General features: G+C 60.0%; 56 protein-coding genes, 1 tRNA gene, 4 pseudogenes and 1 riboswitch (2 of these 62 only partly in view). Of the genes and pseudogenes, 24 read left to right on the top strand and 37 right to left on the bottom strand.

Annotated elements, in window-relative coordinates; translation table 11 throughout:
- On the bottom strand, positions 1–830 hold the 5' portion of the coding sequence (locus M5C01_RS04750; protein WP_152737462.1) for a histidine ammonia-lyase. 712 nt of this gene lie to the left of the window's left edge; 830 of the gene's 1,542 nt are visible here — the first part of the coding sequence; it begins with the start codon at positions 828–830; its stop codon lies beyond the left edge, outside the window.
- Between the two features lie 169 nt (positions 831–999).
- On the opposite strand from M5C01_RS04750, the gene M5C01_RS04755 reads away from it, so the two are divergent.
- Positions 1,000–1,944: a LysR substrate-binding domain-containing protein gene (locus tag M5C01_RS04755; RefSeq protein ID WP_152737463.1), complete on the top strand. Its 945-nt coding sequence runs from the start codon at positions 1,000–1,002 to the stop codon at positions 1,942–1,944.
- Positions 1,945–2,102: 158 nt separating this feature from the next.
- On the opposite strand, the gene M5C01_RS04760 is transcribed toward M5C01_RS04755, so the two are convergent.
- Positions 2,103–2,696 carry a plasmid pRiA4b ORF-3 family protein gene (locus M5C01_RS04760; protein ID WP_152737464.1) on the bottom strand — a complete coding sequence of 198 codons (594 nt, stop codon included), beginning with the start codon at positions 2,694–2,696 and terminating at the stop codon, positions 2,103–2,105.
- Positions 2,697–2,952: 256 nt separating this feature from the next.
- On the bottom strand, positions 2,953–3,882 hold the full coding sequence (locus M5C01_RS04765; protein WP_152737465.1) for a response regulator: 930 nt from the start codon (positions 3,880–3,882) through the stop codon (positions 2,953–2,955).
- Between M5C01_RS04765 and M5C01_RS04770 the strand changes: the two genes are divergently transcribed.
- Positions 3,859–4,386, top strand: a complete 528-nt coding sequence (locus M5C01_RS04770; protein ID WP_152737466.1) for a winged helix DNA-binding protein — start codon at positions 3,859–3,861, stop codon at positions 4,384–4,386. The two genes, M5C01_RS04765 and M5C01_RS04770, sit on opposite strands and share 24 nt — an antisense overlap.
- A 134-nt stretch (positions 4,387–4,520) precedes the next feature.
- On the opposite strand, the gene M5C01_RS04775 is transcribed toward M5C01_RS04770, so the two are convergent.
- Positions 4,521–4,745 carry a hypothetical protein gene (locus tag M5C01_RS04775; RefSeq protein ID WP_152737467.1) on the bottom strand — a complete coding sequence of 75 codons (225 nt, stop codon included), beginning with the start codon at positions 4,743–4,745 and terminating at the stop codon, positions 4,521–4,523.
- Between the two features lie 210 nt (positions 4,746–4,955).
- Here M5C01_RS04775 and M5C01_RS04780 point away from each other — a divergent pair, with 210 nt between their 5' ends.
- Positions 4,956–5,327 carry a hypothetical protein gene (locus M5C01_RS04780; RefSeq protein WP_152737468.1) on the top strand — a complete coding sequence of 124 codons (372 nt, stop codon included), beginning with the start codon at positions 4,956–4,958 and terminating at the stop codon, positions 5,325–5,327.
- A 3-nt stretch (positions 5,328–5,330) separates the two neighbouring features.
- Positions 5,331–5,513, top strand: a complete 183-nt coding sequence (locus M5C01_RS04785; protein ID WP_103494981.1) for a DUF1289 domain-containing protein — start codon at positions 5,331–5,333, stop codon at positions 5,511–5,513.
- On the opposite strand, the gene M5C01_RS04790 is transcribed toward M5C01_RS04785, so the two are convergent.
- Positions 5,510–6,352: an oxidoreductase gene (locus M5C01_RS04790; RefSeq protein ID WP_152737469.1), complete on the bottom strand. Its 843-nt coding sequence runs from the start codon at positions 6,350–6,352 to the stop codon at positions 5,510–5,512. The two genes, M5C01_RS04785 and M5C01_RS04790, sit on opposite strands and share 4 nt — an antisense overlap.
- 239 nt (positions 6,353–6,591) lie before the next feature.
- Between M5C01_RS04790 and M5C01_RS04795 the strand changes: the two genes are divergently transcribed.
- On the top strand, positions 6,592–7,509 hold the full coding sequence (locus M5C01_RS04795) for an AraC family transcriptional regulator (protein ID WP_152737586.1): 918 nt from the start codon (positions 6,592–6,594) through the stop codon (positions 7,507–7,509).
- Positions 7,510–7,724: 215 nt separating this feature from the next.
- A complete protein-coding gene (locus M5C01_RS04800; protein ID WP_103494979.1) occupies positions 7,725–9,038 on the top strand; it encodes a PAS domain-containing methyl-accepting chemotaxis protein in 1,314 nt (437 codons plus the stop codon).
- A gap of 37 nt (positions 9,039–9,075) precedes the next feature.
- On the opposite strand, the pseudogene M5C01_RS04805 reads toward M5C01_RS04800, so the two are convergent.
- Positions 9,076–9,264: pseudogene (locus M5C01_RS04805) on the bottom strand (chemotaxis protein); the annotation flags it as partial.
- Positions 9,265–9,582: 318 nt separating this feature from the next.
- Between M5C01_RS04805 and M5C01_RS04810 the strand changes: the two are divergent.
- Together M5C01_RS04810 and M5C01_RS04815 are read left to right on the top strand one after the other, a co-directional pair.
- On the top strand, positions 9,583–10,218 hold the full coding sequence (locus tag M5C01_RS04810; RefSeq protein ID WP_152737470.1) for a lytic polysaccharide monooxygenase auxiliary activity family 9 protein: 636 nt from the start codon (positions 9,583–9,585) through the stop codon (positions 10,216–10,218).
- A 106-nt stretch (positions 10,219–10,324) separates the two neighbouring features.
- A pseudogene (locus M5C01_RS04815) lies at positions 10,325–11,269 on the top strand (chitinase); the annotation flags it as partial.
- 101 nt (positions 11,270–11,370) lie between these two features.
- Here the strand turns inward: M5C01_RS04815 and M5C01_RS04820 are convergent.
- The 5 genes from M5C01_RS04820 to M5C01_RS04840 all read right to left on the bottom strand — a co-directional run bounded on the left by M5C01_RS04820 (position 11,371) and on the right by M5C01_RS04840 (position 13,559).
- Complete coding sequence (locus M5C01_RS04820; protein ID WP_152737471.1) at positions 11,371–11,583, bottom strand: YXWGXW repeat-containing protein; 213 nt, start codon at positions 11,581–11,583, stop codon at positions 11,371–11,373.
- A gap of 86 nt (positions 11,584–11,669) precedes the next feature.
- Positions 11,670–12,149, bottom strand: a complete 480-nt coding sequence (locus M5C01_RS04825) for a periplasmic heavy metal sensor (RefSeq protein ID WP_152737472.1) — start codon at positions 12,147–12,149, stop codon at positions 11,670–11,672.
- Entirely contained in the window at positions 12,146–12,580 is a 435-nt protein-coding gene (locus tag M5C01_RS04830) for a hypothetical protein (protein WP_152737588.1), read from the bottom strand. The genes M5C01_RS04825 and M5C01_RS04830 overlap by 4 nt, the downstream gene beginning before the upstream one ends.
- The gene (locus tag M5C01_RS04835; RefSeq protein ID WP_152737473.1) at positions 12,580–13,158 is read right to left on the bottom strand and encodes an RNA polymerase sigma factor; all 579 of its coding nucleotides are present in this window, start codon (positions 13,156–13,158) and stop codon (positions 12,580–12,582) included. Before M5C01_RS04835 ends, M5C01_RS04830 begins: the two co-directional genes overlap by 1 nt.
- A gap of 77 nt (positions 13,159–13,235) precedes the next feature.
- Entirely contained in the window at positions 13,236–13,559 is a 324-nt protein-coding gene (locus tag M5C01_RS04840) for a YXWGXW repeat-containing protein (protein WP_103494972.1), read from the bottom strand.
- A gap of 724 nt (positions 13,560–14,283) precedes the next feature.
- On the opposite strand from M5C01_RS04840, the gene M5C01_RS04845 reads away from it, so the two are divergent.
- Positions 14,284–15,156, top strand: coding sequence for an undecaprenyl-diphosphate phosphatase (locus M5C01_RS04845; protein WP_152737474.1), 873 nt, complete (start codon positions 14,284–14,286; stop codon positions 15,154–15,156).
- 27 nt (positions 15,157–15,183) lie between these two features.
- On the opposite strand, the gene M5C01_RS04850 is transcribed toward M5C01_RS04845, so the two are convergent.
- The 6 genes and pseudogenes from M5C01_RS04850 to M5C01_RS04875 all read right to left on the bottom strand — a co-directional run.
- Positions 15,184–16,380 (bottom strand): DUF2252 family protein, encoded by a 1,197-nt coding sequence (locus tag M5C01_RS04850; protein ID WP_152737475.1) that lies wholly within the window; start codon positions 16,378–16,380, stop codon positions 15,184–15,186.
- Positions 16,381–16,714: 334 nt separating this feature from the next.
- Positions 16,715–17,287 (bottom strand): GNAT family protein, encoded by a 573-nt coding sequence (locus M5C01_RS04855; RefSeq protein WP_152737589.1) that lies wholly within the window; start codon positions 17,285–17,287, stop codon positions 16,715–16,717.
- 126 nt (positions 17,288–17,413) lie between these two features.
- The gene (locus tag M5C01_RS04860; RefSeq protein ID WP_152737476.1) at positions 17,414–17,893 is read right to left on the bottom strand and encodes a YbaK/prolyl-tRNA synthetase associated domain-containing protein; all 480 of its coding nucleotides are present in this window, start codon (positions 17,891–17,893) and stop codon (positions 17,414–17,416) included.
- Between the two features lie 24 nt (positions 17,894–17,917).
- Positions 17,918–18,682 (bottom strand): TSUP family transporter, encoded by a 765-nt coding sequence (locus M5C01_RS04865; protein ID WP_103494969.1) that lies wholly within the window; start codon positions 18,680–18,682, stop codon positions 17,918–17,920.
- 4 nt (positions 18,683–18,686) lie between these two features.
- Positions 18,687–19,199 (bottom strand): hypothetical protein, encoded by a 513-nt coding sequence (locus tag M5C01_RS04870; protein ID WP_152737477.1) that lies wholly within the window; start codon positions 19,197–19,199, stop codon positions 18,687–18,689.
- A gap of 262 nt (positions 19,200–19,461) precedes the next feature.
- Positions 19,462–20,325 (bottom strand): annotated as a pseudogene (locus M5C01_RS04875) (class I adenylate-forming enzyme family protein); the annotation flags it as partial.
- A gap of 380 nt (positions 20,326–20,705) precedes the next feature.
- On the opposite strand from M5C01_RS04875, the gene M5C01_RS04880 reads away from it, so the two are divergent.
- On the top strand, positions 20,706–21,635 hold the full coding sequence (locus tag M5C01_RS04880; RefSeq protein ID WP_152737480.1) for a LysR family transcriptional regulator: 930 nt from the start codon (positions 20,706–20,708) through the stop codon (positions 21,633–21,635).
- 21 nt (positions 21,636–21,656) lie between these two features.
- Here M5C01_RS04880 and M5C01_RS04885 read toward each other — a convergent pair whose 3' ends face one another.
- Positions 21,657–22,562: a LysR family transcriptional regulator gene (locus M5C01_RS04885; RefSeq protein WP_152737481.1), complete on the bottom strand. Its 906-nt coding sequence runs from the start codon at positions 22,560–22,562 to the stop codon at positions 21,657–21,659.
- A 114-nt stretch (positions 22,563–22,676) separates the two neighbouring features.
- Between M5C01_RS04885 and M5C01_RS04890 the strand changes: the two genes are divergently transcribed.
- From M5C01_RS04890 to M5C01_RS04900, 3 genes are read left to right on the top strand one after another with little or no spacing between them, the layout of a single operon-like run.
- On the top strand, positions 22,677–23,969 hold the full coding sequence (locus tag M5C01_RS04890; RefSeq protein ID WP_152737482.1) for a citrate:proton symporter: 1,293 nt from the start codon (positions 22,677–22,679) through the stop codon (positions 23,967–23,969).
- Between the two features lie 16 nt (positions 23,970–23,985).
- Positions 23,986–25,338, top strand: a complete 1,353-nt coding sequence (locus M5C01_RS04895) for an acyclic terpene utilization AtuA family protein (RefSeq protein WP_152737483.1) — start codon at positions 23,986–23,988, stop codon at positions 25,336–25,338.
- On the top strand, positions 25,335–25,661 hold the full coding sequence (locus M5C01_RS04900) for a hypothetical protein (protein WP_152737484.1): 327 nt from the start codon (positions 25,335–25,337) through the stop codon (positions 25,659–25,661). Before M5C01_RS04895 ends, M5C01_RS04900 begins: the two co-directional genes overlap by 4 nt.
- On the opposite strand, the gene inhA is transcribed toward M5C01_RS04900, so the two are convergent.
- Complete coding sequence (inhA, locus tag M5C01_RS04905; protein ID WP_152737485.1) at positions 25,658–26,347, bottom strand: isonitrile hydratase; 690 nt, start codon at positions 26,345–26,347, stop codon at positions 25,658–25,660. The two genes, M5C01_RS04900 and inhA, sit on opposite strands and share 4 nt — an antisense overlap.
- Positions 26,348–26,454: 107 nt before the next feature.
- Between inhA and M5C01_RS04910 the strand changes: the two genes are divergently transcribed.
- The 3 genes from M5C01_RS04910 (at position 26,455) to M5C01_RS04920 (ending at position 29,583) form a co-directional block, all read left to right on the top strand.
- A complete protein-coding gene (locus tag M5C01_RS04910; protein WP_178129772.1) occupies positions 26,455–27,435 on the top strand; it encodes a GlxA family transcriptional regulator in 981 nt (326 codons plus the stop codon).
- A 192-nt stretch (positions 27,436–27,627) separates the two neighbouring features.
- Positions 27,628–28,626: a response regulator gene (locus M5C01_RS04915; protein ID WP_103494958.1), complete on the top strand. Its 999-nt coding sequence runs from the start codon at positions 27,628–27,630 to the stop codon at positions 28,624–28,626.
- A 3-nt stretch (positions 28,627–28,629) separates the two neighbouring features.
- A complete protein-coding gene (locus M5C01_RS04920; RefSeq protein ID WP_152737488.1) occupies positions 28,630–29,583 on the top strand; it encodes a diguanylate cyclase in 954 nt (317 codons plus the stop codon).
- Between the two features lie 26 nt (positions 29,584–29,609).
- Here M5C01_RS04920 and M5C01_RS04925 read toward each other — a convergent pair whose 3' ends face one another.
- The 3 genes from M5C01_RS04925 to M5C01_RS04935 all read right to left on the bottom strand — a co-directional run bounded on the left by M5C01_RS04925 (position 29,610) and on the right by M5C01_RS04935 (position 33,080).
- On the bottom strand, positions 29,610–31,529 hold the full coding sequence (locus tag M5C01_RS04925) for a methyl-accepting chemotaxis protein (RefSeq protein WP_152737489.1): 1,920 nt from the start codon (positions 31,527–31,529) through the stop codon (positions 29,610–29,612).
- A 115-nt stretch (positions 31,530–31,644) separates the two neighbouring features.
- Positions 31,645–32,265 carry a LysE family translocator gene (locus M5C01_RS04930; protein WP_152737490.1) on the bottom strand — a complete coding sequence of 207 codons (621 nt, stop codon included), beginning with the start codon at positions 32,263–32,265 and terminating at the stop codon, positions 31,645–31,647.
- A gap of 176 nt (positions 32,266–32,441) precedes the next feature.
- Positions 32,442–33,080, bottom strand: a complete 639-nt coding sequence (locus M5C01_RS04935) for a YebB family permuted papain-like enzyme (RefSeq protein ID WP_152737491.1) — start codon at positions 33,078–33,080, stop codon at positions 32,442–32,444.
- A 113-nt stretch (positions 33,081–33,193) separates the two neighbouring features.
- On the opposite strand from M5C01_RS04935, the gene M5C01_RS04940 reads away from it, so the two are divergent.
- Together M5C01_RS04940 and M5C01_RS04945 are read left to right on the top strand one after the other, a co-directional pair.
- On the top strand, positions 33,194–33,949 hold the full coding sequence (locus tag M5C01_RS04940; protein ID WP_152737492.1) for a helix-turn-helix transcriptional regulator: 756 nt from the start codon (positions 33,194–33,196) through the stop codon (positions 33,947–33,949).
- 149 nt (positions 33,950–34,098) lie between these two features.
- Positions 34,099–34,173: transfer RNA gene (locus M5C01_RS04945), tRNA-Gln, on the top strand.
- A 21-nt stretch (positions 34,174–34,194) separates the two neighbouring features.
- Here M5C01_RS04945 and M5C01_RS04950 read toward each other — a convergent pair.
- Positions 34,195–34,668: a helix-turn-helix domain-containing protein gene (locus tag M5C01_RS04950; protein WP_103499529.1), complete on the bottom strand. Its 474-nt coding sequence runs from the start codon at positions 34,666–34,668 to the stop codon at positions 34,195–34,197.
- A 114-nt stretch (positions 34,669–34,782) separates the two neighbouring features.
- Here M5C01_RS04950 and fabF point away from each other — a divergent pair, with 114 nt between their 5' ends.
- Positions 34,783–36,051, top strand: a complete 1,269-nt coding sequence (gene fabF / locus M5C01_RS04955) for a beta-ketoacyl-ACP synthase II (protein ID WP_152737493.1) — start codon at positions 34,783–34,785, stop codon at positions 36,049–36,051.
- Between the two features lie 132 nt (positions 36,052–36,183).
- Here fabF and M5C01_RS04960 read toward each other — a convergent pair whose 3' ends face one another.
- Entirely contained in the window at positions 36,184–37,080 is an 897-nt protein-coding gene (locus M5C01_RS04960; protein WP_152737494.1) for a DMT family transporter, read from the bottom strand.
- Between the two features lie 92 nt (positions 37,081–37,172).
- Between M5C01_RS04960 and M5C01_RS04965 the strand changes: the two genes are divergently transcribed.
- Positions 37,173–38,504 carry a PLP-dependent aminotransferase family protein gene (locus M5C01_RS04965; protein ID WP_152737495.1) on the top strand — a complete coding sequence of 444 codons (1,332 nt, stop codon included), beginning with the start codon at positions 37,173–37,175 and terminating at the stop codon, positions 38,502–38,504.
- Positions 38,505–38,783: 279 nt separating this feature from the next.
- Here the strand turns inward: M5C01_RS04965 and yghX are convergent, their stop codons facing one another.
- Positions 38,784–39,671: a YghX family hydrolase gene (gene yghX, locus M5C01_RS04970; protein ID WP_103499525.1), complete on the bottom strand. Its 888-nt coding sequence runs from the start codon at positions 39,669–39,671 to the stop codon at positions 38,784–38,786.
- A 204-nt stretch (positions 39,672–39,875) separates the two neighbouring features.
- Here yghX and metE point away from each other — a divergent pair, with 204 nt between their 5' ends.
- The 3 genes from metE to M5C01_RS04985 all read left to right on the top strand — a co-directional run bounded on the left by metE (position 39,876) and on the right by M5C01_RS04985 (position 43,388).
- Positions 39,876–42,164 (top strand): 5-methyltetrahydropteroyltriglutamate--homocysteine S-methyltransferase, encoded by a 2,289-nt coding sequence (gene metE, locus M5C01_RS04975; protein WP_152737496.1) that lies wholly within the window; start codon positions 39,876–39,878, stop codon positions 42,162–42,164.
- A gap of 97 nt (positions 42,165–42,261) precedes the next feature.
- Positions 42,262–42,395: riboswitch (cobalamin riboswitch) on the top strand.
- 33 nt (positions 42,396–42,428) lie between these two features.
- The gene (locus tag M5C01_RS04980; RefSeq protein ID WP_103499523.1) at positions 42,429–42,641 is read left to right on the top strand and encodes a CbtB domain-containing protein; all 213 of its coding nucleotides are present in this window, start codon (positions 42,429–42,431) and stop codon (positions 42,639–42,641) included.
- 15 nt (positions 42,642–42,656) lie between these two features.
- Positions 42,657–43,388 (top strand): CbtA family protein, encoded by a 732-nt coding sequence (locus M5C01_RS04985; protein WP_103499522.1) that lies wholly within the window; start codon positions 42,657–42,659, stop codon positions 43,386–43,388.
- Positions 43,389–43,522: 134 nt separating this feature from the next.
- Here M5C01_RS04985 and M5C01_RS04990 read toward each other — a convergent pair whose 3' ends face one another.
- The 7 genes and pseudogenes from M5C01_RS04990 to M5C01_RS05020 all read right to left on the bottom strand — a co-directional run.
- Complete coding sequence (locus M5C01_RS04990) at positions 43,523–44,494, bottom strand: threo-3-hydroxy-L-aspartate ammonia-lyase (protein WP_103499521.1); 972 nt, start codon at positions 44,492–44,494, stop codon at positions 43,523–43,525.
- A gap of 54 nt (positions 44,495–44,548) precedes the next feature.
- Complete coding sequence (locus M5C01_RS04995) at positions 44,549–44,947, bottom strand: RidA family protein (protein WP_152737497.1); 399 nt, start codon at positions 44,945–44,947, stop codon at positions 44,549–44,551.
- Positions 44,948–45,035: 88 nt separating this feature from the next.
- Positions 45,036–45,662, bottom strand: coding sequence for a PAS domain-containing protein (locus M5C01_RS05000; protein WP_152737498.1), 627 nt, complete (start codon positions 45,660–45,662; stop codon positions 45,036–45,038).
- Positions 45,663–45,708: 46 nt separating this feature from the next.
- Positions 45,709–47,040 carry a cation:dicarboxylase symporter family transporter gene (locus M5C01_RS05005; RefSeq protein WP_152737499.1) on the bottom strand — a complete coding sequence of 444 codons (1,332 nt, stop codon included), beginning with the start codon at positions 47,038–47,040 and terminating at the stop codon, positions 45,709–45,711.
- A 409-nt stretch (positions 47,041–47,449) separates the two neighbouring features.
- Positions 47,450–48,100 (bottom strand): LysE family translocator, encoded by a 651-nt coding sequence (locus M5C01_RS05010; RefSeq protein ID WP_178129760.1) that lies wholly within the window; start codon positions 48,098–48,100, stop codon positions 47,450–47,452.
- Positions 48,101–48,145: 45 nt separating this feature from the next.
- Positions 48,146–49,069, bottom strand: a complete 924-nt coding sequence (locus tag M5C01_RS05015; protein ID WP_152737500.1) for a hypothetical protein — start codon at positions 49,067–49,069, stop codon at positions 48,146–48,148.
- Between the two features lie 460 nt (positions 49,070–49,529).
- Positions 49,530–49,713: pseudogene (locus M5C01_RS05020) on the bottom strand (phosphatidate cytidylyltransferase); the annotation flags it as partial.
- Between the two features lie 21 nt (positions 49,714–49,734).
- Here M5C01_RS05020 and M5C01_RS05025 point away from each other — a divergent pair.
- Entirely contained in the window at positions 49,735–49,992 is a 258-nt protein-coding gene (locus tag M5C01_RS05025; RefSeq protein ID WP_177103305.1) for a hypothetical protein, read from the top strand.
- Positions 49,993–50,209: 217 nt separating this feature from the next.
- Here the strand turns inward: M5C01_RS05025 and M5C01_RS05030 are convergent, their stop codons facing one another.
- The 5 genes in view from M5C01_RS05030 to M5C01_RS05050 are tightly spaced (at most 9 nt apart) and all read right to left on the bottom strand, a layout consistent with a single transcriptional unit that may run on beyond the window.
- Positions 50,210–51,142 (bottom strand): phosphatidate cytidylyltransferase, encoded by a 933-nt coding sequence (locus tag M5C01_RS05030; protein WP_100942822.1) that lies wholly within the window; start codon positions 51,140–51,142, stop codon positions 50,210–50,212.
- A gap of 1 nt (position 51,143) precedes the next feature.
- On the bottom strand, positions 51,144–51,764 hold the full coding sequence (locus tag M5C01_RS05035) for a lysophospholipid acyltransferase family protein (RefSeq protein ID WP_152737501.1): 621 nt from the start codon (positions 51,762–51,764) through the stop codon (positions 51,144–51,146).
- 9 nt (positions 51,765–51,773) lie between these two features.
- Complete coding sequence (locus tag M5C01_RS05040) at positions 51,774–52,229, bottom strand: hypothetical protein (RefSeq protein ID WP_152737502.1); 456 nt, start codon at positions 52,227–52,229, stop codon at positions 51,774–51,776.
- Positions 52,219–53,577 (bottom strand): phosphatase PAP2/dual specificity phosphatase family protein, encoded by a 1,359-nt coding sequence (locus M5C01_RS05045; protein ID WP_152737503.1) that lies wholly within the window; start codon positions 53,575–53,577, stop codon positions 52,219–52,221. Before M5C01_RS05045 ends, M5C01_RS05040 begins: the two co-directional genes overlap by 11 nt.
- A protein-coding gene (locus M5C01_RS05050) for a bifunctional alpha/beta hydrolase/class I SAM-dependent methyltransferase (protein ID WP_152737504.1) crosses the window boundary here: on the bottom strand, positions 53,574–54,829 show its 3' portion. Its footprint extends 505 nt past the window's final position; 1,256 of the gene's 1,761 nt are visible here — the last part of the coding sequence; its start codon lies off the right edge, out of view — the gene reads right to left on this strand; its stop codon occupies positions 53,574–53,576. The genes M5C01_RS05045 and M5C01_RS05050 overlap by 4 nt, the downstream gene beginning before the upstream one ends.

Raw genomic sequence — 54,829 nt, forward strand, 5'->3', positions numbered from 1 at the left:
TCGATGTTTTCGGCGATCAACTGGCTGTCGTGCAGCATCGCCTTGATCTCCCGGGCGGTTTGCGCCTGCTCCTTGTGGGCCTTGATCGAGTGGTAACGCGGATCGAAGGCCCGAATCGTGCCCTTCAGCGCTTCCAGGGAAAGGGCGGCGGCGACGTCGGCGAGGGCGGCATTCTGCATGGAATTGTAGAGGGCCAGAATCGCGATGGCGGTCACCGACATGGTGCCATTGAGCATGGCCAGGCCTTCCTTGCACTGCAGGTCCGTCGGTTGCAGGCCGACCTGTTGCAGGGCGGTGGCGCCATCCACCCATTCGCCGCCATTGACCCGGGCCTTGCCCTCGCCGAGCAGGACCAGGGCCAGGTGCCCTTCGACGGCCAGATAACCCACCGACCCCTCGCCGGGCGCAAACGGCACGACGTCATGGTTGAGCAGGCCGGCAATCAGCTCCAGCAATTCCAGGCGTACCCCGGAAAAGCCTTTGCCCAGGCTGATCAATACCATCAACTGGATGGCCCGAACCTGTTCACGCTTGAGCGGCTCGCCGACGGCGACGGCATGGGAGCGCACGATATTGACCTGAAGCTCCTTGGCATTCTGTGGAGAAATCACATGCCGGACGTTGTCGCCGAAGCCGGTGGTCACCCCATAGACCAGGCGATTTTCATCGAGGAAACGCTCGACCAGACCCCGGGACCGGTTCACGCGATTCTTGTAGGTCTCGGAAAACGACACCTTGGCGGAGTAACGGGCTACCGCGACGAACTCTTCGATGGAAGGTTCCCTGTCGCCAAGCACGACTTGAGTGATCTGCTGAGGATGAGCTGTCATTGCGAACTCCCGAGAAACGAAATGATTGAGGACCCGGCCCGGCCGGGCCATCGCTCGATTGAGCGTGGGAGAAGGCTAAAGCGATCTATCGATGAAGAAAATATGGCAATTTCTGTCAGTTTTAATAGAATTTCTAAACATAAAATGCCTTCGAGAGCTTTGTACCGCCATGAGCCGTCTACCGCCTTTACGAGCCCTCCAGGTGTTTGAAACCGTCGGTCACTGCGGCGGTATCTCCCAAGCGGCCAAACGCTTGAACCTCTCCGTGGGCGCGGTGAGCCAGCAGATGAAGTTGCTGGAGGAGGCGCTGGGCATGAGCCTGACGGTCAAGGAGGGACAGCGCCTGCGGCTGAACGCCATTGGCCTGCGTTTTCATGGGCGCTGTTCCACGGCCTTTGAAGAGTTGAGGGCCGCCGTTTCCGAAGTCGAGCGTTCGAAAAATCCCAACAATCTGTATGTCAGTGGCCTGCCTTCACTCATGACCCGGTGGTTGGCGCCCCTGACCTACGAATGGCAGCATGAGCATGGCGACCTCGACATCTATCTGGACAGCACGCTGGCGGATACCTCGGAGGAGGAAAACGCCGATTTTCGGATCGGTTATGGCGAGCCAGGCCAATATGCCGAGCACAGCGTCGTGCTGTTTCGCGATTGTGTGGTGCCGGCCTGCTCACCGAAGCTGTTGAGCCTTGCGGGCTATCCGGGCCGGGTGGAGCAGGCCGCTGACCTGCTCCAATACCCGCTGATCCGTATCGATTCGCGGCCGAAATTCGACTCGCCGCCCTCATGGGCCGAATGGTTCGAGCACGAAGGTGTGGCGGTCGAGCAGGCGATTGTCATCCGTCGCAGTTTTTCTTCGTCGAGCATGGCGATTCAAGCCGCCATCGATCACCAGGGGGTGGTGCTGGCGCAGTTTTCGATGATTTCCCGCGATATTGATGAAGGGCGCCTGGTCATTCCCTGGGGCCGCGCCATGCCGCTGCCTTCGCCGTATTACCTGAGCTGGCACCCCAACACCCTGCAGAAATCCCAATGCCGGGCCTTTCAGCGCTGGTTGATTGGCCGGGGCAGGGCACAAGAGGAAATTACCGCTGGCTTGATCGCTACCCTCTGAGTGAGCCAAAACCACGTATCGTGAATGTTGCGCGGGGGAGCCTTCGGCACGTCGACTGCCACCGGTGAAATGCTCGCCAGCGTTGCCGAACACACCGGGGTCATCAAACTGCTCGGCGCTGCCTTGCTGAGGTCCGTGGCTCCACGGCAACGTTGTTATCAGCACTGGAGCCTGATCTGTTTCAGCGACCGGTTGATACGCACACAATCAAAGGTCGTCGGATCAAAGTCGTTATCGCCGAACCACTCCAGTACGCTCTCATGCTCGGGGTGGCCGGCGTCATGCAGGGCCGTCAGGAACTCGTCATAGCCCAGCATGCCGCCGATATCCTCGGGGGGCCGGGCGTTGGCTCCGTCGATGCAGTAGGGCAGTTGCGGGCAAACGTCGGCGGGGATGATTTTTTCCAGCCGGATCAAGTGCTCCCAGCCATCCCTGAAATCGTAGACATAACGGAAGGTGCGGTTCCCCCGCAGGGCGCTGATCAGTGTCGTGTGTTTCTCCGCAACGATCGGAGGTTTCCAGCCGGTGCTGGAGTCGGAAACACCGTAGCTGTCACCGGCGATTTCAAATTCGTGCAGGTGTGTGTCCGTCCAGCCCATCGTCGCCTGGATAACCTGGTGCAGGTTGCCCAGGGTGATGCTTTCGGGGACCGCCACCTGGCGCCAGATCGTGGGGGTTATCCACTTCAACTCAATGCGTAGAATCAGCACTCGGTCGGTTTTGGGTGTCGGCAGTTGGGCAATCTGGGTCATGGGTCAGGCAGCCTCTCGAGGGTCAATGGACAAGGAGCGAGATCAGGGATCGCTCTGGGCTTCATCGGTCATCCACTTCAAGTGTTCAGTCTCTGGAGGGGCTGTTGTAGGAACTTGATTGATGGACGCCATACTAACGATGGTAGCGACGTTGTTCATCGGCGAAAATCAGACTGCAAGGACAAGTTTGGTATGAATCGGCCTACAGTAATAGGGTTGTATTTAAACGTTGCGGGCTGGGCGACCCCATTCAGTCTTATCGGGTTGTCAGCGTTTCGAGTGTTTTTTGCAGCTTGTTGATATCCATTGGCTTTTGTATGCATTCATTGAAGATGGATGCCTGGTATTTTCTTCGAACTTCCTCCAGTGGGTTGGCGGTAATGGCTATGATGGGGGTGGTCTGCGGATCAAACCCTTGCTGGCGAATCTTCATGGCGGTTTCAATGCCGTCCATTCCGGGCATTTGAATATCCATCAGGATGGCGTCATAGGATTTGCACAGCATGCCCAGGGCTTCATATCCATTACTGGCTATGTTGACGCTGCAATTAAGGCTTTTCAGGATCCTGCAGTGAAAATCGCGTACTCGCTCATCATCGTCGACGATCAAGATGGAGAGCCAGGTGCTCGGCTTGGATGGGCTGTCGGTAGAGGTGGTTTCCTTGGCTTGCTCCGCAATGCATTGAAAAAATTTAAGCATATCGGCACCTGACAGCTCAAGGTCGGAGCAACTTCTTTCGAAATGGGCCATAAACTGTTTCATTTGTTCCAAGGTCATGCTGTCCGCCTTCCTGGCTCCGGACTTGAGCTTCCAGAAGGTCTCCATGATGTCAGTCAATGGCTCAAACAAATGACGGCTGAGGGTTTGCTTGCTGATCGGGAGCCTGATGCTGTTCGGATGTGTATTTTGGCACATAGAAGCTCCCTCTGTTCCCCGGGGCGATTTGCTTTGTGATTCGGTTTGAAATTTATAAAACGAATGGACTTGTCCTTCAATAGGGGGATATATCGTTTGTTGCTGATGTTTTTGTAGGCCGAATCTTGTTGGTGTGTAGGGTGGAGGATCGTTTTGCGCTGCCAGGTTGATTTTTTGGTGTGTCCATTGCCAAGTTAGGCAAAGTATGTAGAAAATTGATTGAATCAAGGACTGAAGGTTCACCTCATGCAGATTGATAAAACGTGGCATCTGGCTACCACTGATGGTGAAGTGAGTTGGACTGAGTTCGAATTGCAGCTTTGGAGGGCGTTTAATGCCTTCAAACGTTGGCAGTTGGAGTGCGAAAAGATGGCCAACGATAATAAAATGTCAGTTGATGAGCTTGCGGTGCTTCACGTTATTCGGATGAATGATCGACCTAAAACCATTGCGGAGGTGGGGCAGCTGTTGAATCGCTCTGATTATTTTAATATCAACTACAGTGTTACAAGGCTCAGCGAACGAGGGTTGGTGAAAAAATATCAACCGTTCAAGAATAGACCGGTGCAGCTCAGCGTTACCGAGGAAGGTCGCAGGAATACGGAAAAATATACAGAGGCACGCAAAAATATACTGTTCGGGGAGTTTTCACGCGAAATCAGCGGTATCAACCTCAAGGAGGTTGTCCTTGGACTCAGACAAATCAAGGGTGTGTATGAAGAAGCTCATCGGGCGGCTTCGACTTATAGGTCTGTCACTACGGATTCTGGTTGAACTCAATTTGAGTTCTCGAGGGGCGTTTTTACGATGAAGAGCACCTGTTCAAGCGGCTGGATGATCGGGCATGTGTGAGCGACCACACTCCGTGACGGGAGAGTGATTCCTGGCGCATTGAGTGTGTGCGTTGCTCAGCTCGGCCCTTCCGCACGCGCAACCTCGCTGCGCAGGGCATTGGCCAACTCTTCGCAGCATCGGTAATAGGTGCGCTCGGCGATCTTGACGGCTTTGAACCCTTCTTCCAGCGTGTCTTTGGGCGACTTGCTCAAGGCCGCGACCGTCGTGCGCCATGCCGCGCGGGCGTTGTCTGCTTCGATCAGATGGGGCTTCAAGAGAGCTACGTCAATCATCGTCATGGAGGGTGATTCCTGTCTCTGGTTTTTTCTACGGCAGGCCGGCGACCGAATGCCCACCACCCCTGTCTTTTTCTTCGCTCAGCTTAGGGGGCAGCGAATGAACTGTCGAATCTTCGCGCGCGCCTGACCACCCACCTGTCATCCTGTCAATACCGGGCTTTGCCGACGATCAGGCATACTCTGCGCCGTCGAGATGAAAAGGATCAAACCATGTTGTTGAGTAAACGCGAGCAGGCGCAGATCGAGCGTCGCCTGGTTGCCGCCCTGACCGAGGCCTGCGAGACGGCGAAGGCCAGGATCGTCGGGTTTGCCTGGCTGACCCACGAGGTGGACTTCGCGCACTTTCCCGCCAGCCTGCGGGTGACCTGGGTTTTCGACACCCGGGCCAACCGTGACCAGGCGATGTCCGGCGAGTCGGCCCAGATGCTTGAACTGACCGCCGAAGCCCTGCGCGAAGCGGACGTTGAGGTCAAGCAGGTCGCGGCTCATCTGGCGTTCGACAGCGAGGAGCACTGCCAGCAGGTGAGCGCCGGTAACTGGCAACAGCACCTTGCCCGCACTCCACGCCCGGGACGCCACTGAATCATGGCCAAGGACATCGACAATCCCTGTATTTCCGTGTGTCAGCTCAACAGCGAGATGTGCCTGAGCTGTGGCCGCTCCAAGGAAGAGATCAAGCAGTGGAAGCGCATGAAGCGCCCGGAAAAAATGGCCGCGGTGCAACGTGCGACGCTACGTCTGAAAAGCCTGCAGAAAAAGAAGCGTTAATCCGCGTCAAAGTCCGTGGAACGGGTCAGCGCCTCCCAGGCGTCGAGTTCCGCGGCATAGCTGGCGAGCTTTTCCCGAACCAGCGTGAGCGCGTCACTGCCCAGCAGCAGATGAGCCGGCGGCTGGTCGCTGGCGATCAGGCTGAGCATGGCCCTGGCCGCGTTGACGGGATCGCCCAGCTGTTTGCCGCTCTTGGCTTCGCGGGCCGTCCGGATGGGATCGAACAGGGTGTCATAGTCGGCGATGCTGCGCGGCGAACGGACCATGGAGCGGCCCGCCCAGTCGGTACGAAACGATCCCGGGGCCACGGCGGTGACGGCGATATTGAATGGCTTGAGTTCCTTGCCCAACGCTTCGGATATCCCTTCCAGGGCGAATTTGCTGCCGCAGTAGTCAGTGATGCCGGGCATTGTGATGAACCCGCCCATGGAGGTGATATTGATGATATGGCCGCGACGACGCTGACGCAGATAAGGCAGCAGTGCCTTGGTCACGGCCACGGCGCCAAAGACATTGACCTCGAACTGCTGTCGTATTTCCTCGAGTGATGATTCTTCGAAGATCCCTTCGTGACCATAACCTGCGTTATTGACCAGGACATCGATCGGGCCCAGGGAGGATTCCATCTCGGCCACAGCCGCGTCGATCCGCCCGAAATCGGTGACATCGAGCAAGCGCCCGAAGGCTTGTGAAGGGCCCAGGGCCTCAAAGGCCTGCCTGGCCGATTCGTTGCGCACCGTACCGATCACGCGATGGCCGGCGGCAATCGCCTCCAGGGCGAGTGCTCGCCCGAAGCCGCTGCTGACGCCGGTGACAAGCAGGGTTTTGACTGACGACATGCTGATTTCTCTCATGGCAAGGGGATGGGGCGTCAACGGGATGTTCCGCTGTACGAATGCCGCAACTTTAGTCCTCGTGCGCCGCGAGGGAGAGCTCGCTTCCTCTGAATGTCTAGCCTATTCCTATGAGCGGTCTGTTATTCCGGGCCGGCCTTGAGCACAATCGACGACAGGGTCAGTGAGGGCGGGGGAATCAGGTGAACGGCGAGACGTGGGACCCCAGCGACGTGCGCAAGCGCATGATTGCGCTGATGGACAAGCTGACACCCCGGGAAGGCTACAACCTTACGGTGTTGCCGCAGGTGCGTTTCCTGCGTTCCAATCGGCCGCTGAGCCTGACCCCGGTGTTTTACCAGCCCGGTATCGTCATTGTCTGTCAGGGCAGCAAGCGCGGTTTCTTCGGCGACCAGGTCTACCTCTACGATGAACAGCACTACCTGGCCGTTTCAGTGCCGGTGCCGTTCACCATGCAAACCCTTGCCACTGAACAGGCGCCGCTGCTCGCCATCTACCTGTATCTGGATTTCAATGTCGTCGCGGATCTGATCCTGCAAATCGACCAGCAGGGTGGCGTCGTGGCGTCCAAGCCCCAGGGCATGCTCTCGACTCCCATGGACCGGGCGATGAGCGAATCGGTCCTGCGTTTTGTCGAGGTCATGGACCGGCCTCTGGAGGCGGAGATCCTCGGCCCTTCACTGGTTCGTGAAATCTACTTTCGGGCGTTGACGGGGGAGCAGGGCGGCGCCATGCGCGCGGCACTCACCCAGCAAGGCCGGTTCGGCAAGATAGCCAGGGCCATTCGCCGGATTCACGGGGCCTTCAGCCAACCGCTGAGCGTGGAGCAATTGGCCGCTGAAGCGGGCATGAGCGTTCCTTCGTTCCATGGTCATTTCAAGTCGGTCACCCAGACTTCACCGCTGCAATACCTCAAGTCGATCCGGCTGCACCAGGCACGGCTGCTGATGGTCAGGAACGAGGTGAGCGCCGCCAGCGCTGCTTTGGAAGTGGGTTACGAAAGCGCTTCGCAATTTGGCCGTGAGTTCAAGCGGCTGTTCGGCAACAGCCCGGTTGAGGAGGTCAAGCGCATGAAGGCCAGTTTCGTGGTGCCGCCGCCGGGGTGGCCTGCCAGCGCAGGCCCGGCAATGCACCGACAATAAACCCCCGCCCGTCGCCCCACGCGGGCCTTTCAACACGACTCCGTTACCTGAACTATGTTGTTAATAACCATGCCTGCACCTTGCGGCCTGGGGGACGAGTGGCTCTTGGCGTTCAAGCAATCTGCGGCGTCAGTTCGAGGCGACCGATGGTCTCAGTGATTGCCCAGGTACACCGATAGTCTTGGAATAACACGGCAAAAGGGATTCTTGCAGTCATGTTCAATACTCATCTGAAGAAGAGATTAGAGAGCAAAGAAGAAGAGCTTTTCAAGTTGCACCAGTTGTTCCATGGCATGACGGCGGAAATGGTTTCACTGGTGCTCGACCCGCAGTTCCGCGTCATCGACTTCAATCAACGCTTTCTCGACCTGCTGGGGTATACCGCCGAGCAGGTGCGGGATCGACCGTTGGAGCAGATCGTTCCGGCCTATGTCAAAACCCTGGACTGTTACCGTAACCTCAAGGCTGCGGTGGCCAAGGGCGAGTCGGTCAGCGACAACTACCGTTTCCTGCGCGCCGATGGCACCCTGGCCTGGTTGCAGGGCAGTTGGCAGCCGGTCCGGAACGAGAAGGGCGAGTTGTTGCACATCCGGTGTTTCGCTCGCGATGTCAGCCAGACCGTCGAGACCATGAAGGAGAACGAGGCCTTTATTCGGGCACTGCTGCGTTCCACGGCGGTGATCGAGTTCAATCTCAAGGGCGAAGTGATTACCGCCAATGACCAGTTCCTGCGGGCCATGGGCTACTCGCTGGCGCAGATCGTCGGCAAGCATCACCGTATTTTCTGTTCTCCCGAAGAGGTCGCTTCGAATCAGTATCAGGCCTTTTGGGCGACCCTCAATCGTGGGGAGTTCGTCGCGGATCGGTTCAGGCGCATCGACAGCCAGGGGCGCGATGTCTGGCTGGAGGCCACTTATAACCCGGTCCATGATGCCCAGGGCCAACTCTACAAAGTGGTCAAGTTCGCCAGCCTGGTGACCGACCAGGTGGAGCGCGAGAAAGAGGTCAGCGAGGCGGCGGGGATTGCCTACGACATCTCTTTGCAGACCGATACGACCGCGCAGCGCGGGGCCACGGTGGTCAAGGACACGGTGATGACCATGCAGGCCATTTCCGAGGAAATGCAGTCGGCGTCGGAGGGCATCGAGGCGTTGGGCAAGCAGTCGATGCTGATTACCTCGATGGTCCAGACCATTGGCGGGATTGCCGCGCAAACCAACCTGCTGGCGCTCAATGCCGCCATCGAGGCGGCCCGGGCCGGGGAGCAGGGGCGGGGTTTCGCGGTGGTGGCCGACGAGGTCCGGCAACTGGCGGGGCGCACCAGCGCCGCCACCGAGGAAATCGTCACCCTGGTCCAGCAGAACCAGAAGCTGGTGGACGAGGCGGTGCGGGACGTGTCCACCAGCCGGCACAAGGCCGAGCAGGGCGTGTCCCTGGCCAACCAGGCCGGTGAGGTGATCATCGAGATCCAGGATGGGGCCAAGCAGGTGGTGGGCGCGGTGGGGCGGTTTGCCAATCAGTTGAAGTGAGTGGCAGGGGCTGCCTGATAACCAGGCGCCCCTCGCTTTAGAAAATCGCCCGCAACGCCAATATCGCCAGGTAGATCAGGGCCACTCCGCACAGCCCATGGCTGAGCCGCTGCCAACCCGGTGATGCGGCTTTCCTGAGTACGTTGACCAAGGCCGCGATGACAAAGCAGCAGGCCACCGAGGCAAACATGAAGCCGGCAAAGAACATCAGGGTTTGCCCATGGCTCAGGATACCCAGCCTTTGGAGCACGAACCATGGGGGTTTAAAAATATTCTGTTACGTTTTTTCAGGTGTTTTGGGGTAAATTTTTTATGAACGGCATGACTGGAATTTATCGGGGTTTATTACGAATAGAGCCTGTAATCCATTCGCTGTGTTGTGCGTAAGTCTTGTCGTTTATTTTTTAAAATTTCAGAATATTCAGAGGGTTGTGAATTTAAGGTTAAGTTCAGTGTTTCGACCTTGGATGGACATTCTTGTTGTTTGAGCTAGGTTGAAAGTTCTCCCTGAGTTGGAGAGATTTCTTTCAAAGGAGTGAGAAAAATGAACAAGCCTTTATCTAAACCCGAACTTAAACATGGCCGTGTCGTTTCGCCGTCCAGCCGTGGATCGGTGGCCGTGGAACTGGGGTTGCTCGGTACCTGGCAGGTCAATGAAATGGAAGGCGGGAAGAATTTTCCGGCGCTCACCGCCGGGCCTTTCCCCCAGCCGTTTGAAACCGATGACCAGAGCGTCGCCCCACCCGCTGACGGTTACATCCTCAGTGGCGGGAAAAATGATGCCCGTGACTGCATCAACTTCACCGACGAGGAATTGAGCAAGAAGCTCAATCGCCCTTATGCCTGGCCACTGCTGAACGTCAACCCTGGGCAGGCCTTCCATGTGCAGTGGGAATACACCGCCGCCCACGTCACCCGGGGCTATCGCTGGTTTATCACCAAGGACGGCTGGGACCCGAAACAACGCATCAGCCGTGCACAACTGGAAGCCAAGCCGTTTTACGAGGATTTCTACACCCAGGTACCGTACTACCAGCACAGCGATGAGTTGAAGGCCAAGGTGGAGCACGAGGTGAAACTGCCGGCGGGCAAGAAAGGCCGGCATGTCATCGTCCTGCTGTGGATCGTCGCCAATACCGGCAACGCCTTTTATCAGGCATTTGACATGGATTTCAACTGAGCTTGCCGCTGGGCAATCGATCTCATGTAAATTTCTAAAGGACTGGAATGTGACCACAATCGACTTTTCACTGCTCAAATCCAAGGCCAGCGATGCGGCGTCGGCGATGCCGAGCCTTGCCGGCAAGAAAATCCTCATGGGCTTCTGGCACAACTGGGCCGCGGGGCCGAACGATGGCTACCAGGGCGGCAAGTTCGCCAACCTGGCGCTGACGGATGTGCCCATGGAGTACAACGTGGTGGCCGTGGCCTTTATGAAAGGCAACGGCATCCCGACGTTCAAGCCGTATAACCTGCCTGACGCGGAGTTCCGCCGCCAGGTCGGTGTCCTCAACGGTCAGGGCCGTGCCGTGCTGATTTCACTGGGCGGCGCCGATGCCCATATCGAGCTGCACAAGGGCTCCGAGCAGCCACTGGCCAATGAAATCATCCGCCTGGTGGAAACCTATGGTTTCGATGGGCTGGATATCGACCTGGAACAGAGTGCCATCGACTATGCCGACAACAAGGCGGTGTTGCCCGCGGCCCTGAAGCTGGTGCGCAACCACTACAAGGCCGAGGGCAAGCACTTCATTATCAGCATGGCCCCCGAGTTCCCCTATCTCACCACCAACGGCAAGTACATCGATTACATCACCGCCCTCGACGGCTACTACGACTTTATCGCGCCGCAGTATTACAACCAGGGCGGCGACGGCGTCTGGGTGCCGGAAGCCAACGGTGGCAGCGGGGCCTGGATCGCGCAGAACAACGATGCGATGAAGGAGGATTTCCTCTACTACCTGACCGATAGCCTGGTCACGGGAACTCGGGGCTTTACCAAGATTGCGCCGGACAAGTTCGTCATTGGCTTGCCGACCAATAACGATGCGGCTGCCACGGGTTATGTGATCGATCCGGCGGCGGTGGTCAATGCGTTCAAGCGACTGGATGCCGCCGGCCATTCGATCAAGGGGCTGATGACCTGGTCCATCAACTGGGACCAGGGGCTCAGCCGGCAGCAGGTGCCTTACAACTGGGAATTCCGCAATCGCTACGCGCCGCTGATTCATGGCGCGCTGGCGGCGGCTGAAGTGCCAGCGGGCAAGCGGCAGGCCTAAGCAGAAAAACGAAACCCGGCGCTTGCGCCGGGTTTTGTCTTATCGCTGTTCCACTACTGGTAGCGCCAATGCCCAGGCACCCAGAGCCACTGATTATGGCCCCAGCGATAATGTCCGGCGACCCAGTGGTAACCGGGTCCGGGCATGACCGGTACGACTTCGACAATGGGCGGTGGTCGACGCGGATGCACCGGCTCGACAATACAGCCAGCCAGTGACGCGGCCATCAGGGTGGCAATCAGCGCGGTCTTGAATATTCGCAGCATTGCGTGACTCCTTGCAGAGCATTTGTCGTTGCCTGGTGGGCGGGCTTGTAAGGGTTAAACGTCACAACAGGGAAAATCCGTCGCCCTCACAGCTTTTTTTGCATCGACTTGCCTTTGGCCTGCGTACGGAAATACAGGGAGTCGACCAGTTTGCGACGTTCCTCCTGGGGCAGGGTCTCGGCGAATTCCGCCAGGGTGTTGTCCACCAGCGCCCTGAGCGCGACATCCGCCTCACGGGCCTTGCCCAGATCCGTCAGCAAGGTCGGCCGATCCAGTGTCGGCGCCTCAAGCTGCTTGATCACATCCTGACGGGCCTGGCGGCCTGCCATGATCAGCGGCTGGCTGTCGGCTCGATTGCGGCGTAGCAATTGGCGCAACTCATGCTGTCGCGCCTCGGGCAACTGCACCATGGCCTGGCGCAAGCCGTGCTGGTTGACGGCGGCCATGGCCGGTTTCGCATTGATCAACCAGTGGTAGACGCCACCACCAATGCCACAGATCAGGAAGACATTGAGCATCAACGACATCAGGAGGAAGTTCTTGATGGTCTTGGACGGTTGACTCATTGCTCGCTTTCCTCGGCGTTTACGGTGAAGACGATATCGGCATCGCCCTGGTCGAAGACGCTCGGCAGCGCTTCGGATGCAGTGGACAATGGCAGGCTCAGCGAGACCACCAGGATGCCGGTGGCAATCCCCGCCAGGCCCACGCCGACGAAGCTGACACTGGACAGCCAGTCGGCATAACGGCTCCAGAACGACACCGGCTTGGTCATGACTGCTGAAGCGGCGATACGCCGGGCCAGGGCCTGGTCTGGAGGCGCCAGTTGATAGCTGTCGAGCAGGCTGTCGAGTTGCCGGGCCTGTTGCAGCACCTGGAGCAACGCGGCATCGCCACGCTCAAGCAACCCCAGGGCGGCGCCGCGTTCGGCGGCCGGCCAGCGTTGCAGGTCAGCGCCGTAGGCGTCGGCCAGGTAAGCAAATCGTTCGGGCGTCATCATCTTCCCCTTCCTAGGCTATCTGGGCCGTGCGTTTCGGCGAGGTAGCTGCGCAGGTTGCGCCTGGCCCGCGAGAGCAGGCTTTCCAGTGCATCGACGCTGATATTCATCAGCGCCGCCGCTTCGATGTTCGACAGCTCCTGGTAGTACTGCAACACGATGGCTTCGCGCTGACGATCAGGCAACGCGGCCAGGGCCGCGGCCATCTGTTCACTGCGCGCCGTCGCCTCCAGCTGTTCATCGGGGCGGGGCGCGCTGTCGACCAACTCAATGCCGGGCTCGTCGTCCTCCAGCGGGCGCTCCTTGCGCTTGCGCAGGCGGTCGTGACAGAGGTTCAGCACCACCCGGTGCAGCCAGGTGTCGAAACGCGCCTCGCCACTGCGCCAGTTCGCCGCCTGTCTCCAGATGCGCAGAAAGCTTTCTTGCGCCACATCCTTGGCCTCATCGGCATCGCCCAGTATCCGGCTGGCGAGGGCGAGCAAACGGGGCAGCTTGCGCGACACCATCTCGTTGACGGCGGCCGGCTCCTTGTTGCCAATACGGGCCAGCAGCTCAACGTCCGGATCAATCTCTTTCAATCGGGCAAGTCTCGGTCCGGTGATGGGTTCGGGTATGACAAGGCCGGACGGCGCAGTAGCGTCGTCCGGCCCGCAGGTCAGCGGATCCAGTGTCCTTCGACCCAGCGCCAGTTAGGTCCACGGGGTTCCCAGTGGCCCGGTTCCCAGCGCGCATTGCGCATCACGGGCTGCCAGTGGCCAGGGAACCAGACGTAACCCCGACCTTCCCAGCGCCAGTGCCCACGGTCCCAGACGTAGCCGGGGCGCCCCATGGGCTCGGCCTCGACACGCATCGGTGGTGGCGCTTCACGAATGATGACTTCGGTCTGAGCAAAGCTCGGCGTACTGGTCAGCGCGGCGAACGCCAGCGGGATCAGCAGGAGGGCATGGCGCAATTTGGCCAGGGGTCGTGTAGGTTTCATGACAACTCCTTCAGGCTGCGTACGAAAGTGAACGCTGCTGATGAGTTGAACGATAGGTGCCGGGAAAATCCGTCGCGAGAAAAAATCATTTTTTTATCGATACATTCCGAGGGGGGGCGAGGGCAGTATTGCGTAGGGAAGGCGGGCACTTGATGAAATTGTTCGAGGGCAGCGACGGATTGGTCGTCGTCATCACGTTCAACCGGTAACCGTAGTAATCGGCAGGTGCCTTGGCCCTGTGGGTTGAGCGGCTTTACCTATTGAACCTCCTGAGGAAACCACCATGTCACGTCGCCTTTCACTGTTGGGTGCAGCTGTGTTGCTGCTGAGTCTGAGCGGTTGTGTGATCTTGCCGGGTCATCGGGATCATTGCTGCTGGCGGTACGGGTATGTGGCGCCGGTCACCGCGCCCACGGCGGCGACCGTTTAAGCAGCGGCGCCTCGAACACACCACAGACCCCGTAGGAGCCGGCTTGCCGGCGATTCAGGTGACGCGGTTTGACCGGAGACCGCGTCAATACCATCGCCAGCAAGCTGGCTCCTACGGGGTGCTTTGTTGGCTTGTCATAAAATGAAGTAATTCCCAGCTTGTGTTTTAGGTTTTGCTGAGACTGGAAAATCATAAAAAACAGGGCCATCATTCCCGCAGCTGTCTAAGCTTCACAGGTCTGCGCCGCGCTTCTTGGAGAGCGGTGGGAAATTAGCCTTATTCCGGGAAATTATTTTGTCTAACGTCTGCTCCAGCGGCCTCGATATTGGCTTCGCTTCGCTGAATTATCTGCAAATCGGCATCCTGGGTATCATCCAGGGCATCACGGAATTGCTCCCTATCTCCTCCACGGCGCATATGCGCATCGTGCCGGCGGTGCTGGGTTGGCAGGATCCGGGCTCGGCTTTTTCGGCCGCGATGCAATTGGCCGCGCTGGCGGCAGTGGTCAGTTATTTCTGGCGTGATGTGCGCGATGTGGTCGGTGGCAGTATCGGCGCCGTGCGCCAGGGCGACTACAACAGCCCGTGGTTCAAGCTGGCGGTGGCGATCATCCTGGCGACCATCCCCATCGGGATCGCCGGCCTGGCCTTGTCGTCGACACTCAATGCCTGCGACTCGCCCCTGCGCGGGCTGACAGTGATCGGTATTTCCTGCCTGGTGATGGCGGTGTTGATGGCGGTGTCCGAGTTCAGTGCCCGCCATCAGCGGGTGGTGGGCCAGATGCGCCTGCGCGATGCGCTGATCGTCGGTATCGCCCAGGTCGGCGCGCTGATCCCGGGTGTTTCCCGTTCCGGCTCGACACTGACCGCGGCCCTGTTCCTCAACTTCAAGCGTGAAGAGGCCGCGCGGTTCTCCTTCCTGCTGGGCTTGCCGGCGATTGCGCTGGCCGGGCTCAAGGAGTTGCTGACGTTGCACCATGCGCAGATCCCGGCGGAGGCTTGGAGCCATCTGCTGTTCGGCTTGGTGGTCGCCAGCGTCTCGGCGTTCTGCGCGATCTGGGGCCTGATGCGCTTCCTGGAACGCTTCTCCACCTGGCCGTTCGTGATCTATCGCGCGGCGCTGGGGATTTTCCTCCTCGTCGGCGTCAGCACCGGCTTTCTGTCGTAATCGACCCTCCCGAGCGTGGCCTGCGGGCTACGCTTTTTTTGCCGTCGCCAGCGCATAGCGTCGGCAATGCTCCAGATACCCTTGCTCATGGCTGCCCACCAGTTGTACGACGCTGGTCCATAACCAGGAGGGCGCATCGAGGGTTTTCGAGCGATTGAGTTGCAGCTCCGCCCGCCAGCTTTTGCGCGTCGCCTCATCCATCTGCCGGGCATGGGCGATACCGATCACCCGGGCCAGATAACCCGCCGCGTGCATGGCGTCGGTTTCATTGAGGGTGTCCAGTTCCAGCTTGAGGTCCTGGGGCAGCAGCTCACGAATGAACATCCCATGGTCGAGAAAGCGCGTGGCGATCATCCGCTCGCCCAGACCGGGTGAAAGGTGGCGTGCTCCCTCGACCACCCGCCGCGCATTGTCCCGTGGCATCTGCACGTGGGCACCACGGGGGGCCGCGGCCGCAACGGCTTCCTTGACGTCGATCAGGCAATAATCCTGCTCGTCATGCCCGCCGACACCCAGCAGCACGGCGTAGCGCAGCAGCCCCAGCGAACTGCAACCCTTGACCCAATAGGCACAGTCGAGCAGTTCGACACTGGCATCATTGGGACGCCCCTTGAGCGAGGTCACCAGCGTCTGGATCTCTTCGCCGGCACACAAGGCCTCGATCTCGGCTTTTTCGTTGCGGGACATCGGCCAGAAATGCCGGCCCATCGGCAGCGTCAGTTTGGTGTTCTCCATGCGCTCACGGGCCAGGTTTTTCCAGGTGCGCTTGACCGCGTCCCGCAGGCCGGCCTTGACCTGTGACGGGCGTTCGGGCGTATGGTCGGTCTCGTCCAGCAGGGCCTGTTCGTAGCCCACCATCATTTCCTCGAGCATGCGCGCGGTGGTCACGCCGGGCAGGTCCGAACCGCGCGCGGCGGTCGCCAGGGACAGGGCCAGGCGCACCAGGTCGTGGGCGGGATTGCCGATCACCGTCTGGTCCAGGTCGCGGATATGGATATCGATACCACCACGACGGTCACCCGTGGGGCCCAGGTTGCCGGCGTGGCAATCGCCGCAGATCCACACGTTGGGGCCATGGGGCAAGCGTCTGCCGCGCTGGCTGTGCAACCACTCATAGAACTGGACCGTACTGCCACGGACATAGGCGTGGGCCGAACGGGCCATTTTTTCGTTACGCAGGTTGGAGAGCAGGGTGGTGCGGTCGGCAGGGCGAGGTGGTTTCAAGGGCGGGCTCTTCGTGCTGGTGAGAAGGCGATACTCATTTCGTATAAAGCCTAGACCGCTGCCTTGAGGTGTTCGATCCCTGTCCCGATGATTTTCCTCGTTTTTCAGGCAAAAAAAGGCCCGCAAAGAGCGCGGGCCAATAAGAGGTTTCACCAAAGAAGCAGGTAGAAATATAAACAGCCCGGGCCTTGTTCACAGTGAAAGAAGTTTTATTCGTTAAAGAATAAAATCTAATATTTTCAATGGTTTGTATGTGAATAACGGGCTGTTTTTTCGGCCGCCCCTGAAAATTTTTTCATTATCGTCCCGGGCTCCGTGGAAGGCCGCGAAAGGGCTATCGATGCAGGTTTTTTTCCAGCCCCAGGCGAACATCGGGCCACTCTTCGTCAATGATGCTAAAGCGTACGGAATTGCGCTTGCGTCCGTCCGGCATGATCCGTTCATTACGTACGATGCCTTCCTGCTTGGCGCCCAGGCGCAGGATTGCCGCGCGGGATTTTTCGTTGATCTCGTCGGTGGTGAACTGCACGCGCACGCAATCGAGCACCTCGAAGGCGTGGCGCAGCATCAGGTACTTGGCCTCGGTATTGACGAAGCTTCTCTGCCAGCGGGTCGAGATCCAGGAACTGCCGATTTCCAGCTTGCGGTACTGGCGATCGATCTTCCAGAAGCGCGTCGAGCCGATCACTTCGCCGGTGGCCTTGATCACGATGACAAAGGGCATCACGGTCCCGGCTTCCCGCCCCGTGAGGGCTTTGTGCAGGTAGGACCCGACGGTGTCAGGCCCTGGTATGACGGTAAAGGGCAGGTTCCACAGTTCGCCGTCCCGGGCGGCCGCCACCAGGGCGTCGGCGTCGTCGGCCTGGAGTGGGCGCAGCAGCAAGCGCTCGCCTTCAAGGGATTGCAGCAATTGCAGGTTTTTCACGGGGCAGGCGCTCGCGGTGCGGGTTTCAGCGAGCATTACAAGGTAGCCGGGATCGGGTTTGCAAGGGCCATTGCGGGTTAAAACGGGCAGACCAATGCCGCCGTGGGCTCAGGCCTGACTCACGTCGAGCAACTGCGGCTGGGCAATCGCCAGGTAGTCCTGCGTATCGAGCACCATCGAGGCATCCAGGCGGCCGGCATTAAAGGCGATCTCGCCGTAGCGGGTGGTCAGGGCCGGATCGACGATCAATTGAATCCGCTCATCGAAGACGAAAGGCGGAATGGCACCGATCCGGCAGCCGGTCAGTTCCATGGCGGTTTCGGCTTTCACCAGTTCAGCTTTTTTTCCGCCCAGGGCCGCCCCGACTTTCTTCATATCGAGCTTCTGGTCCCCCGGCAATATCACCAGGGCATAGGGCTCGGCCTGGCCCTTGAGCGAGCAGAGCATGGCCTTGGCACCCTGGCCCGGCTCGGTGCCACGGATTTCGGCGACCCGCGCCGACTGGCCCTCGGCATCGTGCATCAACACCCGGTAGGAGGCGGCGCGGGCATCGAGTAGCGCCACCAGGCGATCGAACATCGGATACATGGAGTTTTCCTCGGGTTTACAGGATCAGGTTTGCAGAATCAGGTCGTAGGACAGTTTGCTGATCAGGATCACCAGCAACACCAGGAACAGCGCCCGGACAAAGGGTACGCCTTTATGCACCGCCAGCCAGGTGCCGGTCAGCGCACCGAGGATGTTGAAGACGGCCATGGGGATGGCGATCAGGTAGAGCACGTTGCCGGTTGGAATGAAGAAGATCAGCGCCGCGACGTTGGTCGCGATGTTCACCACCTTGGCCGACGCCGAGGCTTGCAGGAAGTCGAAGGCGAAGCAGCGGATAAACAGGAAGATCAGGAAACTACCGGTCCCGGGGCCGAACAATCCGTCGTAGAAGCCAATGGCCCCGCCGATTACGATCGCCAGCAGTTTTTCCTTGGTGCCGATGTGCATGGGTTTGTGCAGGGCGCCGAAGTCCTTCTTCCAGAAGGTGTAGATCGCCATCAGCACGATCAGCACCAGCACCGTCGGACGGATCACCGACTGGGGCACGGAGGAGACTGTGGCTGCACCAAAGAAGGCCATGGCAAAAGCCGCGCACGCGGCGGGGACCACCAGCCTCCAGTCGATCACCACCTTGCGTACGAAGGACCGGGCCGCGAATACGGTACCGCAGGCGGCCGCGAACTTGTTGGTGCCCAGCAACGCCACCGGTTGTGTCGTGGGCAGCACGTTGAACAACGCGGGTACCTGGATCAGTCCGCCGCCGCCCACCGCCGCATCGATCAGGCCGGCGGCGAAGGCGAATACACAAAGGATGACAATATCGACCATGGAATCAGGCTCTGATGATGAAAGGTTGGTGAGGGACCAGCGGCACCTCGTGTATCGGGTCGTTGACCTTATAGATGCGGAGCTTCCAGCGGTCGTGGTAATCGTAGCGGAGGGGAAGTCGTCCCGGGTATTCAGGGCCTGCTGGTTCTTGAAGATCAGCATGTCCCCCGGTGGCTGCAGAATCGGGTGAATGACATCGGGATGGTTGGCGGCGGCAAATAGTGGCAGGACAAACTGCGTGTGGTCGCAGGTCGTGGCGACACCGGCCTTGTTGCAGCCGGCAATACAGGATAATGCTGACGTTTCTGTACATCAGGGGAACGTTTTCCAGCACATTACCCTGTGTACCGACGGAGGTCGGTCGGCGGATGGCGAAGCGGCGGGGCGACAATTCTTCTTCGAAGGAGGCCGGCAGCACGGAGAGCGGCGCCCCGGTCATAACCGCCAGGTGCTCGATTTCCGGCACCAAGTCGTAGGTTTTGGCTGGCAGTTGTCGAGCCCTGAAGATCATCGCCACTTCAGGGGCCCTGCCATTACTATCTTGTTCAGCGTTGACACGTCCTTTTGCTGATATTTGCCTGCATTTCCGTGCGGGCTTCTCAATATGAGAGGTGCCAATATACTTAAGCGCCTCTCCACAGGCTATTTAAAAATGGTTGCTGGCGACTTTCTTCGGCTTCCATACGGCTCCTGCAACTGCGTGCTGTGGCTGGCGTGGCTATCCGTGAAAACGCTCTTCAGGGGGAGGAGGGATCATTTGCGCTCGCCTTCAACCACGGGTACAGCGCCTTCGCCTCCATCCAGTCCGACAGGTAGATGGGCGCGCCGTCATAGACGATTGTCTTGATACCCTCACCACCATGACCCAACTGGCGGGCCCGTTCGACGATCTGCTTGAACATGGTGGGTGTCACGAACAAAATGATATGCCCCAGCCTGCCCGCCAGCTCAAACAACTCTTCGGCCTGGAAACCACGGGACTCGGGAACGACATGGCGGGCGGCCCGGCGCACATGGATCAAATGGTAAAGGCCGGCGCAGTGAGACATCGGCGCGGCATACACCACCGCATCATCGGCACCGACCGGATCGGTATCGGCCGGATAGCGCAGTGACATGGCCGTCAGGTCGCCATGACTGAGCCTCACACCCTTGGCGTCGTCGCCGGTGCCGCAGGAGTAGAACAACCAGGCCAGGTCATCGGCCTGGCGCGGACAAGGCCTGTCAGGGGGCGCCGTGGTCGAAGCGAGCGCCCCCATGTCTTCTCGATCCAACTCTTGACACCCCAGGGGCAGTCTCTCGGGCGCGAACACTTGGCCGCCATCGGTGAAAATCAGCCGGGCATCGGTGTTACCGACAATCCAGCTGGCCTCGACGGGATGCAGCTTGCAGTTGATCGGCACCGCTACCGCCCCGGCCCACCAGATGGCGTAGAGCAGCTCGAGGTATTCGCAACAGTTCTCCATGAACAACGCGATACGGTCGCCGGGGACAATGCCGTGCTCGTCCATCAGGTACGCCGCGCGATACCGGACCAGGGCGGCAAAGGCACCATAGTTGGCAACTTGCCGCTGCCCTTCGAACAAGGCCGGCCGTTCCGGGCAACGTTGGCCGGCGGCGTCCAGCCAGTTGGCGATATTCATGCTCGGCTCCTGCGTGCCTGAAGGACCGAGGCGTAGTTGGCGATCGCCATCCCGCCCATGTTGAACGCCAGGCCGAACTCGGGATTCCCAGGCTGGTGGGCTCGCGGGTCAGGCGCAGCGACGGCGCGACAAGCGGGTTGTTCGAGTGATACATGAGTCTGCGTTATCTCAAGACGGGTCGAAGTGACTGAGTTTTTCCCCAGCCATGCACGAATTTCTTCACTGATCAGGGCAGCAGATTCCCTGACTGTTTCATTCAGCCTTGACATGTCCGTATGCTCCTTTTTTACCTGCATCCCTATGGGGAGAGTGGGAAGGCTAACGGAAGGGCTTTTTTTGTGTTGCAATACCATATTGTGAAAAGTGCAATGAGGTGAGGAATGGCCCTAGACATGTTGGGGGAGCTGGAAGCCTTCGCGACGGTGGCGCGCAAACGTAGCTTCGTCGCTGCGGCCCGTGTCCTGGGACGCTCTCCCAGCTCTTTGACCCGTGCTGTGCAGGCACTGGAGGAAAGTGCCGGGGTCAAGCTGTTCAATCGTTCGTCGAATGCGGTGAGCCTGACCGAAGCGGGTGAACACTTCTTGCCCCACGCTTATAAAATGCTGGATCTGCAACGTGAGGCGGATGAAGACCTGGCCGGTCTCAGCGGCCTGGCCCACGGCTGGATTCGCTTTTCCGCCCCCGAGTTTCTCGGGCACGGGGTTTTGCCCAAGCTGATCGCGCAGTACTGTGAGCGTTATCCGAACGTGAACGTCGATGTGATTTTCACCGATGAGACCATCGACCCGGCCAAGAGCAAGCTGGACTTCTCGATTCGCGGCGCGTTTCCGCAATCCAGTGACCTGATCGGCTTTCCGCTGTGGAGTTATTCACGTTACCTGTACGCCAACCCCAGGTATCTGGAGCGACGCGGGATACCGGATTCCATCGAGGCGCTGGAGGCGCACTCGCTGATCCTGCATACGGCGCCACGGATCCTCAAGGAGTGGAATTTTCGCAATGAGCAACAGGCCATCAGCTTTCGGGTGCATCCGCAGTTTCGTTTCAGCTCCGGTGCGGCGGTGTTCCACGCGGCCCTGGCGGGGGTCGGCATTGCCCGCCTGGCGGACTGGTTGGCGGAGCCGGAAGTGGAGGCGGGGCGCCTGGTTCGGGTCTGCCCCGAATACAAGCTCACCTCCAGCGGTGGCGAGAGCCCGCAGATGCACGCGGTGTATCCGGCGGGGAGTCTGCCGCTACGGGTGAAGTCGCTGCTGGAGGTGATTCGCGGCTTTGGCGAAAGCCTGGATCGCAAGCATTCACTGACGTTCTAGCACGAGGGTTGCTTGAATTATTCAGGGGTTCTCAAGAGACCGGGCCGGGTCCAAACCTTCCCGAATCAAGGCGACGAAGCGCGTCGCGGCGGGTGACAGGGGCTGGCCGCTGCGGCTGATCAGGCCGATCTCGCGGCTGACGCCGGGGTGTTCCACGGGGCGTTTTTGCAGGCCGCTGAGGCCGTCATCCGCCGATTCCGGCAACAGCGCCATGCCCAACCCCTGGCGCACCAACGCCAGGACCGTGGACATGTAGTTGGCTTCCAGCCCCGGGACCAGTGTCAAACCTTGTTCGTCGAACAGTTGCTCGACCCGTTCGCGCACGCTGCTGTCGCGTCCGGTGAGGATCATCGGCTGGCCGCTCAAGTCCGGCAGACTGACGCTTGTCTTGCGCGCCAGCAGGTGTTCGTCGGGCAGGAACAGGCACAAGCGATCGACCATGACCACTTCGAAGTCCAGGCCATGATTGAGCCGGGCCCGTACGCCCAGTCCGAAGTCCACTTCGTTCTCCCGTACCAGGCTGTCGATACGCTGGGCGACCACGTCCCGCAGGCGGATTTCGATACCGGGATAAGCCTGGCGAAACTGTTTGAGCAGCGGCGGCAGGGCGCCCGAGCAGATCGACGGCAAGGCGGCCAGGGTCACCACGCCCCGTTGCAGGCTGGCCAGGTCGCGGGAGCCACTGACGATATTGTCCAAATCCAGCAGCAGTTTCTCCATGGGGCCACGGGCCTGCTGGCCGGCGCCGGTCAGGCTGACCTGGCGCGGGCTGCGTTCCAGCAGGGTGACGCCGAGCCACTCTTCCAACTGCTGGACCTGCACCGTCAGCGCCGAGGGCGACAGGTGCAGCAAGGTGGCGGCGCGGGCGAAGCTACCGGTCTGGGCGACCGTCAGAAAGGCGCGGATATGCTGGACGGCGTTTTTCATTCTGTTTTTCCGAATGCATGGCGGTGAACATTCCAATTTACAAAGCTTAACCGCGTTCCAATACTCTGGGGAAAACAATAACTGTCCGCCCTTGAGCGGCCCCGGAGTCTTCCCATGCTCGCCACGTTGGGTGTCATCACCATCGTCTGTCTGCTTGCGGCTGTCATGAGCAAGCGTCTCTCGCCCCTGGTCGCGCTGATTGCCTTGCCGATCATTGCCGCGCTGCTCGGTGGTTTCGGTCTGCAAACCAGTGCCTTTATCGTTACCGGCATCAAGAACGTCGCCCCGGTGGTGGGCATGTTCGTGTTCGCCATCCTGTTTTTCGGGGTGATGACGGATGCCGGCATGCTCGACCCGATCATCGATCGCATCCTGCGCACGGTGGGCACGCGGCCCACGCGGATTGTCATGGGCACCGCCTTGCTGGCATTGCTGGTGCACCTGGACGGTTCCGGGGCGGTGACCTTTCTGGTGACCATCCCGGCGATGTTGCCGCTCTATACGCGATTGGGCATTGACCGACGGATCCTGGCCTGTGTCGCGGCGATGGCCGCCGGGGTGAATTTCCTGCCCTGGACCGGCCCGGTGCTGCGTTCGTCGGCAGCCTTGCACGTGCCGGTGGCGGACCTGTTCCAGCCGTTGATTCCGGTGCAGATCGTCGGTCTGCTGTTTGTCTTCGCCTGTGCCTGGTGGTTGGGCCGGCGTGAAGAACGACGTCTGGGTCTGGGCGCGGGTCTGGCCACGGGCAGCGTGCCGAGCCGGGTGATCAGTGCGGATGAAGAAACCCTACGGCGTCCACGCCTGTTCTGGGCCAACCTGTTGCTGACGGTGCTGGTGATGGCGGTGATGATCGCCGGTTGGGTCGACCCGGTGGTGATGTTCATGCTCGGCACCGTGGTTGCGTTGTGCCTCAACTATCCGAATGTCGACGCCCAGCGTGCTCGCATCGACGCCCATGCCAAGACCGCCCTGACCATGGCCAGCATCCTCCTGGCGGCTGGGGTCTTTACCGGCATCATGCAGGGCACCGGCATGCTCAAGGCCATGGCCGAAGTGGCGGTGGCGCAGATCCCGGCCGGCCACGGCAAGCTGATTCCGGCAGTGGTGGGTTTCCTGTCGATGCCGCTGAGTCTGTTGTTCGATCCGGACTCCTTTTATTTCGGCGTGATGCCGGTGATCGCCGAGGTCGGCAAGGCCTTGGGTGTAGAACCGTTGCAGGTGGCCCAGGCGTCCTTGCTGGGGGTGCATACCACCGGTTTTCCGGTCAGCCCGCTGACCCCCGCGACCTTTCTGCTGGTGGGGTTGTGCAAGATCGAACTGGCCGATCACCAGCGTTTCACCATTCCTTTCCTGCTCGCCGCCTCGGTGTTGATGACCCTGACGGCGTTGCTTCTGGGCATCTTTTGATAGGAGGGACCTTGCGATGAAAACCTTGCGTATCGGCTCCGGTGCCGGCTATTCGGGCGACCGCATTGAACCGGCGGTGGAACTGGCGGCCAGGGGCGAGCTGGATTACCTGGTGTTCGAGTGCCTGGCCGAACGGACCATTGCCCTGGCACAACAGGCCCGGCTCAGTGATCCCGAGGGCGGTTACGACCCCTTGTTGCGTGAGCGGATGGAGCGCGTGCTGCCCTTCGTCGGCGGCGCTGGGCGGCGCCTGCGGATCATCACCAATATGGGCGCGGCCAATCCCCTGGCCGCCGCGCGGGAGGTCCGGCGGATCGCCATCGAGCTGGGTTTGCCCGGGCTCAAGATTGCCGCGGTGACCGGTGACGACGTGCTTGAGGTGCTGCGTGCCGAACCGAGCCGTTGGCTGGACAACGGCTTACGGGTCGAGCAGTTGGGCGAGCGACTGGTCTGCGCCAATGCCTATCTGGGGGCGGAAGGCATTGTCCAGGCCCTTGCGGCCGATGCCGATGTGGTGATCACCGGCCGCGTGGCCGATCCATCGTTGTTTCTCGCGCCGCAGTGCTTCGAGTTCGGCTGGGCGGCGGACGATTGGCCGCGCCTGGGCCGTGGCACCCTGATCGGCCATCTGCTGGAGTGCGCGGGGCAGATTACCGGCGGTTACTTTGCCGACCCGGGCGTCAAGGAGGTGCCGGACCTGGCGCGCCTGGGCTTTCCCCTGGCGGAAGTGGATGCCGAGGGCCGGGCGACCATTACCAAGGTTGTGGGTAGCGGCGGTCGGGTGGACGCGGCGACTTGCACGGAGCAGTTGCTCTATGAGGTGCATGACCCGGCGGCCTACCTGACGCCGGATGTCACGGCGGATTTTCAGGGCGTGAGTTTTGTCGAAGAGGGCGCGGACCGGGTCGGCGTGCAGGGGGCGAGCGGGCGCCAGCGTCCGGAGATGCTGAAGGTCTCGGTCGGTTACCTGGACGGTTGGATCGGTGAAGGGCAGATGTCCTACGGTGGTCCGGGCGCCTTGTCCCGGGCACGGCTGGCGCGGGAGATTGTCTTGCAGCGCCTGGAAATCATCGGTGTGAAAACTGAAGAGGTCCGTGCGGAACTGATCGGCGTTGATGCCCTGTATGGCGAAGCGCTGAGTGCGCGAGGGCAGGGTGAACCCTGGGAAGTGCGCTTGCGGGTGGCGGCGCGTTGTGTCGATCGGGCCGATGCGCTGCGTGTCGGCAATGAAGTGGAGACGCTGTATACCAACGGTCCGTCCGGCGGTGGTGGCGCAAGCAAGAGTGTGCGGCAGGTGGTGGCGGTGGCGTCGCTGCTGCTGCCACGGGAAAACCTGACGGCAACGGTACATCTGGAGGAACGCTCATGAGTGGTCTTGAATTGCGCGCCTTTGCCCATTCGCGCACCGGCGACAAAGGCGACACCTCGAATATCTCGGTGATCGCTTATCGGGCCGAGGACTACCCCGGGTTATGCGAATGGCTGACGGCTGAACGGGTGGCGGACTACTTTGCGCCCTTGCTCGATCCGACAGCCGGACCGGTACGGCGTTATGCAGTACCGGGGGTGCGGGCCTTGAATTTCGTCTTGCCGGGCATCCTCCGTGGCGGAGTGACCCGCTCCCTGGCGCTGGATGCCCACGGCAAGAGCCTGGGCTCGGCGTTGCTGGATCTGCCGTGGGAGCGCGATTAACCCGCTTGTTGCAAACGCCGGGCGACACGTTCGGTGATCAGAGCGCGCTGCTTTTGCGGTTCCGCCACCCGCTGCAGGGCAATGGCCAGCACGTCCGCGGGCGCCGTCTCCGGGCTGCCGGCGTTGAACGGCGGTGCCGGTGCGTATTCCAGCTGCAACTGGATCGCCTGGGCCTCTTGTGCCCCCACCAGTTCAGCGACCAGGGTCAGGGCAAAATCGATCCCGGCGGTGATGCCGCCGCCGGTCAGCAGGTTGCCGTCACGTACCACACGGTCTTTCACGGGGATGGCACCGAGAGGCGCCAGCAGGTCGTGATAGGCCCAGTGCGTGGTGGCCTTGCGACCTTGCAACAGCCCGGCGGCACCCAGTACCAGTGAACCGGTGCAGACCGAGGTGATATAGCGTGCCTGGGCGGCCTGTCGGACGATGAACGAGAGGGTCTCGGCATCTTCCATCAAGGGGCCTACCCCGGCACCGCCCGGAATGCAGATCACGTCCAGGGGCGGACAGTCTTCGAACGTCGTCGTCGGCGTAAAGACCAGGCCGGTGCTGGAGGTGACGGGGGCCAGGTCTTTCCAGATCAGGTGGATCCGCGCATCCGGCAGCGAGAACAGGACGTCGTAGGGGCCGGTAAGGTCCAGCTGTTGGACTTTGGGGAACAACAGAAAGCCGATATGCAGCGTCATGGCGATAGCTCCTTGGAAGTGGATAAACGGGTCCGGCGAGGCTGGACGAACCTACTTTAGTTTCGTAGGCTTTGGCGTATCCGCCATTGACCCCACGTTTCACGCCAATCCCCATGAATACCCCCAGAACGATCCGCATCCTGGCTTTTCCCAATGTGCAGGTGCTCGATGTCACGGGGCCGTTGCAGGTCTTTGCCTCGGCCAACGACCTGGCCCGTGCCGAGGGCCTGCCGCTGCCTTATGCCGTGAGCGTCATTGCCGACCAGCGCGAACCGGTGATGAGTTCGGCGGGGCTGGCCCTGGTGGCTGATCCTTTGCCGGCGACGGGGGTGTCGTGCGACACCCTGATCATCTCCGGTGGTTGGGGGACTTACGCGGCCGCCGAGGACCCGGCGCTGGTGGCCTGGGTACGCCAGCAGGCCAGTTGCGCACGCCGGGTCGCTTCGGTCTGCACCGGGGCTTTCCTGCTGGCGGCCAGTGGCTGGCTGGACGGGCGGCGGGTGGCCACCCACTGGACCCGCTGCGAACAATTGGCCGCGCAGTACCCGCGGGTGCGGGTCGAGCCCAATCCGATTTTTATCAACGACGGCCCGGTCTGGACGTCGGCGGGGGTGACGGCAGGCATCGATTTGTCCCTGGCCCTGGTTGAAGCGGACCTGGGGCGCCCCGTGGCGCTGGAGGTCGCCCGGCATCTGGTGGTGTTCCTGAAACGTCCGGGCGGGCAGTCGCAATTCAGCGCCACCTTGTCCTTGCAGAAGGCCGGCAGCCGCTTTGGCGACTTGCAGGCCTGGATCGCCGAGCACCTGGCGCAGGACCTGTCGATCCCGATCCTGGCGCAGCAGGCGGGCATGAGCGAGCGCAGTTTTGTCCGTCACTACCGCGCCGAAACCGGGCAGACGCCGGCCCGGGCCATCGAGCAGATCCGTGTGGAAACCGCCCGGCGCCTGCTGAGCGACACCGCGCTGCCGATCAAGCGGATTGCCACCCGCTGTGGTTTCGGCAGCGAGGAAACCCTGCGCCGCAGCTTTCTGCGGGCCATGAGCATCACGCCCCAGGCCTATCGCGAGCGCTTTTCGCTGCGGCCATAAAACGCCCGTTGGGTGACACCGCCGATCCACTTAGTTGACCTAAGCCATCCCCTGAGGCTCGATTGCGCCTAAGCTGTTGGAATATCGGACGTAGTTCTCAATAAAACCTGTACGCTGAGCATGTTTTGTAAAACTTATGGCATCATGCCATTAATGCTTTCCCTGATACCCCAATAAGATGAGCACCGGTCTGTGTCAGTGATTCCCCTACTTGTGTGTGATGACTCCAACATGGCCCGTAAGCAGGTTTTACGGGCGCTGCCGGCAGAGTGGCAGGTCTCGATTACCCAGGCCAGCGATGGCCGGCAGGGGATGGAGGCCATCCGCAAGGGTCTGGGGCAAGTGGTGCTGCTCGACCTGACCATGCCGGAAATGGATGGCTATCAGGTGCTCTCGGCGATTCGTGCCGAAGGGCTACAGGCACAGGTGATCGTGATCTCCGGTGACGTCCAGGAAGAGGCCGTGCGCCGGGTGCACGAATTGGGGGCGCTGGCGTTCCTGAAAAAGCCTTTCGACCAGGACGAGCTGCGCGAGACCCTCGACGGACTGGGGCTGCTCAATGCCCCCGGTCCGGCGCCGTTGGCCGCTCGCCCTGAACCGACGGCCGAAATCAGCTTTCGCGATGCCTTTCGCGAAACGGTCAACGTGGCCATCGGTCGTGCGGCGGCGCTGATCGCCAAGGTGCTGGGGGTGTTCGTGCACTTGCCGGTGCCGAACGTGAATATCCTCGAAGTGGGCGAGTTGCACATGGCGCTGATGGATGCCGGTAACGGCAACCAGCTCACCGCCATTTGCCAGGGCTTTATCGGCAGCGGCATTGCCGGCGAAGCCCTGCTGATGTTCCATGACTCGGAAATCGCCGACATGGCGCAGTTGATGCAACGTCAGGGCACCGAGTATTCGGATCTGGAAATGTTGCTGGACCTCTCCAGCGTGCTGATCGGCGCCTGCCTGAGCAGTATTGCCGAGCAGATCGACGTGGTGTTTTCCCAGGGCCACCCACAGATTCTCGGGCAGCACGCGGCCATCGACGAACTGATCCGGGTCAACCAGCAGCGCTGGAAAAAGACCCTGGCGGTAGAAATCAGCTACAGCCTGGAAGGGCACGATATTCATTTCGACTTGCTGTTGTTGTTCACGGAAGACTCCATCCAGCGGTTGACCGACAAACTCGCCTACCTGATGAGCTGAGCCATGAACGACACTCTCGATCTGAACGAGTTTCACTGGTTGCTGGCGATTGTCCAGAGCATCGACGTCGGCGTGGTGGTACTGGACCGCGACTATTGCGTGCAGGTCTGGAACACCTTTATGGAAAACCGTTCCGGGGTGCAGCCCAAGGACGCCAGCAGCCAGTCCTTCTTCAGCCTGTTTCCTGAAGTCGATCGCGAATGGTTCAGCCGCAAGGTGGAGAGTGTCGCGACCCTGGGCACGCCGGCGTTCACCATCTGGGAGCAGCGGCCTTACCTGGTGCGGTTCAAGAACTACCAGCCGATCACCGGCCAGGAAGACTTCATGTACCAGAACACCACGTTGCTGCCGTTGCGTTCCACCAACAGCACCATCACCCATATCTGCCTGGTGATCTATGACGTCACCGACGTGGCCACCAACCGCCATCAGCTCCAGGCGGCCAATGCCAAGTTGCAGAAACTCTCCAGCACCGACCGCCTGACGGGCCTGTACAACCGTGGGCACTGGGAGGAAAGCCTCAAGGCCGCCTATGCCCGGAACCAGCGTTATGGCAATGCCACGAGCCTGGTGATGTTCGATATCGACCACTTCAAGCGGGTCAACGACACCTATGGCCACCAGGCCGGGGACAAGGTCATCGAGCACGTGGCTGATGTGGTCCGCGAACATGTGCGCGACAGCGACGTGGCCGGACGTTATGGCGGTGAGGAGTTTGGCGTGGTGCTGTCGGACACCGACAAGGCCGGCGCACGCTTTTTTGCCGAGCGTTTGCGCAAGGCCATCGAAGCCCTGGAAGTCGTGCACGAAGGCCAGAGCATCCGCTTCACCATCAGCCTGGGGGTGGCTGACCTGAGCCTGCCTTCAATCAGTCATGCCGACCTGATCGCCTGGGCGGACCAGGCCTTGTATGCGTCGAAGAAGGGCGGGCGTAATCGGGTGACGGTCTACGAGTAAACCGACCCGATCCGCTCTGCCATTTCTCAGAGTGTGAATTTTCCTACCAGCGTCTGCAGGTGAACCCCCAGCCGGGCGAGTTCGATGCTGGACGCTGCAGTTTCCTCACTGGCTGCCGAGGTCTGTTCGGAAATCTGGCGGACGTTGGTCACGCTTCGGTTGATCTCTTCCGCTACCGCGCTCTGCTGCTCGGCGGCAGTGGCGATCTGATGGTTCATCGATTCGATGGCCTGGACCGACTGGGTGATACCGTCCAGCGAAACGCCGGCCCGACGCGTGAATTCGACACTGCTTTGCGCCAGTGTGCGGCTGCTCTCGAGGCTGCTGGCGACCTTTTCGGTACCGTTGTGCAGCCCGCTGATCAGTTGTTCGATTTCTTCGGTCGAGGTCTGGGTCCGTTGTGCCAGGCTGCGCACTTCATCGGCCACCACCGCGAAGCCGCGCCCGGCCTCTCCGGCCCGCGCCGCTTCGATCGCGGCGTTCAAGGCCAGCAGATTGGTCTGCTGGGCGACGGACTTGATGACATCGAGAACGCTGCCGATCTTGTCGCTTTCCTGCTTGAGGTCACCCATCGCGGTGGTTGAGTGATTGACCTCGTTAGCCAGTTTGTCGATCTGGTTCATGGCCTGGCCAAGCACTTCGCCACCTTCGCGGGCTTCACGGGTTGCGCTGACGGCGGCCGTGGAGGCCTGTTCGGCGTTGCGCGCGACTTCCTGGACGGTTGCGGCCATTTCGTTCATGGCCGTGGCGACCTGGTCGGTTTCCTGCCGCTGGTTGTTCACCCCGGCACTGGTTTGCTCGGTGACCGCCGACAGTTCCTCGGCGGCACTGGCAATCTGTATGACGCCTTCACGCAGGCCGCCGATCAATTCCCGCAGGTTGAGCGTCATACGCTGCATGCTCAGTTGCAGTGCACCCAGTTCGTCGCGACGTGACACCGTGACGTTGGCGCTCAGGTTGCCGGCGGCCACCTGCTCGGCCCGACGCAGGGTTTCCATCAACGGGCCGACGATCAGGCGGGTGATGATCCAGGCGGCGATGATGCCGAGCAGCAAGGCGGCGAGAAAGGCACCTGCCAGCCAATTGCGGGCGTTGAGGACGTCAGCGAGACTCTGTTCGGCCTGGTTCTGCGCCAATTGCTTGTTCGCCGCGAAGAGAGTGGCGATGTCATCGTTGAGCAGCGCCTGGATTTTTTCCGCCCTGACCTGGGCCTCGGCGAACTGGCCGACGGTGGCGCGATAGCCGGCCATTGATTGTTGCAGGCGCTGCAGGCTTTCAGGCGGGGCCGATGGCAGCAACTCGTTGAGGGTCTTTATATAAGCGCCGGCCTGGTCGATGGCCTCTTTGGCCGGTTGTTCAAGCTCGGCTTTCAGGCTGTAGCTGTAGCCTCGGAGTTGAAACCTTGCCTGCTGGACCAGCATCTGCGCGTTGACCACGGCGTCGATCTGGGCCTGATTGCCGCTCGCCGAGGCGGCGCTGTCCTTGAGCTTTTGCAGTTCGGCCACGGCGGCGTCGGCATGATTGCCAAACACGGCGCGCGTCGCATCGCGGGCCTGGATGGCCTGGCTGAAATCGTTGAAGTGCGTGCGATAGCGTTTGACCGATTCGCCGGCAGATTCGATCTGCGCAAGATCTCGCGGGGCCACGAAGGTCGAGCGGTTCTCGGCAAGGTGGCTGTCGAGACTGTCCAGGAGCTTGACCACGTTCGCGGCATGCTGTGGGTCGGTGGTCAGTGTGTAGGACAGGCGCCCGATGCGTACGTCCTTGGCCAGATCGTTCAGCTTGGCGATATCCAGAATTCGGTCACTGCGGTTGCTGAGTGACTGGATACCCAACCAACCGGTGATTGCAATCAACAGGGTCAGCAGTATGACCACGCCGAATCCTATGGCGAGCTTGGTCCTGACGCTGATGTTTTCCAGCATCCTGTTGATGGGTGCAAGCATTGAGCAATCTCCTCCATATCAAACCGCAAATATGAGGGCTTTTCCGCCCTCTAACAGGTTAGATCGGCCGGAACACTCAAAGCTTGATGTGTGGAGACGGGGTGCTCGGGAATGCTCAGGCTCTGCGCGCCATCAGCAGCACCGAAGCCGCCCCTGACAACAGCACCGCGCAACCTCGGTTGAACAGGCGTTTGCCCTTGGGTTCGGCGAACCAGCGACGCATATGCACACCCATATAGGCGTAGGCGCTGATGGCGATCAATTCCAGCATCAGGAACAGGGCGCCGAGTACGGCGAACTGGGCGGAGATGCCCTGGGTCGGGTCGATGAACTGGGGGAGGAAGGCGGTGAAGATAAGGATGGCTTTTGGGTTGCCGGCCGCGACCAGGAACTCCTGGCGGGCGAGGGCGCGCAGGCTGGCGGGGGCGCTTTGGGCGCGGGTGTCGGCATCGGGGTTGGCGCGCCAGAGCTGGATGGCGAGGTAGATCAGATAGGCCGCGCCGAGAATCTTGATGCCATAGAACAGCAGCTCCGAGGTCTGCAGCACCACCGCCAGGCCCGCGGAGGCCAGGGCGATCATGCCGGCAAATGCCAGCAAGCGGCCGAAGCCCGCCAGGCAAGAGGTGCGAAAGCCATAACGGGTCGAGTTGCTCACCGAGAGCAGGTTGTTCGGGCCAGGAGCCATGTTCAGGGCGAAGCACGCCGGTATAAACAGGATCAGCGTCGGCAGGTTCATAGCAGGCTCCGGGATCGAGAGGCGGGAAAGCTCGACAATAACGTCAAGCCTTGGCCGGATGCCAGTGCGCCAAAGGCTTTCCTGATCTGTACCTGAGACTTGTCACGCAGGTGTACGGTACGTCGGCATCAACAACCCCGTTTTGCGCAAGGTTGCGCTGCTCCCAAGGCATCTCCTTATGCGTCGAAAATGACGCGCAAATGCGGGCTTCGCAGTACGCTTGCCGGCGTCACGGTATGCCGTTGCCATGGAATCCGGCCGAAGTACCAGAAGCGCCAGAAGGCAAGCTTCGGATCGGGGTTGTCCCGTAATAACGTGGCGAACGTCTCCACGTCGCCGAGCTGGATGGCCGTCGCTTCCTGGATGACTTCACGCACGAAGCGGGAGCAGAACTGGCGTCGTGAGCCGATATTGAAACCGGTGTCGTAGAAGGTCCCCATCCGGCTCTCGGCCGCGCTCACCAGCACGTTGCGCTGCCGCTCATTGAGCGGCGCGGTCAGCCTCGCGACTGCGCAGCGTCGGTGCTCGGAGCGCTCCAGGAAACGCGTCATCGGCGTGGTTCGGGCAAAAGGAAAAGTGCTCTCCGCAATCAGGGGGTCATCGCCACGGTTACCGACGACGACGCCTACATGGTTGGTCCATGAGTTCGTGGCGTTGGCCACTTCGAGGAAGGGGCGCGCGGTGACGCGGATAAAAACCAGGTCGCCGATTTGCAGATCACCCACCGGTGGTCCTGCGACAGGCAACTCGACGTGCGCACTTCCTTGCACCCCCTTCGAACGTATGACGCTGTTCATTGCGCTGCTAATGGACATGCTGGCCTCCTTGTTCTCTTGAAGGGCCAGTATGGGAGGAGGGTGCATATTTCACACCTTTATCCTTTGCATTTCCTTATGCTGATACCTTCAGTATCGGATTCCAATACTTAATGACTCCAATTACCCAGCTCATCGCGACGATCAAGCAGCGCCTCAAGTCAGCGGGAATGACCTATCGCGACGTTGCCCAGGCGCTGGACCTCTCGGAACCCAGCGTGAAACGCCTGTTGGCCAGCGGACGGCTGACGGTCGAGCGCCTTGCCCAGTTCTGTGACCTGCTGGGGCTGACGATGGCGGAACTGCTTCAGGAGTCCGAAGCATCGGCACCGCGTCTGCAAATGCTGACCCATGAACAGGAAGCGCAACTGGTCTCAAATGAGAAGCTGCTGTTGGTGGTCGTGTGTGCGTTGAACCAATGGTCACTGGAGGACATGGTGTCGGCCTATCACCTGTCGAAGGCCGAGTGCATCAAGCACTTGCTGGTGCTGGAACGGATGGGGCTGGCGGATCTGAAGCCGGGCAACCGTATCCGGCTGCTTGTCGCACGAGATTTTGACTGGCTGCCGGACGGGCCTATCCGGCACTTCTTTGTGCAACAGGGGCTACCCGATTTTATGGCCAGCCGCTTCGACCTTGCTGACGAGACCCTGGACTTTGCCCATGGCATGTTGACGAAGGCGGCGTACGTCCAGTTGCAGGTCGAAATGCACAGGTTGCGCGGCAAGCTGGCAGCGCTTCACAGCGAATCCCTGAGCGCACCCTTGTCCGAGAAGCGCGGCACGGCGCTACTGCTGGCCATGCGTGTCTGGGAGCCACGGGTGTTCAGAAAGCTCAAACGGCCAGTACCCGACCGCGCTCAAGAATAAGTGGCTGTTTTAAAACAAATTTGTTTACCTTGGGGCTTCCCAGGCGAGGCGAAAGTTGATAAATTTCCGCGCACTCCTGCAGTGACCCTTCTCGGGTTCGCAAGCTGCAAGATCAAAAGCGAGTGTCAAGCATTCGTCGCAACAGCTACAGGGGCGTCGCCAAGCGGTAAGGCAGCAGGTTTTGATCCTGCCATGCGTTGGTTCGAATCCAGCCGCCCCTGCCATTTTCCTTCTCGTACCTAAGATCATGCCAGCCGCTGGCGCATCTGCTCACTGGCAGCCGGCCCGGCCTGCACTGTGCTACGGTCCAACGGCACCGGACGTCCATCGGCGATATCCGCCATCATCAATTGCAACGGTCGTCCGCTCCCGCGTTCGACGATCTGCACGCTTTCGCCTTCCGGCGCGTAATGGCGATTGCCCCATTCGACAAACGCCATCAGCACCACGCGAAAATCCTCGCCCTTGGCCGTCGGCACATATTCATGGCGCAGCGGACGCTGGCTGTAGGGCTGACGTTCGAGCAGGCCCGCATCCACCAGCCCATTCAGGCGCCGGGTCAGCATATTCGGGGCAATCTCCAGGCTGCGGGAGAATTCGTCGAAGCGTTTCAGGCCATGCAGGGCATCGCGCATGATCAGGATATTCCACCACTCGCCCACGCGCTCAAGGCTGCGGGCTACCGGGCATTCGGCATGGCTCAGGGTCTTGCGTTGCATGGGGGCTCCTGTCGGGGCGCGCGGATATTTGTGAGGCGGGTATGTTACTTTCATGATGATAGTAGCGTCCACAAGCCATTACCTCACTCAAGAAACGGAAGGAGTTGGATCGTCATGAGCAAACGCATTGTCGTCACGGGCATGGGCGCACTGACCCCGTTGGGCTGCGGAGTCGAACAGGTCTGGCAGCGCCTGCTGGCCGGCCAGTCCGGTATCCGACAGTTGCCGGCGGAGTTGATCGGCGACCTGTCGATCAGTATCGGCGGTCAGGTCCAGGACCGTGCCCAGGACCCGGAAGCCGGCTTCGATCCGGATCAGTTGCTGGCGGCCAAGGAGCAGCGCAAGATGGACCGTTTCATCCTGTTCGCCCTGGCGGCGGCGGATGAGGCCCTGGCCCAGGCCGGCTGGGCTCCCGCTTCCCCGGAGGCGCAGGAACGCACGGCAACCATCATTGCTTCCGGTGTCGGCGGTTTTCCCGCCATCGCCGAAGCGGTGCGCACCACGGACAGCAAGGGACCGAGGCGTCTGTCGCCGTTCACCATCCCTTCGTTTCTCAGCAATATGGCGGCCGGTCACGTCTCGATCCGCTACGGTCTCAAGGGGCCATTGGGTGCTCCGGTGACCGCCTGTGCCGCCGGCGTCCAGGCCATCGGCGATGCGGCCCGGATGATCCGTGCGGGGGAGATCGACGTGGCGGTCTGCGGTGGTGCGGAAGCGTGCATCCACAGGGTCAGCCTGGCCGGGTTCGCGGCGGCCCGGGCACTTTCAAGTGATTACAACGAGACGCCGCAGCTCGCCTCCCGGCCCTTCGATCAGGCCCGCGATGGTTTTGTCATGGGAGAGGGTGCCGGCCTGCTGGTGATCGAGGAGTTGGAGCATGCCCTGGCCCGCGGTGCCAAACCCCTCGCCGAGTTGGTGGGTTACGGCACCAGTTCCGATGCCTACCATATGACCGCCGGACCGGAAGATGGCGACGGTGCTCGCCGTGCCATGCAGCAGGCATTGCGCCAGGCCGGTATCGAGCCGTCCCAGGTCCAGCACCTGAATGCACACGCCACCTCGACCCCAGTGGGCGACAAGGGCGAGTTGGCGGCCATCAAGGCGGTGTTCGGGACAGCGGGTGGTCCGGCCATCAGTTCGACCAAATCCGCCACGGGGCATCTGTTGGGGGCTGCGGGTGGGATCGAGGCGATCTTCACGGTTCTGGCATTGCGTGATCAGGTGGCACCGGCAACGCTCAATCTGGATAACCCCGATGAGCTCGCCGAAGGTCTTGATCTGATTCGTGGTCAGGCCCGTCAGTTGCCCATGGAGTACGCGCTCTCCAATGGCTTCGGTTTTGGTGGGGTCAATGCCAGCGTGTTATTCAAGCGCTGGGTGTAGGGCGGGAGATACCGTCTTCAGGTCAACGCGGTCAATGTAGGAGCCCGGCTTGCCGGCGATGGCGGCCGGATGATCGATGCAGGGCTTGAGGGCCTTATCGCTGGCAAGCCAGGCTCCTACAAGGGACGGCGTTTATTTGGAGAATTTTCTCGCGCCGGCCACGCAAAGAATCACCGCCACCGTGACCCCCAGCATGCCCAGGCTGACGTGCTCGTGGAGTAAAGTCGCCGCCAGGGCCAAGCCGAAAAACGGCTGCAAAAGCTGCAACTGTCCCACGGCGGCAATCCCGCCCTGGGCCAGCCCGCGATACCAGAACACAAAACCGATCAGCATGCTGAACAGCGAGACATACGCCAGGCTCAACCAGGCCGGTGGGCTGATCCCCGTGAACGAGGCGGGTGTGAGCAATCCCGTCAGCACGAGCATCACCGGCAGCGACAATACCAGCGCCCAGGAAATCACCTGCCAGCCTCCCAGCGTCCGTGAGAGTTTCGCCCCTTCGGCATAACCCAGACCGCAGACCAGCACCGCCAGCAGCATCAGGATATCGCCTTGGGGCGAGGCGCTCAGTCCCTGGGACACGGCGAACCCCACCACCAGCAGACTCCCCAGCACGGAAAAGAACCAGAACACCGGCCGGGGCCGCTCGCCGCCGCGCAGTACACCGAAGACCGCGGTTGCCAGCGGCAACAAACCGAGGAAAACAATGGAGTGCGCCGAGGTCACGTACTGCAAGGCCAGTGCCGTCAATAACGGAAAGCCGAGCACCACGCCGATGGCTACCACCAGCAGGGACAGCAGTTGGCTGCGGGCAGGGCGCTTCTCCCTGAACAGCAACAGCAGGCACAGCGCCAGAACCCCGGCGATGCTCGCCCGGGCCACGGTCAGAAACACCGGGTCGAACTCCAGCACCGCCACCCGTGTCGCGGGTAGCGAGCCGCTGAAGATCAACACACCGATAAATCCATTGAGCCAGCCGCTGGTATTTTTGGCCAGCGCTGGGGTGTTCAGGGGCGAGGTTCGTTCCATTTTCGCTTCACGCTCAAGGTTCGGGTTGCTTGAGGCGCATGCTATGACTGAGTATTGATACAATCAAAATATTGTCATGGATACATCTGCCGATGCCCCGTTCCCGGTATAAATCACTGGTTGACGTTTTTGCTGCCGATATCCGTTCGGGGCGCTTGCCGCCTGGCGCTCGGCTGCCCACCCATCGCCAGTTGGCCGCCACCCACGGTCTGGCCCTGGTGACGGCCAGTCGGGTCTATGGGGAGCTTGAAGCCATGGGCCTGGTCAGCGGGGAAACGGGGCGCGGCACCTTTGTCCGGGAGACGTCCCTGCCTTCCGGCCTGGGCATCGACCAGCCCGACGTTACCCAGGGGATGGTCGATCTCAACTTCAACTATCCCTCGTCGCCGGGGCAGGCCGAGCAGTTGCGCACGGCCTTGCGCCAGTTGGCGTTGTCCGGCGACCTGGAGTCCTTGCTGCGCTACCACCCCCATGCCGGGCGCCTGCACGAGCGGGCAGCGGTCGCCCGTCACCTGGCGGCGCGTGGGTTGAGGGTGACGGCCGAGCAGGTGCTGATTGTCAGCGGTGCCCAGCATGGTTTGACGGTGATCCTGATGGCGTTTCTGCAACCCGGGGATGTGATCGCCGCGGACGCCTTGACCTACCCCGGATTCAAGGTGTTGGCGCAGGCCCTGCACCTTGAGATCGTGCCGATTCCCGTTTCCGACCAGGGGCCGGATCTCGATGCCCTGGAGCAGCTCTGCCGCAGCCGTCCGGTGCGTGCCGTCTACAGCATGCCGACCCTGCACAACCCGATGGGCTGGGTGATGGCGGCCGATCAGCGCGAACAGTTGGTGTCGATTGCACGTCAGCATGATCTGTTGATTATCGAGGACGCGGCCTACGCGTACCTGGCGGAGAAAGCGCCGCCGCCGTTAGCCGAGCTGGCGCCGGAAAGGACGCTCTACGTTTCCGGTCTGTCCAAGAGCGTGGCCGCCGGTTTGCGGGTGGGGTTTGTCGCGGCACCGATATCGCGGGTAGCGGCGTTGGAGCGCACCATCCGGGTGACCACCTGGAACACGCCGGGGGTGTTGACGGCGATTGCCACCGCCTGGATCGAGGATGGCACCGTTGCCCGGCTCGAGGTGCAAAAGCGCAAGGATGCCCAGGCCAGGCAGGCCATGGCCGACGAGTTGTTGGGCGGCCTGCACACCGTTCGCCATCGGTCTTCGTTCTTTCTCTGGCTGCCCCTGCCGGAAGAGGCGCGGGCTGATCAGATCGCCATGGCGCTGATGCGCGAACAGATTTCGGTGTCCACCGCCGAGCCTTTTGCGACCTCCGTGCAGGTGCCGCATGCGATCCGCCTGGCCTTGGGTTCCGTGGACATGGAGACCCTTCGGGTGGCGCTGGTGAAAGTGCAGCGGGTGCTCGGCCCGCTGTTCTGATCCGTATTTTTCATCGTCATCTGCCTCTGTAATGTATTCGGCCCACGACCGACAATGAACCTACGGATCAGCCTTGTGCAGATGCCCGGGGTTACGGCCTGTTATGCCGGGCCACGACCTCTGTTTGCTCTGCTCCGTAAACTCATTACGCACTCCGCGTTATGCGCTGACCTTATAGTCGAGGAGGCCTTATGGCCAAGATGGCGATGTTCCTGGGTGGATTTCTCATACTGACAATTGCGATTGGCCTCCTGGCCACGATTTCTCCGACATAACCCCCTAGACCAGATAGCGCCGGAACCACCCCAGGGTCCGGTCCCAGGCCAGCTTGGCGGCCGCCTCGTCGTATCTCGGTGTGGAGTCGTTGTGAAAACCGTGGTTAACCCCGGCGTAGATATGCGCCTCATAGACCTTGCCGGCGGCTTTTAATGCCTGCTCATAGGCGGGCCAGCCGTCGGTGATCGCCTTGTCCAGTTCGGCGTAGTGCAGCAATAGGGGCGCCTGGATCCGCACCACTTCCTCGGCCTTTGGCTGGCGGCCATAGAAGGGCACCGCGGCGCTGAGTTCCGGATAGGCCACGGCGGCGGCATTGGCGACCCCGCCGCCATAGCAGAAGCCGGTGATGCCGACCTTGCCGGTGGTGCTGTCGTGGTGCATCAGCCATTCGATGGCAGCGAAAAAGTCATTCATGAGCTTTTCCGGGTTGACGGTCAGTTGCAGCTCCCGGCCTTTTTCGTCATTGCCGGGATAGCCGCCGACCGATGACAGGCCATCCGGGGCCAGGGCGATAAATCCGGCCTTGGCCACCCGCCGGGCAACGTCTTCGATATAGGGATTGAGCCCACGGTTTTCATGCACGACCACCACAGCGGGCACCTTGCCGCTGGCCTTGGCCGGACGCACCTGATAGGCACGCACTTGCCCGTTGCCCTTGGGGGAGGGGTAGGTGATGTATTCGGCGAGGATGTCCGGGTCGGTAAACGGCACCTGTTCGGCCAGCGCATAGTTCGGGCTCAACGCCGCCAGCAGGCTGCTGGCGGCGAGGCCACCGAGGGTGAACTTTGCCGCACGATCAAGAAACTCCCGGCGGTTGATCTTGCCGTGGACATAGTAGTCGTACAGCTCAAGCAGTTCAGGGGCAAAGTCTTTCGCGGTGAGACGTTCCATCTGGGCGCTACCTTTCGAGTGGTCCGGGTTACGGCCCAGTGTAGAACCTAAAGGCGGGTATTCGGGCTTGAGCGGCTTTCATATGGGTAATATTGATTTATGATCATGAGTGAAACTTGTGATCATCAATATTAAAATGAGTTTGTCTCAGTATGTGCTGAATGTCGACAATGGCTCCCATCAAACATATTGGAGTTTTTTGTCATGGCACTGGCCCATTCCCTAGGATTTCCGCGCATTGGCCGCGACCGCGAGCTGAAGAAAGCTCAAGAAGCCTTCTGGAAAGGCGAACTGAACGAAGCGGGTCTGCGTGCCGTGGGCAGCGAGCTGCGCAAGGCCCACTGGGACCTGCAGAAGAAAGCCGGTGTCGAGCTGCTGCCGGTCGGCGACTTCGCCTGGTACGACCAGGTGCTGACCCACTCGCTGATGTTCGGTGTGATCCCGGAGCGTTTCCGTCCGCACGACGGCAAGACCTCCCTGCAAACCCTGTTTGGCATGGCCCGTGGCGTCAGCGACAGCTGCTGCGGCGGTGCCCATGCCCAGGAAATGACCAAGTGGTTTGACACCAACTACCACTACCTGGTGCCGGAGTTCAGCGCCGACCAGCAGTTCCAGCTTGGCTGGGACCAACTGTTTGAAGAGGTCGAAGAGGCACTGGCACTGGGTCACAACGTCAAGCCGGTGGTGATCGGTCCGCTGACCTACCTGTGGCTGGGCAAGGCCAAAGGTGGTGATTTCGACAAGCTCGATCTGCTCGATCGCCTGTTGCCGCTGTACGGTCAGATCTTCCAGCGCCTGGCGGCCCAAGGCGTCGAGTGGGTGCAGATCGACGAGCCGATCCTGGTCCTGGACCTGCCGCAGGAATGGAAAAACGCCTTTGAGCGGGCCTATAACCTGATTCAGCGCGATCCACTGAAGAAGCTGGTTGCCACCTACTTCGGTGGCCTGGAAGAGAACCTCGGCCTGGCGGCCAATCTGCCGGTCGACGGCCTGCACATCGACCTGGTTCGTGCCCCTGAGCAATACCCGACCATCCTCGATCGTCTGCCTGCTTACAAGGTACTGTCGCTGGGCCTGGTCAACGGCCGTAACGTCTGGGGTTGCGACCTGGAAAAAGCCCTGGCGGTCTTGCAACACGCCAATGAGCGCCTGGGCGATCGCCTGTGGGTCGCGCCTTCCTGTTCGTTGCTGCACAGTCCGGTCGACCTGGGCCGTGAAGACAAGCTGGACGCCGAACTGAAGAGCTGGCTGGCCTTTGCCGTGCAGAAGTGTGAAGAAGTTGCGATTCTGGCCCGTGCGATCAACGAACCCGAAGCGGCTCCAGTCCTGCAAGCACTGGCCAGGAGCCGTGCGGTTCAAGCCAGCCGTGCCGCCTCGCCGCGCATCCACAAGCCGGCTGTGCAGGCTCGTGTTGCCGCGATCACCGCCAAGGACAGTCAGCGTCACTCGTTGTTCGCAACCCGTATCGAGAAGCAGCGCGCCGGCCTGAATCTGCCGCTGTTCCCGACCACGACCATCGGTTCGTTTCCGCAAACGGCGGCCATCCGCCTGGCGCGTCAGTCGTTCAAGCAAGGCAAGTTGAGCGAAGCCGAATACACCGAAGCGATGCAGAGCGAGATTCGCCATGCTGTCGCGTTCCAGGAGCGCCTGGGCCTGGACGTGTTGGTGCACGGTGAAGCCGAGCGTAACGACATGGTCGAGTACTTCGCCGAGCAACTCGAGGGTTATGTCTTCAGCCGCTTTGGCTGGGTCCAGAGCTACGGTTCCCGTTGCGTGAAACCCGCGGTGATCTTCGGCGATCTGAGCCGTCCGAAAGCCATGACCGTGGAGTGGATCCGCTACGCCCAAGGCCTTACCGACAAAGTGATGAAGGGCATGCTGACCGGTCCCGTGACCATGCTGATGTGGTCCTTCCCCCGTGAGGACGTGTCCCGTGAAGTGCAGGCTCGTCAACTGGCCCTGGCCATTCGTGACGAAGTGATGGACCTGGAAACCGCTGGCATCAAGATCGTGCAGATCGACGAAGCGGCGTTCCGCGAAGGTCTGCCGCTACGCCGGGCGCAATGGCAGCACTACCTGGACTGGGCCACCGAGGTCTTCCGTCTGTGCGCGTCCGGTGTGCGTGACGAAACCCAGATCCATACCCACATGTGCTACAGCGAGTTCAACGATGTGATCGAGTCCATTGCGGCCATGGATGCCGACGTCATCACCATTGAAACCTCGCGTTCGGACATGGAACTGTTGGAGGCGTTCGAAGCCTTCGCTTACCCGAATGAAATCGGGCCGGGCGTCTACGACATCCACTCGCCACGGGTTCCGGATGCTTCGGAAATGGCCAACCTGCTGCGCAAGGCCGCCCAGCGTATTCCCGCCGAGCGTCTGTGGGTCAACCCGGATTGCGGTCTGAAAACCCGTGGCTGGCCGGAAACCGAGGCTGCCCTGGTGCATATGGTCAGCGCCGCCCGCCAACTGCGTGCAGAACTGGCGTAATGCGCTAAGCCCTGCGCCTGAAGTACCTGCCGGAGTCTGTCAGCGTGCTCCGGCTTTTTTATGGCTGCTGTCAGCCGGAGTGCGTACACTGCCGGGGTTCTATCGCTTTTTCACTAGAGCGTTTTACAACTCGTTCAGAAACAGGAAGCCGGTTGAAATCCGGCGCGGTCGCGCCACTGTATTCGTCTGTTTATCAGGCGTAAGCCAGACCCTGTTTCTCCAATCCGTAATCCGTACTGGGACGCGTCTTCCCTGGAGGTTCATATGGCTTATAACGCTGCTACGCAGACCGATGTTTCCCTGCCCACCATTCCGTTGGGCGAAATCCTTCCCTGGGCCATTTTTGGCGGCCTGCTGTTGATGCTGGCGATTTATTTCGTCGGTGCGGAGCAGGGCGCGACGGCTTTGTTCAAGGGTATGTATGTCCACGAATTCGTGCACGACGGACGCCACCTGCTTGGTTTCCCCTGCCACTGATTCAAGGAACATGACATGACCGGTCAATTATTGATTCGCGGCATGCTGGTGGGCTTGCTCGCCGGCATTCTTGCCTTTGGCTTTGCCAAAGTGTTTGGTGAGCCGCAAATCGACAAGGCGATTGCCTTCGAAGAGCACATGGCGCACATGCACGGTGATGCTCCGGAAGAAGAGGAACTGGTGAGCCGCGAGGTGCAGAGCACGTTCGGTTTGTTCACCGGTGTGGTGGTGTACAGCGTTTCCCTGGGCGGGATCTTCGCCCTGGTGTTTGCCTATTCCCTCGGGCGTGTCGGCAAGATCGGGCCGCGTGGCCTGGCCGCGCTGCTGGCATTGGCGGCCTTCGTCACGTTGATTCTGGTACCCGGGCTGAAATACCCGTCCAATCCGCCGTCAATTGGCGATCCGGAAACCATCGCGCAGCGCACCAAGCTGTTCTTCCTGATGTTGCTGGTGTCGGTGATTGCGGCGGTGATTGCGATCAATGCCGCGCGTAAGCTGATCCCGGCCCTCGGCATCTGGAGCGGCTCGATCCTGGCGGTGGGGTTGTACATTCTGATCATGGCGGTTGCCGGTGCTCTGTTCCCGACCATCAATGAAGTGCCGCAGGCTTTCTCGGCGGTCCTGCTGTGGAAGTTCCGCGTGGCCTCCCTGGGCATCCAGCTGGTGCTCTGGACCACCGTAGGCCTGACGTTTGGCTGGTTGGCCGAGCGCAAGCTGAATCTGCCCGGGTTCTCCACCCGCGCCTGAAGTTGAAGAGCGGTGCCGTGCAAACGGCACTGCTTGAACCCTGTCATCCCTCTGTTCCGCCACTTCCAGAGCCTTGCCAGTCAATGCGCGAGCGGCTTACCGGCGCAACCGACTCGCAACGTCAGCGTTAAAGGCTACGCCAGCAACCGGGCGTACCGATCCAGGTCAATATTGCCTCCGCTCACGATCACACCGACACGTTTACCTTCCAGCGCCTTGCCCATTTCACGTACAGCGGCCAACCCCAAGCATCCGGTCGGCTCCACGACCATCTTCATGCGCTCGGCAAAAAAACGCATACCCTCGATCAACTGGGCATCCGTGACAGTCAGGATGTCATCAACGTCGCGGCGAATGATTGGGAATGTATAGTGCCCCAGATGCTGAGTCTGGGCTCCGTCTGCCAAGGTGTCCGGTGTGTCGATATGTACAATTTCGCCCCTGCGAAACGACTGTTGACCGTCATTCCCCGTCTGCGGCTCGACACCGTAAAGTTTACAGTCAGGTGACAGTGCGCGGGTTGCCAAGGCAGCTCCCGCCAACAGTCCACCGCCACCGAGACAGACGAATAGCGCGTCCAGCGGGCCGGTTTCTTGCAGTAACTCCAGGGTCGCCGTCCCTTGCCCAGCGATGACATCCGGGTGGTCATAGGATGGGATCAAGGTGTAGCCATGCTCCTCAGCCAGGTTTCGACCAATGGCTTCGCGGTCCTCGCTGTAACGATCATAGAGCACCACACTGGCTCCGTATTCGCGTGTCGCTGCCATTTTCGAGGCCGGAGCGTCATGGGGCATCACGATGGTCGCGGGAATACCCAGGATACGTGCAGACAATGCGATGCCTTGGGCGTGGTTACCGGAAGAAAATGCCACGACCCCGGCCTTGCGTTGGCGCTCGTTGAAGCGAGCTACTGCATTGAACGCGCCGCGGAACTTGAATGCGCCCATGCGCTGATAGTTCTCGCATTTGAAAAAAACCTCTGCACCCAGTTGTCCGTTCAGCGTACGTGAGGTCAGCACCGGAGTGCGATGAGCGTGGCCCTGGATACGTTCGGCGGCGTCAAGGACGTCTTGATAGGTAGAGAGCATCAGCTGCGTCGTGGTCATGGGGGCCTCGCTTTTTGATATGAGAATTTTTAGACGTGTGTGCAATTAATACGCTTATGCAGTCGCCGCAAGTGCCATGGCTTCCACCTCTACGGCTGAACCAAAATGCAATTGAGCCACTCCCGCAACGGATCGTGCGGGGCGGTGATCACCTAACCATTGCTCGTAGAGCCGATTGAAAGCTGGCCATTGATCAATATCGGTAACATAGACGCGTACCTGCACTAGGCTGTATTTGTCGATGCCTGCCCGGACTAGACAATGTTCAAGATTGCTCAGGACCTGCCGAGTTTGTTCCTCGAAACTCTGGTCTGCCAATGCCTGTCCCGCGGAATTGATAGGTAATTGACCAGAAATAATCACAAATCCACCGGCGATACAAACATGAGAATAGTGCCCCGCAGGAGGGCGGATGGAGCTGCTATTGGCGCATTGGATAGCGGGATTAAGCATGGCGATACCTTTATTCAGGTCGAGGAGAACCAGTCCCTCACTTGGGCAAAAACTTTCTGGCCTACTGTCGGTACGAGACCGGCCAGGGTTATTTCACGTAGCTATAGGCCGCCGCGCGGGACACGCCCAAATGCTGGGCGATGACCTCCATTGACTTGCGTACTTCCAGATAACCGGTGTCCTTCAGTTCGCGAAGCAGCAAACGTTTGTCTTCGGCCTTCAGTGCGCGTGGTGTCGTAGCCTGACGCGCGGCGAACTCGTCGATACGCTGGCGAATGGCGTCAGCATTGCTGGTGTCCAGGTTTTCCGTAACACCATTCTTGACCACGTTGGTGAATTGCCCCATCGCGCTTTGCATGCTCTGGAACAGACTCAAGTCCAGGTTCATGCACAGTGCCGCGACATACCGGCCGTTCGAGTCCTTGATCCCTATTGAGGTGCTCTTGGCCTGCCGACCATCAGGAAAGCGGTTGGCATAGTTGGCGATCACTTGCGGATAATGCGCATCAGCAATGCGAGCCAGGCCGAGCTCCGTTGCCGGATCGCCTACCTGGCGCCCCGAAAGGTTGTTGTGAATCGTATGAATGGCGTGACTGGGGTCTTGCAGGTCATGTACCACCACTTCGCAAAAAGGCGCGAATGTTTCACCCAGCCCCTGTGCAATCTGCCCCAGTTGCTTGAGGATATTGATGGACTCGTCGTTTTTTGCGCTCATGGTGCAAGCTCATGCCGGTGATGAATGGATAGGTTCAGATAACTATTCAGGCGACCGGATTGGACGTTGGGATGGAATCTGACGTCGACTGAAACATTAGACCTGACTCTGTCCGCGCGGCGTGCGCCTGGTCATCGCCGTTGCGTTGCCCCATCCATCGGGCGATAGCCATGGTCGCGACCCCGTTACCTAGAACGTTGGTGAGTGTGCGCATAGTGTCCATCAAGCGGTCGACACCCAGAATCAGGGCAAGGCCAGCTAATGGGATGTCTGGGAACATCGTCAGGGAAGCGGCCAGTGTTACGAAGGCTCCTCCGCTCACGCCAGCAACCCCCTTGGAGGTCAGCAGAAATACCAACAATAACGACAACTGCTCAGACCAGCCCAGATCAAGTCCAGCTGCCTGAGCAATGAACAGAGCCGCCACTGTGAGATAAATGGATGACCCGTCCAGGTTGAATGAATATCCGGCGGGCACTACAAATCCGGTAACGTTCTTGCTGCAACCCGCTTCCTGGAGTTTGGTCATTAAACCCGGTAGCGCCGCTTCCGATGAGGTTGTTGTAAAGGCGATAATCAGTTCCTTGTGGATAAGCTTGATGAACCTCCACAGGCTGAATCCGGTGAGCCGCGCAATACTGGCGAACACCAGCAGAATCATCAACGTACACCCCAGATACACCAGACCGATCATCTTGATCAGTGGCAGTAGTGCCGCAAGTCCGAATTTTCCTATCGTAAATGCTACCGCGGCAAAGACACCGATAGGTGCAAAACGCAGAATAACACTGACCACCTTGAAGCTGACTTCAGTCCACAAACGGAGATTTTCTGCCAGGGGTTCGGCACGTTCACCCAGTGCAAATAATGCATAACCAAACAGCAGCGCGACCAGCAGGATCTGCAACATCGCTCCACCCGCCAGCGCATCAAGCACAGTTTTGGGAATGACATTAAGCAAAAAGTCGACTGTAGACAACGCCTGGCCGGCTTGAGCAAACGATGCCACGGTTGCAGCACCATCTGCCGGGATCGATAGACCTGCGCCCGGTTTAAAAACGTTACCCAGCAGCAATCCCAACACCAGCGCTATGGTGCTGATAACCTCAAAATATATCAGTGTAACGACGCTCAGCCGCCCAAGACCTGCGCCTTTCCTGATCTGAGAAAGCCCGCTGGCTACGGTAAGAAATACGATTAGGCCTGCGACCATTTTAATCAGTTTGACAAAAGCACTGGCCAGCGGATTGAGCTGTGCGGCGAAATGCGGCCAGATAATTCCTATGAAGGTGCCAAGCAGCAACCCAATGAATAACTGGAAGGTCAGCGAGTAGATCAGTGGTGAACCTGTGTTTGCAGCGGATGAAGGTGTTGACATTACAGCACTCCAATCAGGGTGGCAGAAGTCAGAAGTACGTCGATACGGCGCTGCTTATTGTTCTGAGCAGCCTCTCTTGGGGGGGGACAAAATATCTAAAAATAATCAAAATGTCCAGATTCTGGATGTTATATCTTGAAAAAATGGCTGGACAGACGGTGGTTGGGCCTGAGTTCAGGAAAGCTGACAGTCCGATTTTTCAACAGCGTCTACCCATAACGGTCGTTTGCTGATTTTTGTGGTACAACCATCCGCCTGAAAGATACAGAAAAACCTGGCACTCAGTGGCTGCCGTAACCAGGCGTTATAAAGCATGTATTCTTCTGATGAAATTGCCTGTGTTGCGAAATAAAAAGTCGCCTGGATGGATTCGGAGTTTTATATTTTGGAGCGGGCAGGGCCGAGTATTTTACACGCTGTTGATCATTAAGTTAACGTTTATGGAGAGAATCAGTGCGGCTGAGAAGCAGATAAACACAATGCCGCCAACTCTATTGATGATCAAAAAGCCTCTGCCAAGAGATATTTTTTGCCGGGCTGAGGTGGTGATATATCCATAGGCGAAGTGAATCAAGAATACCAGTGCGCAAAATGTGGATGCCAGTAAGGTGAATTGAGGTGCGAACGGTTGCTCTGCTTTTATGAATTGCGGAAAAAGAGCCATGAAAAAAACAATTGGCTTGGGATTGAGCATCGAAACGAAAAACCCCTGCCTGAATCGGGCTGTCACACTGGGGAGGGATTCAGAGTGTGTTATTTCATTGAGGGTGTTTTGAAGTTTCGGCTTGGATCGCAGCAGCTTCAATCCCAGGTAGATCAGATAAGCAGCCCCCAGTAGTTTGACGATGTTCATCATCCAGGCGGAGCTGGAAATAATCGCTCCGACACTGCTTGCCGCAATGATGGAGATCCCCCCCATGCCGAGGGCTACTCCAAGAATTCCAGGCAAAGCATTCTTCAATCCATAGGTGAGTGAGTTTGTTAATGTCAGTAACACTCCAGGACCCGGACTGGCGATCGTCAAGCATGATATCGTCACGTAAAAAAGATATTCTTCCACTGTCTATCTCCACGTATAAAAAAGAGCGTAAGCCCTTGTGATGAATCAGCTTGTTTTCGAGGTTTTTAGCGAACGGTACTCTTGGCCTTTAAAGAACGGGCTGTTAACAAGAAGTTCGCCTTGTTCCTTTGCCACTTCTAAGTGAAAGCGCGTCGGACCAGAGTATTTGAAATACTCGCGAGGAATTTCAAGGTCGTGAGCGCGCCGATAGTCATAGGTACTGGTCTCGCAGAAGAAACGCATGACGAACGCTGCGCGCGAGTCTATCGGGCCATCTTTCAGCATGATGCTCCGGTGAATCACATTTTTGTCGAAAATGAGCGCGTCACCCACCTCGAATTCGTCCTCGACGGCAAAGTGATCCAGCAGCTTTTTAATCGCCGGATCATTCAAAGGACCATCACGAAGATGCATGAACTCATCAATGGTGGTCTCCTCACCCCGCTCAATACGTTCCGACAGCAGTTGGAAGATTGAAGGATCGATGTGTTCATACATGAATGCACCTGATACGGCGTCTTTAGGGATATACGCCAGACCGCCGCGTTGTCCTTTGGGATCGATATTTACCAAGGGCGCCCAGACTGTGCAGCCATAGTCTTCCGCTTGGTGATAGCCGAAACTTTGCGTGCCGATATGCCAAGGGAAACCCTTGTTTTTATTTTTTTCCAGCTCGAAGGAAAGCGCCTGGGCAAAAAACAAGGTTTTGCCCGTCAACGTGTTCATGACATGTTTGAAATGATCATCTTGAATAACGCTGGCAATCATCGGGTCGCCGTCATACATGTCAAATGCCAAACGGCTAAAACCGCTCTGATATTTATCAGTAGGCGCAGAGATGCGCTCGCCAATGGTTGATTTCAAATAATCGGTTATATCTTTGTTGTAAAAACCTTTCAGGAAAAGAAAGCCCTGCCTACGAAACGTTATCACCTGATCTTCGCTTACTTGAAACTGTTCATTGATCATTACCGCTCCATTTTTTATTGACTGATGCGTTTTGTGGTGTGAGACTTTTCGTATGTTATTGAAACTGAATCACTTTTCCATGCTCGAGACATCGCGCGCTGCAAATTGCTCGCTATGGATGTGGGGTATAAAAACAAGTAGGGGGGTGTCAGAATTCTAGGCGTTCTGAACGGCGGTAATTAGCATATGACATGTCATTCCCTTCACTGAGATGCAGCTCCCTTGATGAGAAGACCCTCTTCTCACTTCGAAAAAGCTTAATATGCTAAAAATATTTTGTAAACGTTTTCTTGGTGATAAAGTTTGCCAGCGACTCGCAAACGCAATCTGCGTACACAACATCCAGGCTTCGATCGTGGATTTGCATTCCTATGGAGTGTGAGCACATAGGCGCAGATTGGAACATGATCTATAGTCTGTTTGGCATGGCATTTGTTGGTGGGCCTGTCATACTCCCCCCTCACGTCCACCAGTAGCGCACCAGATGAAAAAAGGTCGGTGCGACGAAGCACACCGAGTCCAGCCGGTCGAGCATGCCACCATGGCTTTCGACCATATGGCCCCCAGTCCTTAACCCAACGGTCGCCCTTGATCGCCGACATGACAATGCCATCGGCAAACACCAGCAGCGCGATCAGTGCCGCTGGCGGGGGCAGAAACGTGAGATGTATTACCAGGATGGCCCCGTTCTTCCGACCGATTCAGAAGGCGGGAGTGCACTCGTTATTGCCCGATATCCGAATAAAGATGCCGCAGCCGCCATATATAACTTTGGGAAAGGTACAGTCAGTCTTGTCGGTCCACATCCGGAGGCCAATCAAGAATGGTACAGTCGTGAGGGTTTGAAAAATCCCGACGGTGTAAACCTGGATCTTGCAGAGGATCTGGTTGTGGCGACGATGAGACATGAGATAAAAGAGTGAGCCGTCATGAACGACATCCTGATCTTCATCTCGGTGGTTGATGCCTGAAGCATTGTCGCCGAAGACCGGATGATGTGTCTGGCCCGCTCGGCGGTGGGCAAGTCCGTGACTCGCTTGTAATGCTGGATGAACCGTGTAGTTGAGGTGACTACCCGGTGCGGGGAGCGGAGTGCAGCCCGCCAACGCTAAAACGTTGGCGAGCCCGCCGTAACACCTCTCACGTCCACCAATAGCGCACCAGATGAAAGAAGATCGGCGCGGCAAAGCACACCGAGTCCAGCCGGTCGAGCATGCCGCCATGACCTTCGATCATATGGCCCCAGTCCTTGACCCCACGGTCGCGCTTGATCGCCGACATGACGATGCCGCCGGCAAAGCCCAGCAGGTTGATCAACAACGCGATCAGCGCCGCCTGCCAGGGATTGAAAGGGGTAATCCAGAACAGCGCGCCACCGATCAACGAAGCCAGTGTGATGCCGCCGACAAAGCCTTCGACGGTTTTCGACGGCGACAGGTTGGGCGCGATCTTGCGTTTGCCGAACAACTTGCCGCAGACGTACTGGAGCACGTCGGACAACTGCACCACGATCACCAGGTAGGCGATCAGCAGCAGGTTGCGGCCTTCATAACCGGCAATCTCCAGGGTCAGCAGCGCCGGCACGAACGACACGCAGAACACCGCGATCATCAGCCCCCACTGGACCTTCGAGGCCCGTTCCAGAAAGTGCGTGCTGTCACCGCCCAGCGAAGCGAGGATCGGCAGCAGCAGGAACACATAGACCGGAATGAAGATCGAGAACAGTCCGTACCAGTCGCTGTAGATCAGCAGGTACTGCAGCGGCAGGGCCAGGTAGAACGCCGCCACCAGCGCCGGGTAGTCGCTGCGCCGGGTTGGTGTCAGGGTCAGGAACTCGCGCAGGGCGTAGAAGGACACCGCATAGAACAGCAGGATCACCGCGCCGGTACCCAGCCAGAAGGCGATGCCGATCACCAGCACCATCACCCACCAGGCGTTGATCCGGGCGTTGAGGTTATCGATAACCGCGTTCGGCGTGCCCCGGGTGCGCCACTTGAGGACAAAGCCGATCAGCGAAGCCAGCACCAGGATCATGCCGATCCCGGCGAACAACATCAGGGTCTGCCTATCCATTTCAGTGTTGCTCCGGTGCCAGGGCCAGCAGCGCGTTGCGGCTGCGTTGCAGGAAGTGTTCTTTGCTTTCGTCGTCTTCGAGTCGCAGCGGTGCGCCGAAACTGGTGGTGCACAGCAGCGGCAGGGGCAATACTCGGCCCTTGGGCATCACTCGGTTGAGGTTGGCGATCCATACCGGAATCAACTGCGCCTGTGGGTAGCTCCGGGTCAGGTGGAAGATCCCGCTCTTGAACGGCAGCAGACCGTCCTCCTGGTTGCGGGTGCCTTCGGGGAAGATGATCAGCGAGTGGCCTTGCTCCAGCGCGTCGAGCATCGGCTGCAGCGGGTTGTCCCCGGGCTCCTTGCGTTCGCGGTCGATCAGCACACCGTTGAAGACCCGCTTGATGATGTAGCGGCGCAGGGCGCTTTTATTCCAGTAGTCGGCGCCGGCGACCGGCCGGGTGAGTTTGCGCAGTGCCGGTGGCAGCGAGGCCCAGAGCAGCACGAAGTCACCGTGGCTGCTGTGGTTGGCGAAGTAGATGCGCTGTTCCGGATTGGGCCCGCAGCCGATCCACAGGCTGCGGGCACCGGTGATCAGGCGGGCGCCGGAGGTGATGAGGGTGGCAACCACGGGTTCGAACATGACGATTCCTTATCCGGCGAAGGGCAGCCAGGGGCTGGCCAGAATGACGATCAGTGGCAGGGAAATTTGTACCAGCACCAGCAACGCCTGGCGCTTGAGCAGGCCGAGTGCGCCATGGCTGCGCTCGGCCCAGGGGCGGTTTGCGGATTGTCGCGGTTGCAGGCCGAGGTCTTGCAATGCCTGGTCCAGCGCCTCGGTGCGGTCGCTCAGGTTGCTGGGATCCTGCGCCATCAGTTGGAACAGATCGGCGTCGAAAGCGACACGGAAGGCCCAGTATTTTTGCAACAGGCCCGACAGTACCAGCCAGGCACTGACCACCAGGCACCACAGGCTGATGGTGTTGAAGAGCAAGGGTGCCAGACCCAGCAGAACACCCAGTACGGTCAGCCCCATGGAGAGTTGGTCGAGCAGGCGGCCGCGCCGTAGCAGGCTGGCGACCACATGCAGTTGCAGGCTAGCGGGCATCGGCGATCCTCGACTGGGCGACGGCTTCGCCAGGCACGAGCTGAAGCATGGCTTCCAGCACCTGGCGATGCCGCGGATGCAGGACCACGCCGGGACGTGCGGCACGTATCAGCTCCAGGGCTGCATCGATCGTCGTCGCTCGGCCGCTGTGCAGCAACCAGGCGGCGAGCGCCGTGGCGCTGCGTGAATAACCCAGGGCGCAGCAGACCAGCAGCGGCCCGTTCTGGCGCAGTTCATCAATGCTCAGGGCGGCTTCGCGACATTGCTCCGCTGACGGTGCAATCAAGTCCAGTACGGGGATGCTGCTATAGGCCCGGCCCCGGGGGGCCAAGGGCAGTTCGGTACACAGGTCGACGATGGCCGCGAATGGGCCGGCCTGAAGTTCGTGTCGGCTTGGTAGTCGCCCGAGCCAAACGTCATCTACAACCTGATCGGGTTGTGGATGGGATTTTGTCCAGAGCCGCGAATTGATCCAGGCGCCTGCCCGGTAAGGCGCAAACAGCCAGCGTGCGGCCGGGCTCAAGCTGCCGTCGGCGCGTTTCTGGAAGCCCTGGGCACCGAACACCGCGTAATTGAGCGCTACCAGCGCCAGGGCCAGCGCCGGCCAGAGCAACCATAACGCGACACCGGCGAAGCCGAAGCCGGCAATGGCCAACAGCGTCGACCCCAGCCCGTAGCGAACAGCCAGGGCGAGGCGTTTGCCATCGCCTGACAGGCGCGCGGCGGCCAATGGGTTGGCGCGATCATCCGGCCACAGCCAGACGCATAACCAGCCGGCCAAGGCGCCGGTGGGCAGGTCGATAAAGTGGTGTTGATAGGTGGTCAGTACCGATACACCGATCAGCGCGAACCAGCCGTGCACCGGCCAGCGCCCGGCACCGGTGAAATGCCGGCGGTACATGACCCACAGAATTACCAGCAACGCGATATGCAGCGAAGGCGCCTGGTTGAAGGGTTTGTCGAAGCCCGCCAGTACCGCGAACAGCCAGCCGAACACGCCGTCCAGCGGTGGCCGGGGGAAGGTGAAGGTCAGCGGCCAAAGCAGGAAGCAGGAGACCGCGATTACCTGGGCCGTCAGCAGGCGCAGGGCGTGCCGATCGAGCTCGCGCTTGCTTCTGGGTAGCAGCAGCGACAAACCGTAAAGCAGGTCGATGGACCAGTAGGGCACGATGGTCCAGGCCCAGAACGGCATATGGCTTTCCCAGCCGAACACGTAGCTGCCGACATCGCTGCGCCGGGCGGTGTACCAGGTGGCAAAGCCATAGCTGGCGAAGAACAATGGCGCCAGCAGGACCAGCCAGAGCACGGCGCGCTTCAGCAGGCCGGCTTCCCGGGGCGTGCTGTTCATGCTCGCACGCGTTGTGCCAGGGACACGCTGAAGATCCCCCATTCATCGACCCGTTGAGTGATCTTGCGAAACCCGGCGGCTTCCACCAACTGGTCCATTTCCGCCTGGCTACGACGGCGCATGACCCAGGCCTGGCCTTGGCGATGACTGGTCAGGGCGCGGGCGATCAGTTCCAGCTGCGGGTGCCAGGGTTGCCCGGTGTAGACCAGATAAGCGCCCGGTTCACAGGCCTCGGCCAAGCCGGCTAGGGAGTTGCCGACCAGGGTGTTGTCGGCGAACAGTTCGTACAGGCCCGACACCACCGCTAGGCTCGGCTTGGGGTCCAGCGCGGCGAGGTCGGCGCGGTCAAAGGCGTCGCCCTTGACGAATCGGGCGATCTCTCCCAGGCCTTTTTCGACGATCAGCGCGCTGCCGTCACGCACGTTGATATCGCTGTAGTCGCGCAGCAGGATCGATTCCGGCAGTGGCGTCACCCCGTGCAGGGCTTCGAGGATATAGCGCCCGTGGCCGGCGGCGATATCCACGATCCGGACTTCGCGGCCTTGCTCGCGCAGCTGGGCCATGGCCAGGCGCAGCAGCTCCTCGACATGCAGTTTGCGTTGGCGGATACCGCGCCAGCCGATGGAGTTCAGGTAGTTCTGGTCGATCATCCGGCCCAGCGCGGTATGTCCGGTGGGGGTGTTGCGGTAGACGTAGTCCAGGGTGCTGCCGGAGTCGAAACCGGTGTCGAAGCCGAGCTTGACCCCGGCCGACAGCTTGCTGCCCAGGCCCATGCTGGCGCGGGTCAGGCGCCAGTAGAGATCGCGCGGCGAGTTGTGCGGCAAGGGTGCTGCCAGCGACTCGGATTCGGCGCAGGTCTCGCCGATGCGATCAGCGTCGAGCAGGGCCGGGCGGTTAACCGGCGAGAGGAAATTCTGTTGGATAAAGCGCTTGGCGCGGCTGACGGCCAGGTGCCGGTCGCGTTCGCCGAGGGTGTCGTGGAAGAAACCGGGGAGTACGTGCCGTTCTTTTTTCAGGCTGCCCAGGCGCTGGAAGAATTGTTCCTGGGGTTTGCGATGGACCACGAAGTCCGCGCCGGAAATCAGCAACTGGGTCGGTACCTGGATCGCATTGGCATCGGCGACCACGCGGTCGGCGGCCTCGTAGAGCCCGAGCAGGACGTTTACCGAAATGGCCTTGGTGATCAGCGGATCGCTGTCATAGGAGGCAATGCGTTCCGGGTCGTGGCTGAGAAACTTGGCCTTGACGTAGC

It is taken from the genome of Pseudomonas sp. MWU12-2319 (assembly GCF_023242525.1).
GTDB lineage: Bacteria > Pseudomonadota > Gammaproteobacteria > Pseudomonadales > Pseudomonadaceae > Aquipseudomonas > Aquipseudomonas gingeri_D.

Coding starts and splice junctions, on each gene's coding strand:
- M5C01_RS04755 (WP_152737463.1), top strand. CDS start 1,000: ATGAGCCGTCTACCGCCTTTACGAGCCCTCCAGGTGTTTGAAACCGTC.
- M5C01_RS04760 (WP_152737464.1), bottom strand. CDS start 2,696: ATGACCCAGATTGCCCAACTGCCGACACCCAAAACCGACCGAGTGCTG.
- M5C01_RS04770 (WP_152737466.1), top strand. CDS start 3,859: ATGCAGATTGATAAAACGTGGCATCTGGCTACCACTGATGGTGAAGTG.
- M5C01_RS04765 (WP_152737465.1), bottom strand. CDS start 3,882: ATGCCACGTTTTATCAATCTGCATGAGGTGAACCTTCAGTCCTTGATT.
- M5C01_RS04775 (WP_152737467.1), bottom strand. CDS start 4,745: ATGACGATGATTGACGTAGCTCTCTTGAAGCCCCATCTGATCGAAGCA.
- M5C01_RS04780 (WP_152737468.1), top strand. CDS start 4,956: ATGTTGTTGAGTAAACGCGAGCAGGCGCAGATCGAGCGTCGCCTGGTT.
- M5C01_RS04785 (WP_103494981.1), top strand. CDS start 5,331: ATGGCCAAGGACATCGACAATCCCTGTATTTCCGTGTGTCAGCTCAAC.
- M5C01_RS04790 (WP_152737469.1), bottom strand. CDS start 6,352: ATGTCGTCAGTCAAAACCCTGCTTGTCACCGGCGTCAGCAGCGGCTTC.
- M5C01_RS04795 (WP_152737586.1), top strand. CDS start 6,592: ATGATTGCGCTGATGGACAAGCTGACACCCCGGGAAGGCTACAACCTT.
- M5C01_RS04800 (WP_103494979.1), top strand. CDS start 7,725: ATGTTCAATACTCATCTGAAGAAGAGATTAGAGAGCAAAGAAGAAGAG.
- M5C01_RS04810 (WP_152737470.1), top strand. CDS start 9,583: ATGAACAAGCCTTTATCTAAACCCGAACTTAAACATGGCCGTGTCGTT.
- M5C01_RS04820 (WP_152737471.1), bottom strand. CDS start 11,583: ATGCTGCGAATATTCAAGACCGCGCTGATTGCCACCCTGATGGCCGCG.
- M5C01_RS04825 (WP_152737472.1), bottom strand. CDS start 12,149: ATGAGTCAACCGTCCAAGACCATCAAGAACTTCCTCCTGATGTCGTTG.
- M5C01_RS04830 (WP_152737588.1), bottom strand. CDS start 12,580: ATGACGCCCGAACGATTTGCTTACCTGGCCGACGCCTACGGCGCTGAC.
- M5C01_RS04840 (WP_103494972.1), bottom strand. CDS start 13,559: ATGAAACCTACACGACCCCTGGCCAAATTGCGCCATGCCCTCCTGCTG.
- M5C01_RS04860 (WP_152737476.1), bottom strand. CDS start 17,893: ATGTATCCGATGTTCGATCGCCTGGTGGCGCTACTCGATGCCCGCGCC.
- M5C01_RS04865 (WP_103494969.1), bottom strand. CDS start 18,682: ATGGTCGATATTGTCATCCTTTGTGTATTCGCCTTCGCCGCCGGCCTG.
- M5C01_RS04880 (WP_152737480.1), top strand. CDS start 20,706: ATGGCCCTAGACATGTTGGGGGAGCTGGAAGCCTTCGCGACGGTGGCG.
- M5C01_RS04885 (WP_152737481.1), bottom strand. CDS start 22,562: ATGAAAAACGCCGTCCAGCATATCCGCGCCTTTCTGACGGTCGCCCAG.
- M5C01_RS04890 (WP_152737482.1), top strand. CDS start 22,677: ATGCTCGCCACGTTGGGTGTCATCACCATCGTCTGTCTGCTTGCGGCT.
- M5C01_RS04895 (WP_152737483.1), top strand. CDS start 23,986: ATGAAAACCTTGCGTATCGGCTCCGGTGCCGGCTATTCGGGCGACCGC.
- M5C01_RS04900 (WP_152737484.1), top strand. CDS start 25,335: ATGAGTGGTCTTGAATTGCGCGCCTTTGCCCATTCGCGCACCGGCGAC.
- inhA (WP_152737485.1), bottom strand. CDS start 26,347: ATGACGCTGCATATCGGCTTTCTGTTGTTCCCCAAAGTCCAACAGCTG.
- M5C01_RS04920 (WP_152737488.1), top strand. CDS start 28,630: ATGAACGACACTCTCGATCTGAACGAGTTTCACTGGTTGCTGGCGATT.
- M5C01_RS04925 (WP_152737489.1), bottom strand. CDS start 31,529: ATGCTTGCACCCATCAACAGGATGCTGGAAAACATCAGCGTCAGGACC.
- M5C01_RS04930 (WP_152737490.1), bottom strand. CDS start 32,265: ATGAACCTGCCGACGCTGATCCTGTTTATACCGGCGTGCTTCGCCCTG.
- M5C01_RS04935 (WP_152737491.1), bottom strand. CDS start 33,080: ATGTCCATTAGCAGCGCAATGAACAGCGTCATACGTTCGAAGGGGGTG.
- M5C01_RS04940 (WP_152737492.1), top strand. CDS start 33,194: ATGACTCCAATTACCCAGCTCATCGCGACGATCAAGCAGCGCCTCAAG.
- M5C01_RS04950 (WP_103499529.1), bottom strand. CDS start 34,668: ATGCAACGCAAGACCCTGAGCCATGCCGAATGCCCGGTAGCCCGCAGC.
- fabF (WP_152737493.1), top strand. CDS start 34,783: ATGAGCAAACGCATTGTCGTCACGGGCATGGGCGCACTGACCCCGTTG.
- M5C01_RS04960 (WP_152737494.1), bottom strand. CDS start 37,080: ATGGAACGAACCTCGCCCCTGAACACCCCAGCGCTGGCCAAAAATACC.
- M5C01_RS04965 (WP_152737495.1), top strand. CDS start 37,173: ATGCCCCGTTCCCGGTATAAATCACTGGTTGACGTTTTTGCTGCCGAT.
- yghX (WP_103499525.1), bottom strand. CDS start 39,671: ATGGAACGTCTCACCGCGAAAGACTTTGCCCCTGAACTGCTTGAGCTG.
- metE (WP_152737496.1), top strand. CDS start 39,876: ATGGCACTGGCCCATTCCCTAGGATTTCCGCGCATTGGCCGCGACCGC.
- M5C01_RS04980 (WP_103499523.1), top strand. CDS start 42,429: ATGGCTTATAACGCTGCTACGCAGACCGATGTTTCCCTGCCCACCATT.
- M5C01_RS04985 (WP_103499522.1), top strand. CDS start 42,657: ATGACCGGTCAATTATTGATTCGCGGCATGCTGGTGGGCTTGCTCGCC.
- M5C01_RS04990 (WP_103499521.1), bottom strand. CDS start 44,494: ATGACCACGACGCAGCTGATGCTCTCTACCTATCAAGACGTCCTTGAC.
- M5C01_RS04995 (WP_152737497.1), bottom strand. CDS start 44,947: ATGCTTAATCCCGCTATCCAATGCGCCAATAGCAGCTCCATCCGCCCT.
- M5C01_RS05000 (WP_152737498.1), bottom strand. CDS start 45,662: ATGAGCGCAAAAAACGACGAGTCCATCAATATCCTCAAGCAACTGGGG.
- M5C01_RS05005 (WP_152737499.1), bottom strand. CDS start 47,040: ATGTCAACACCTTCATCCGCTGCAAACACAGGTTCACCACTGATCTAC.
- M5C01_RS05015 (WP_152737500.1), bottom strand. CDS start 49,069: ATGATCAATGAACAGTTTCAAGTAAGCGAAGATCAGGTGATAACGTTT.
- M5C01_RS05025 (WP_177103305.1), top strand. CDS start 49,735: ATGTATTACCAGGATGGCCCCGTTCTTCCGACCGATTCAGAAGGCGGG.
- M5C01_RS05030 (WP_100942822.1), bottom strand. CDS start 51,142: ATGGATAGGCAGACCCTGATGTTGTTCGCCGGGATCGGCATGATCCTG.
- M5C01_RS05035 (WP_152737501.1), bottom strand. CDS start 51,764: ATGTTCGAACCCGTGGTTGCCACCCTCATCACCTCCGGCGCCCGCCTG.
- M5C01_RS05040 (WP_152737502.1), bottom strand. CDS start 52,229: ATGCCCGCTAGCCTGCAACTGCATGTGGTCGCCAGCCTGCTACGGCGC.
- M5C01_RS05045 (WP_152737503.1), bottom strand. CDS start 53,577: ATGAACAGCACGCCCCGGGAAGCCGGCCTGCTGAAGCGCGCCGTGCTC.